Source organism: Nocardia sp. NPDC058519 (genome assembly GCF_042719755.1).
Taxonomy (GTDB): Bacteria; Actinomycetota; Actinomycetes; order Mycobacteriales; family Mycobacteriaceae; genus Nocardia.
Genome location: NZ_JBHXNK010000007.1, coordinates 112,624 through 166,941, shown reverse-complemented (window position 1 = coordinate 166,941; position 54,318 = coordinate 112,624). Strand labels below are relative to the sequence as shown.

The window sequence follows — 54,318 nt, the reverse complement described above, 5'->3', positions numbered from 1 at the left end:
AGCGGGTCGCCGATGGCGGCTCCCAGATAGCCGGGTTCTGCTGTGCCGCGGGCGATCACGACATCGAGCGTGGCGCAGCTCTGCGCCCATGCTGTCAGTCCAGGGGACATCGCTGTCCCGATTCCCGCGGCCAGTAGCAACACCAACAGCGCTCGCGCTGTATGCCTTGCGACGATACGAATTGCCTTCCGATAGGTCATCGTGCCCACCCACTCACGCCGTTGTGAGAAATAGAGAAAGAGCGATTCACCTCCTACCCAACGGCATTCGGTGTGCTCAGTGGTGGAATACCCGCTGACCTGCATCTACATGGCGCGAACTCGGCATCGGCTGCGCCACGGTTACATCTCGGATCGCCTGCGGCACAACGCCGCTGCCGGATCTCAGTGCTTCTTGGGCTTCTTCTTGTACTTCGGCTTGTCGTGATCAGGCTCCCACTCGTAGCCCGCGACACCGCGTTCGCAGTAGGAGTCCGCGACGTGGACATCGCCCTGGTCGCGCTCACACCAACGCGATTTCGAGCAGGAGGTGGCGCCGAGGCCGGCCACCACGGCGAGCGTGAGGACGGCAGCGCCGGTACGGGTACGGACGTTCATGAGTTGTCGAGCCTTTCCTAGAATGAAATATCGCTGGTCAGGGCGTTTTCCAGGACTTGCCCCCACCCGCCGACGAACCAATGCTACGTTCCGTGCATGTCGAGCACAGCGCCTGAGCCCACCGAAGATTTCTCCCCCGACGCGATTGTCGTCGGTGCCGGACTGGCGGGCCTGGTCGCCGCGCACGAGTTGGTGCTCGCCGGACGCAAGGTATTGGTCCTCGATCAGGAGAATCGCGCCAACCTCGGCGGGCAGGCGTTCTGGTCGCTGGGTGGGTTGTTCGTCGTCGACAGCCCGGAGCAGCGCAGGATGGGCATCAAGGACTCCTACGAACTGGCACTGCAGGATTGGCTGGGTTCGGCCGGTTTCGACCGTGAGGACGAGGACCGGATGGGCCGCGAATGGGCGAAGGCCTACGTGCGGTTCGCCACCGACGAGAAGCGGGATTACCTGCACGCCTTGGGTTTGCGCTTCACCCCGCTGGTCGGCTGGGCCGAGCGGGGCGGCGGTCTGGCCGGCGGGCACGGCAACTCGGTCCCCCGGTTCCATCTCACCTGGGGAACCGGGCCCGAAGTGCTCCGTGTGTTCCTGGAGCCGGTCCTGGCCGGTGAGGCGAAAGGATTGGTGCGCTTCGCATTCCGGCATCGCGTCGACGAGCTGATCGTCGAAGACGGCGCTGTCACCGGTGCGCGCGGCAGCGTCCTCGCACCCTCCGACACCGACCGCGGCCAGGCGTCGAATCGGGATGTGGTGGGCGAGTTCACCTTCCGGTCGCCCGCGGTGATCGTGAGTTCGGGCGGCATCGGTCACGCCCACGACCTCATCCGCCGCAATTGGCCCACTGAACGTCTCGGCCCGTGCCCGGAGACCATGATCTCCGGTGTCCCCGCCTATGTGGACGGCCGGATGCTCGGCATCTCCGAGGAGGCTGGGGCGGCACTGGTCAACCGCGACCGGATGTGGCATTACACCGAAGGCATCAACAACTGGGATCCGATCTGGCCCGACCACGCCATCCGCATCATTCCCGGCCCGTCGTCGCTGTGGTTCGACGCGAACGGAAACCGTATGCCCGCACCGTGTTTCCCCGGTTTCGACACCAACGAGACCATGCGCCAGATCCTGTCGACCGGCTACGACTACTCGTGGTTCGTCCTCAACCAGTCGATCATCGAGAAGGAATTCGCGCTGTCGGGTTCGGAACAGAATCCCGACATCACCGGCAAGGACTTGAAGTTCACGGTGCGCAGCAGGCTCGCCAAGGGCGCGCCCGGCCCGGTGGAGGCGTTCAAGCAGCACGGCGTGGACTTCGTGGTCGCCGACTCGCTGGCCGAACTGGTCGACGGCATGAACGAGCTCGCCCGCGGGCCGAAGCTGGACGTGGCCGCCCTCGAACACCAGATCGTGGGCAGGGACCGCGAAGTCGCGAACTCGTTCTCCAAGGACGCGCAGGTGACCGCGATCAACAACGCCCGAAAGTTCCTCGGGGACAAGGTCCGTGTCGTCAAACCGCACCGCATCCTCGACCCGGCGCACGGCCCGCTCATCGCGGTACGCCTCAATGTGCTGACCCGCAAGACCCTGGGCGGGTTGCAGACCGACCTCGATTCGCAGGTGCTGCGCCCGGACGGCTCGGTGTTCGCGGGGCTGTATGCCGCCGGTGAGGTCGCCGGGTTCGGCGGTGGCGGCGTGCACGGTTACAACGCGCTGGAGGGCACGTTCCTCGGCGGGTGCATCTTCTCGGGTCGCGCGGCCGGTCGGGCGATCGCGCGGCGCACGCCCTAGTGCGGGTGCCGGGGGGCCAGGGTGCGCGATGCCTCCTTGGCCACCTCGGCGAGCGCACGAGCCAGCCGCGCGGTGTCGAGTGCGGTGCGCTCACCCTTGACCGTGCCCGACAGCGAGATCGCGGCGACCGCGACACCGCGGCCGCGGATCGGCACCGCTACGCAGCCGACGCCCGGCAGCGACTCCTCGGTGTCGACGGCCACGCCCTGACGATTGCGGATGCGGGCGAGTTCGCGGTGCAGTTCGGCCCGGTCGACGATCGTGCGCGCGGTCCGCGCCACGGCATTGCCGCGCAGCGAGGCCTCCGCGATGCCGGGCTCCAGCGTGGCAAGTAGCGCCTTGCCGACCGCGGTGGAGTGTGCGGGCAGCCTGCCGCCGATGCGGGTCGGGATGACCACCCGACCGCGGCCACCCGACCGATCGAGGAACAGCACCTCGCGCCCGTCCAGCACGGCTAGGTGCCCCACCAGCCCGGTGCGCTGACTGAGTTCGTAGAGCAGCGGCCCCACCACCTCGCGCAGCTCGTTCTGCTCGGCCGCGAGCCCACCGAGTTCGAGCACCCGCAGGCCCAGCCGGTAGCCGCCCGGGGTGTGCGCGAGCCAGCGCAGCCGGATCATCTGGTCGAGGATGCGGTGCACGGTCGAGCGCGGCAGCCCGGTGCGTTCGGCGAGCCCGAGCAGCGTGAGCGTGGGTGTGGCGGCGTCGAACGCGTCCAGAATGAGCGTCATCCGCTCGATCATCGACGTCGGCGGTGTTCCGGTCGCCCGGCCCGACCCGGTCCACAGGCTTTCCGGCGCCGGCTCGGTCACGATCTCGACCGTCATGTGATCCAACCTCCACAGTGCGTAGCGGTATCAGACTAGAGCCGTCAGCTCCGCTTACGCACTATTTCGCCTCGATCTCAGGCCGGCACCGGGCTGACCAGCGTCACCGGCAGCGCGCGGCGCACGATCGGCGCGAGGGTTGCCGCGATCTCTCCGATGGCCATGGCGGGTGCGGAGTCGGGGTCCGTGTCGACGAACGGAGCGCCCTGATCACCCGCCGCGCAGACCGCCGGGTCGAAGGGGATCCGGCCGATGACGGGGCAGTAGGTGTCCAGCAGACCGCTCAGCGCCCGGCTCACCGCGGTGGCGCCGCCCGCGCCGAAGGGGGTCTGCCGGATGCCGTCGGGGGTGTCGTACCAGGACATGTTCTCGATGATGCCCGCCACCCGCTGACCGGTCTGCGCGGCGACAGCACCCGCGCGTTCGGCGATGCGGGCCGCTGTGCGTTGCGGCGTGGTGACGACGAGCAGTTGCGCGGTGGGTAGCAACTGGGCCAGGGAGATGGCGATGTCGCCGGTGCCCGGCGGCATGTCGATGAGGAGGATGTCCAGCTCACCCCAGTAGACATCGTTGACGAACTGCTGCAATGCGCGGTGCAGCATCGGCCCGCGCCAGACGACGGGAGCATTGTCGTCGACGAACATGCCGATCGAAATGACACGAACGCCGAACGCGGTGGGCGGCATCATCATCCGCTCGACCAGTGTCGGCGCGGCGGTGATGCCGAGCATCGCAGGCACCGAGTGACCGTGGACGTCGGCGTCCATGATGCCGACGCGCAACCCACGTCGGGCCAGGGCGACCGCCAGGTTGACGGTGACGCTGGACTTCCCGACGCCGCCCTTGCCCGAGACCACGCAGTACACGCGGGTCGGTGAATCCGGACGCGCCAGCGCGGAAACGCTCTCGGAATCAGGTCCCCGAAGCTGGATGCGCAGGTCGCGGCGCTGTTCCTCGGTCATCACCCCGAAGTCGATGTCGGTACCGGCGACGCCGGGTACAGCGGTCACGGCGGCGCGGACATCGTTTCCGATCTTCGTCCGAAGGGGGCAGCCGGCGACGGTGAGCCGGATTCGCACAGCCACGCGACCCTGCGCGTCGATGGCGATGGACTCGACCATGTTCAATTCGGTGATGGGACGGCCGATCTCGGGATCGTCGACACCGGCGAGCGCGGTCCTGATCTGCTGTTCGGTGGGTGGTTCCATGAGCTTCTCCTCACTGGGACAGGCTGGCGTGCAGCATGTCCGCGCGTTCGACGACCTTGATCCGCGCGCGTCCTTCGGGTTCGCCCAGCGCGCGTTCGTGGGCGTCGAGCCGGTACCAGCCCTCCCACGTGGTGAAGGGAATGCCCGCGGCGGTGAGATGTTCGGTCACCGCGTCGGGGTGCGGTCGAGACGCCGGTGTCAGCAGCGCGCGGTCGGCGAGCAGGCAGGCGACGGTTTCGCCCGCGTCGCCTTTGGTGTGGCCGATGAGGCCGACCGGGCCGCGCTTGATCCAGCCGGTCACGTACACCCCGTCGAGGTAGCGCGCGCCCTCGCGAGCGTTCGGGTCGATCAGCACTCGCCCCGATTCGTTGGGGATGGTGCCGGTGCGGTCGTCGAAGGGGAGGTCGGCGAGGTCTTCGGAGCGATAGCCGACCGCCCGATAGACGGCCTGCACGTCCCACTCCCGAAATTCGCCGGTGCCCTTCACATTTCCCGTGCCGTCGAGCTGGGTGCGTTCGGTACGCAGACCGGTGACCTTGCCGTCTTCGCCGAGCACCTCAGAGGGCGACTCGAAGAAGTGCAGGAACAGCTTGTGCGGGCGGTCGCCGTGGTCGCGGATGGCCCACTGCTCCAAGGTGTTGGCGACCATGTCGACCTGCTTGGAGTTACGGCGGGCGGCTTCGGAGCCTTCGTCGTAGTCGATGTCTTCGGGGTTGACGATGACCTCGATGGTCGGCGAGTGATCGAGTTCGCGCAGCTCCAGGGGGGTGAACTTGGCCTGGGCGGGGCCGCGGCGACCGAAGACGTGGACCTCGAGGGCTTTGTTGGCCTTGAGTCCTTCGTAGACGTTCGGGGGGATCTCGGTCGGGAGGAGTTCGTCACCGGTCTTGGCCAGCACCCGGGCGACGTCGAGGGCGACGTTGCCGACGCCGAGGACGGCGACCTTCTCGGCCTCGAGGGGCCAGGCACGGGGGACGTCGGGGTGGCCGTCGTACCAGGACACGAAGTCGGCGGCACCGTAGGAGCCGTCGAGGTCGATACCGGGGATGGCCAGCGCCCGGTCGGCGTTGGCGCCGGTGGAGAAGATGACCGCGTCGTAGAACTGGCGCAGGTCGTCGAGGGTGATGTCGGTGCCGTAGTCGATGTTGCCGAGCAGGCGGACCTGGTCTTTGTCGAGGACCTTGTGCAGGGCGGTGATGATGCCCTTGATGCGTGGGTGGTCGGGGGCGACGCCGTAGCGGATCAAGCCGAAGGGCGCGGGCATGCGCTCGTAGAGGTCGATGCTCACTCCCCCGTCCGAGCAGGCATCGGACTTCATCAAGGCGTCGGCGGCGTAGATACCGGCGGGCCCGGCGCCGATGATCGCTACCCGCAGTGGAGTTCTCACTTCTCGTACCCCGCGACGAACGGCGTGTCCACGCCGAGCTCACCCACCGTGCCCGCGCCGCCCGGCGAACCGAGCGCACCGGCGCGGCCGGGCAGCGCCGTGTCGAAGAAGGCCGCGTTCGTGGCGACGAAACCTTCCTGCCCGGCCGGGATGTCATCGTCGAGATAGATCGCCTCGACCGGGCAGACCGGTTCGCACGCACCGCAATCCACACACTCGGTCGGATGGATGTAGGCCATCCGGTCGCCGGTGTAGATGCAATCGACGGGACATTCCTCCACGCAGGCGCGATCCATGACGTCCACGCAGGCGGCTCCGATGACGAAGGTCATGGCTGTAGTTCCTTCTCGTTGGGCTCGCCGAGGGCGGCGAGGATTTCGTAACGCAGACGCGCGAATTCGGGTTCGAAGCGGGCACCGGGCGCGCGCGGCGAGGCGATCTCGATGACGCGCTGAATGCGGGCCGGGCGCGGGGTGAGCAGCACGATCCGGTCGGCCAGCAGCAGCGCCTCGTCGACGTCGTGCGTCACGAACAGCACCGTGGTCCGGCGTTGCCGCCACACCGAGATGAGCAGCCGCTGCATATCGGCGCGGGTCTGAGCGTCCAGGGCGCCGAACGGTTCGTCCATCAGCAGCACTCGTGGTCGCGCGGCCAGCGTCCGTGCCAGCTGCACACGCTGGCGCATGCCGCCCGAGAGCGCACCGGGTAGATGGTCACCGAAGTCGGTGAGCCCCACCAGGTTCAGTAGTTGCTGGGCTTCGACGCGACGGTCGCGGCGTGACACCCCGCGCAGTTTCAGCGCGAACTCGACATTGCGCCGGGCGGTCCGCCACGGCAGCAACGCGTCCTCCTGGAACACCATCGAGCAGTGCTGCGCCGAGGGTCCACCGTCGACCGTGACCGTCCCACCGATCGGCGGCAGCAACCCGGCCATCGCCCGCAACACGGTGGATTTGCCGCAGCCCGACGGACCGAGCAGCACCACGATCTGCCCCGCGTCGACATCCAGATCGACTTCGGCGGCGAGACTTTCGCCGTAGGCGATACGTAATCCGTCGAGCCGCACCGCGGCGCCGGCGCTCATCGCTGCGCCCTTGGCAGCCACCGGTTCACCCGGCGCCCCGCCAGTTCGACCAGCCAGGCGGTGAACCAGCCGAGCAGCCCGATGGTGAGCATCCCGACGATCACCCCCGGATAGTCAAGCAGCCCGTAGGACTGCCAGGTGAAGTACCCGATGCCGAACTGACCCGAGATCATCTCCGCGCTGATCACGCAGATCCAGGCCACGCCCATCGCCACCGACAGCCCGGAGAAGATGCCCGGTAGTGCGCCGGGCAGGGCGATCTGGAACAGGATGTCGCGTCGGCGCGCGCCGAGGGTGTGTGCCGCCTCCTCCCATACCTTGGGCAGGGCGTGCATGGCGTGGATGGTGCTCACCGCGACCGGGAAGAACGCGGCGAAGAAGGTGATGAACACGATGCCCTGTTCACCGGTCGGGAACAGCAGGATGGCCAGCGGCACCAGGGCGATCGCCGGGATGGGCCGGAATACTTCGAGCACCGGCCGCACGAGTGCGCTCACCACGGCCGAGCGGCCGACCGCCATGCCGATCAGCACACCCGACACCGTGGCCAGGCCGAAGCCGATCAGGATGCGGCGAGTGCTGGAGAAGATGTCACGGTAGTAGGTCGACGCACCGAGCTGGGTGCGAAAGGAATCGAATACTTGTGCGGGCGTGGGGATCTTGTCGAAGCGCAGCCAGAACACGACCTGGTTGGTGGTGAGCAAGTACCAGGCCAGCAACAGCGCGAACAGCGGTACGGCGGTCAGCGCGGCCTTGCGCGCCTTGGCGGGAACGGCGAAACGGGTGGGTGAACTCGTTGGCGTGGTGGCGGTTTCGGGTGCCGCGACGGGCGCGGTGCGTGGTTCGATGGAAACGGTCATGGTGAGCCTCCTGGTCTCACGTGACGGATCTAGCGGGCCTTCAGTGCTGCCTGGTAGTCGATCACCGTGACGCCCGGATGGGCGGCGGCGTACTGCTGTGCGTCGGTACGGGTCGCGAAGGGCAGCAGCCGGTCGTCGGGGCCCGCGGCGGGATCGCTCACCCAGGTCGCGGTGGCGGCGAACAGCCGGGTGCCGGTGCTGTGGTCGGGCACGTAGGCGGCGCGGACGGTGGTGCCTGCGGCCGCGATCTGTCGCAGCAGACAGGTCGGGGTCTTGGCGACCGTGGTTGTCGGGGTGTTCGCGAACCACACCTCGGAGGCGGTAGCGAGGCCGTCCACCGCTCCCCCGCAGGTGGCATCGGTGCCGGTCAGTGATGCGGGGGCGGCCACCGATGCGCGGGCGGTGTCGTAATCGGCGCCGTAGACGGTGCGCACATAGCGGTCGTCGACGAACTCGCCGAGGTCCAGATCCGAGAGCGCGCCAAGGCTTTTCAGAAACGGCAGCAGCTTGCCGAGCGCGTCCACCTGCTGGGTCTTGATCGTCGGATCGAAGCTCACCAGGCCGTTCGGGCCGTTGTAGAGGTACACGACCTCGGCCGGTAACCCGGTGATCTCGGCGACTCGCTGTGCGGCCTCGAGTGGGTTCTCGTTGAGGTAGTCGGTGGTCTTGCGTACCGCGGTGAGGAACGCGGTGACGATGTCGGGGTTGCCGGTGCCGAAGCGTTCGCTCGCGACGACGGCGTGGAAGGTCGGAATGCCCGCGCTGCCACCGTCATAGAGCAGTTTCGCCTTGCCGTCGTAGACGAGTTTCTGTGGCCACGGCACGAATTGCGCCAGCGCGGCCACCTGATCCCCCTGGAGCGCCGAGGCGCCGACGGCGGGATCCTGGCCGAGCAGTTTCACCTCGTCGAGGGCCAGACCCGCCGCCGAGAGCCCGGTGGCGAGCATGCCGTGCGCGGCCGACCCGACGCTGGTCGACACGATCTCACCGCGCAGGTCGGTGATCGTGGCCGCCTTCGAATCCGTGGGCACCACAATCTGATTCAGCGAACCGCGCAGGTTGTAGCCGGTGACGGCGATCAGTTCGGACTTCACGTCGGCGTGGTCGCGGGTCTTGGAGCCGTTGACCAGGATCGGCGCGTCGCCCATCGAGCCGATGTCGACCTGACCCGCCAGCATCTGCGCGGTCAGCGGTGGACCCGCGGCGAAGTCCTTCCACTCCACCTTGTAGGTGAGGCCCTTGGCCCTGCCGAGTTCGGCGAGTTCGGCCTCGAAGGTGCCGCGATCACGCAGCAGGGTGCCGGCGGTGACGGTGTTGATGGTCTTGGACTGGTAGCCGATGTTCACGGTGACGGTCTTGCCGTCGTCGGCGCCCCCGCAGCCGGTGGCCAGGGAAGCGACCGCGGCGATGCCGAGCAGCAGCGCGGGGATTCGGATGCTCATGATGGCTCTCTCAACGCAACAGGATCGGAATGTTCACGGTGACGGCGCCGACCGGGCATCGCGCGGCGCACGGCCCGCAGTACCAGCATTCGTCGACGTGCATGTAGGCCTTGCCCGAATCCGGGTGGATGGCAAGGGAATCGAGCGGGCACATGTCCACGCAGAGGGTGCAGCCGTCGATACATTTCGCCTCGTCGACCGAGACGGGGACATCGAGGCGGGCATTGACCAGGGCCATCAGAGTTCCTTTCCAGAGTTGGCGATGCCGATGCGGGCGAAGGCACGGACGTCGGCGTCCGGGTCGTCGAGAGCCGTCTGCAGCGCCGAGGTGATGTCGCGTCGCTCGGCGATCCGTTCGGCCAGTGCGCGCACTGCCGCCTTGCGGACGTCGAGGTTGGGATCGGCGACCGCCGACAGCAGCGGTGCCGCGGCGAGTTCGGGGTCGGCGGCGGCCAGGGCGATCGCCGCCGCCTGCCGGACCTGCCATGCCGGGTCGGTGATGGACGCCGTGGCCGTCGCGGCGGCCTGCTCGTCGCAGCCGGTACCCGCCAGGCTCGACAGCGCGGCCGCCCGGACGAGCGGCTGGGGGTCGGCGGCCAAGGCGAGCAGGGTCACCGCGCCGCGCGGATCACCCACTGCCGCGATACCTTTCGCGACACTGATCCGCACTTCCTTGTCTTCGTCGTCGGCGGCGACGGCGAGTTCGTCGAGCGCGTCGACCGAGGTGAGGCCGGCGACCACCGTGCGCCGCACCGCGACATTCGGATCGGCCAGCCATCGCCTCAGCTCACCCGCATCCACCCTGCGGTGGCGCCACAGCGCCTCGATCGCGGCCGAGCGCACCGCCGGTTCCGTCGCAGCGACGCAATTACGCAGTGCCGCATCGAATTCCGGACCAGGCACGAGTACCTCGAGGAGTTCGGTGAGCAAGCCGATGGCGGCGTGACGCACGTCGACATCGGCATCGGCGAGTGCCGTGGCGAAGATCGGAGCGGCCTCGGCCCAGGCGTCGGTGGTCTCGCTGAGCACCGACAGTGCCGTGCGGCGCACTTCTGGGTCGGGGTCGGTGATGAACGGGGTGAGTTCGTCGAGCTCGGGGCACTCGTCCGCCAGCTCGAGCAGGGCCAGCAGGCGGGCGCTCATCGGACGCCTCCCACTTCGAGGTCGCCGACATTCCTCAGGCTCGGCAGGTGTGTGATCATCGCGCACCCCACGCGCCGACGAGTTCGGGTGCGGAGACGTCGGCGACGCCGTCGGGACGGACGAAGCCCGGCACCGGCACGATGTAGGGGGCGACCGGCCTGGTGCGGAACTCCATCGCCCCGCCGGCCCCGCGATACAGGTTCAAGTGGCAGAACCATTCGGCATCGTTGCGTCCGGGCCAGTCGGCGCGCTGATGGTAGAGCCCCCAACGGCTTTCGGTGCGTCGCAGTGAAGCCCGCGCCGCCATCTCGGCACAGTCGCGAATGAAGGTCACCTCGGCGCAGCGCATCAGTTCGTGCGGGGTCTGGCCGCCCATCGCGGCGATTTCGGTCTGCATCCGTTCGAAGGCTTCGACGCCGAGCGTCAGATACGACTGCGCCTTGGGCGGCTGGAGATAGTCGTTGACGAAGCGGCGCAGTTTGTATTCGACCTGCGGCTGGGGCGGGCCGTCGGGATTGCGCAGCGGGCGGTAGATCAGGTCGTGGGCGGCTTCGATCTGGTCGGCGGGCAGTTCCGGATGTGCTGCGCTGCGGGCGAATTCGCTCGCGTGCTCGCCCGCGATGTCGCCGTAGACGAAGGCGCCGATCATGTAATTGTGCGGCACCAGTGCCATATCCCCCGCCGCGTACAGACCGGGCACCGTGGTGGCGGCGTGTTCGTCGACCCAGACTCCGGACGCGGAATGGCCACTGCACAAACCGATCTCGGAGATGTGCATCTCGATGTCGCCGGTGCGGTAGTCGGTGCCGCGGCCTTCGTGGAAGGTGCCGCGGGTGGGGCGTTCGGTGGTGTGCAGGATGCCTTCGATCTCGCGGATCGTGGCATCGGGCAGGTGACTCAGCTTCAGGTAGATCGGGCCGCGGGCGCTGTCGAGTTCGCGTTTGACCTCGGCCATCATCTGACCCGACCAGTAGTCGCAGTCGACGAAGCGGTTGCCTTCGGAGTTGACCTGGTAGCCGCCGAACGGGTTGGCCACATACGCGCAGGCAGGACCGTTGTAGTCCTTGATCAGCGGGTTGATCTGGAAGCACTCGATGCCCGAGAGTTCGGCGCCCGCGTGGTAGGCCATGGCGTAGCCGTCGCCCGCGTTGGTCGGGTTCTCGTAGGTGCCGTAGAGGTAGCCCGAAGCGGGCAGCCCGAGCCGACCGCACGCACCCGCGGCCAGGATCACCGCGCCCGCCGAGATGGTGACGAATTCGCCGGTGCGCGTGTCGAATCCGACCGCGCCGACCGCACGTCCGTCGACGGTGAGTACCCGCACCGGCATCACCCGGTTGCTGATGGTCACCTTGGATCGGACGTCGCGGGCGCGCAGGGTGCGGTAGAGCACCTTCTTCACGTCGCGACCCTCCGGCATCGGCAGGACATAGGAGCCGGAGCGGTGCACCTTGCGGACCGCGTATTCGCCGTGCTCGTCCTTCTCGAACTTGACGCCGTAGCCCTCGAGTCGCTGCACCATCTCGAAACCCCTTGTCGCGGTTTCATAGACGGTGCGCTGGTTGACGATGCCGTCGTTGGCGACGGTGATATCGGCGACGTAGTCCTCGGGGCTGGCCTTGCCGGGGACGACAGCATTGTTGACGCCGTCCATGCCCATGGCGAGCGCGCCGGAGTGCCGGACGTGGGCCTTCTCGAGCAGCAGCACGTCGGCGCCGTGGCGGGCGGCGGTGAGCGCGGCCATGGTGCCCGCGGTGCCGCCGCCGACGATCAGGACATCGCAGACCAGTTCTCGCCGGTCGGTCAGCGGTGGAATCTGCATGGGGATCAAGCCCTTTCGTGGTTGTCGCGGGTGCGCCGCGGGGTCACCGGGACGCGGTCGAGCCGCCCGGACAGGGAGAACCGGTCACCGCGATAGCGGATGTACTCGAGATCGACGGGTCGACCGGAATCGGTGTAGGTGAGCCGCTCGAGGAACAGCAGCGGAGATCCCGCGCGGACCTGCAACAGTCCGGCGACGGTGGGGTCGGCGGCGACCGCCTCGATCGCGACCGCGGCCGAGCCGAGGGGCAGTCCCAGTTCGGCTTCCAGGAGGCCGAACACGTCGCAGCCGGTGAGGTCCTTGTCCAGTAGTGGGATGCCGACGTCGGCGGTGAGGTAGCTGGCGTCGAGCGACAGTGGCGCGCCGTCGAGGTAGCGCACCCGTTCCAGTGCCACGACCGGATCGCCGGGCTGGAGCTCGAGCCGTTCGGCGACCAGCGGTGTGGCGGGCACGATCTCGGCGAGCAGGACCTGGTTCACCACCCGGTCGCTGCTGGTCTCGAAGGTTTCGGCGAGGCCGCGCAGCCGGTCGAGACCCTGTACCGCCTTGTCTGCGACGACGAAGGTGCCCGCCCCGGGGACACGGTCGATCAGGCCCTCGTCGCGCAGCAGGGTGAGTGCGTCGCGGACGATATTGCGGCTGGTGGCGAAGTCGGCGGCGAGCTGAGCTTCGGCGGGCAGTGCGCGAGTGCCGTAGACGCCGCTGCGGATGCGGGCCCGCAGGATGTCGCGGATGCGCCGGGCCGGTGCGCTGCGTCTGCCCGAACCCGGATCGGGAGGCCGTGGCCTCGCCGAGGAGGTTGGAGTGGCTGTCATGCGGCAAATGCTGCGAACGCCACGTTACAAGGGACGTTTCGGGCAATTACCGGATGGTTACGCCAGTTCCTGATCGTCGGTGAGGGCCGTGACCTGCGGCGATGCCGACACACCTGCCAATCCCACCACTACCGGAGTGGGGAACTCGGCGCCCGGCGGACTCAGTCGGCGCCGAGATGGAGGCGGATCGTGTCACGTACCCAGCACCTGTACCGGTCGAGCGACCAACCTCGTTCGTTGACGAGATTCCCGTAGGTACCGGTGTTCACGAGGCCCCACAGCATGTCGGCCACCGATGCGACGTCGGCCTTCGGCGGCAGTACGCCGTCTCGTTCGAGCCGGCGCCCGATATCGAGCAGCTCGCCGTAGCGATCGGCCTCGCGGACCCGCAAGGTCTCCTCGACTTCCGGATACTGGCGCCGAGCCACCACGAGCGCCTCGTGAATCCGCCACACCCTGGACGCGACCTCGACATCGGCGGCGATCGTCGCGTCGAGCGCCTCCCACGCGGTCATCGTGTCCGTGATCGGATGCCGTTCGACGGCCGGAACGACATCAGTGGCGTAGATGTGCAGATGCAGGTCGGTCAACAACTCGACCTTGGACGGGAAATGGAGGTAGATCGCCTGGCGTGAGACCCCGGCCTCCTTCGCGATAGCTCCGAGGCCGGCGCCGTGATAGCCGTGTTCCTCGAACATCGCGCGCGCCGACTCGAGGATCTGAGTTCGGGTTTGGGGACGTCCGCCACTTGACACGCTGTCAACCATACCGTACTTTACAAGCTGTCAAGCTAATCCTCGAGGAGGAACGTCATGGCTCGCTATCTGATCAGCACCTGGGACGGCGCGGGGAACCTCGTCCCGACTCTCGGCATCGCTCGTGCCCTGGTCGATCGCGGCCACGACGTCCGAATACTCGGCCACGAGACGATCGTGCAACGATGCGCCGATGTCGGCGCCCGCTTCGTCAGCTTGACGCAGAGCGAGGGCTGGGACGCGATATACACCCCGGACGACTTCGAAGCCGAGGTGAAGCTCATGATCGAGGAACTGTGCTTCAGTTCGGCCGTCGCGCGCGACCTCGCGCAGGAGCTGGACCGCGAGCCCGCGGATGCGGTGCTCGTCGATTGCCTGCTCTTCACCGCTATCGATGTCGCGCTGGCATCGGGCACTCCCACCGCGACGCTGTTCCACACGGCGTACACCATCTTCCGGGGCGGACCACTGGTCGAGATGTTCGCGCCGGGTATCGCGCTCGCGAACGCGGGGCGCGCGGAACTCGGCCTGCCCGCGATCGAGAGCCTCGCCGAGATCCACGACGCGTGCGCGCAGGCGCTCGTCGCGGTACCCAAGGAGTTCGAGCCCGACGGGCCGGACGCAGCCAACGTGGTACGCATCGGGCCGGTGCTCGACGCACCCGCGCTGTCGCGTGAGATCGACGAGGTCGATATCGGTGACGGTTCGAAACCGCTGGTCCTGGTCGCGCTGAGCACGAGCGAGCAAGGTCAGGCCGAGCTGTTGCAGCGGTGTGTCGACGCGGTCGCACAGATGCCGGTGCGCGCCATCGTCACGACCGGCGCGGCGATCGACCCGGCGACAGTGCGTGCGGGGGTGGATACCCAGGTTGTGCGGTATGTGCCGCACGCCGAGATCCTTCCGTCGGCGTCACTGGTGATCACCCACGCGGGGCTCGGCACGACGATGGCCGCGCTCGGTCGTGGTGTGCCGCTGCTGTGCACCCCGATGGGCCGCGATCAGTTCTTCAACGCCGAACAGGTCCGAACCCTCGGAGCGCGGCCTGATGCTGATGCCCGATGCGAGCAACGAGGTGATCGCGCGGACCGCGGCACAGATCCTCGGCGACGGCAGCTTCGCCTCGGCCGCGAAACAGCTGGCCGTCACCATCAGCGGCTACGGCGGCGCGGCGAAGGCCGTTGCCGTGCTCGAAACGCTCGGCTAGGACGCTCGACCGCGCGCGGTCTCGAGCAGCGCTGCCCGCTCCACGAGCAGTTCGCCCGGCCCGGTCGGCGGGGTGTTGCGGCGCCAGATGGCCCGGAATTTGCGGGTCAGGCGGGCGGCATCGGCCGAAGGGACTTCCACCAGGGTGCCGGTGACGAGGTCGGGCGCGGCGATCAGTCGGCTCAGGACCGCGGGTGCCATGCCGGTTCGGGCCGCTGCGACGATCGCGGCGGTCGACCCGAGTTCCGCGGCCGGGCCTGCGGGTGCGGCCGCGGTGGCGAGCAGGTCCCACACGGTGTCGCGAGTGCCCGATCCGGGTTCGCGCCACAGCAGGGCGGTGCCTGCCAGCTCGGCCAGCGTGACCGGGGTCTTCCGTTGCGCCCATGGATGATTCGGTGCCACGACTACGACGAGGTCGTCGGCCCCCAGTACGCGACTGCCGAGTCCGGCCGGTGGATGTGGGCCTTCGACGAAGCCGAGATCGGCGGTGCCGTCCCGCACGAGGCCCGCGACCTGGGTCGAGTTCTCGACTTCGAGGGAGATCACGACTTCGGGGTGATCGGCGCGCAGGGCGGCGAGCCAATGCGGAATGCGGTGGTCGGCAATGGTTTTGGAGGCGGCGATGCGCAACCGTGGGGCCTGTGCGGCGCGGAGCCGGGCGAGGTCGTCCACGAGGTCGTGCACCGCGGCGAGGACGGTACGAGCGTGCGCGACGACGGCGCGGCCCGCGTCGGTCAGTTCGGAGCCGGTCGGTGCACGGTCGAGCAGCTTCACGTGCATGCGGCGTTCGAGTGCGCTGATCCGCATGCTCGCGGCGGGCTGGCTCACCCCGTGTCTGCGAGCGGCGGCGCCCAGGCTGCCCAGCTCGGCCACCGACACGAGGAGATCGAGGACCTCGAGGTCGGGTGTTCCGGGCGGCAGGGTCATGGCCCGATTATGGGCGACGGGTGGCGCGACACCACATCAGGCACTGTCGCCGCCGTGGACATAGCCGAATCGGCCACGCAATGTCTTCGCCACAACGTAGAGGGCGAACACCGGTTTCAGCGGCATCCATTCGCCGAACCGATACTCCCGTCCCGGGACGAGCCGGACGGCCAGTTCCGGGCTCTGTTCCGCGAGATAGGCGCGGGCGGTCTCGGCATGCGTCGGCAGGGAGACGATCTTGATCCGGTCGACATCCTTCAGGTACGGGATCGCGAAAGCGATGTTCTCCCAAGTGGATCGGCTCGACTCCTCCAGCACGAGTTCGCCGGCGTAACCGCAGGTTTCCACGGCGTAGCGCCCCATCAGCGCCGCCTCGGTCTCCGGGCCGGCGCAGGCGCCCCCGCACAGGACGAGGCGGGTCGCGGTCGCGCGCGGATCGATGGATCGCAGGCCGGCACGCACCCGCCACCGGTTCATGCCGTTGGCACGCGAACCAGTGTTGCGATACCCCAGCACCACGATCGCTTCCGACCCCGCGCGCGGAGAACCGACGCCCCGACGGGAGGCGCGCCGATTCGCCCATTCACCCCACAACATCAGCCCGACACCGGTGGCGATAGTCAGCCCGGTTCGTTTCCGCACCTCTCCAGCAAACCACACACGCCGTCGGCAGGCCCATAAGCCACGTTGATGGGTACCTGCGAATTCGCTCTCTACCTCGGGATCCTCGGTGGCGCGATGGTGAAGGAGTGAACCGCGTACACACTCTCGCTCCCGGTCTGGCCCTTGCCGCACTCTTGGCCACCGTGGCCACGCCGGTCGGCAAGGCGCTGCCGATGGTCGGTGCGCCGGTGCTCGCGCTCGGCGCCGGCGCTGTCGCCGGGATGGTCCTGCGCCGCAAGGACGTGACCGGCGAGACCTTCGGCCCTGGACTCGACGTCGCCCGGCAGCGGGTGCTCGGGCTGGCGATCGTGCTGCTCGGGCTCGGCCTGCCGCTCGGGTCGGTCCTGAGTGTGGGGCGCGAGACGGCGGTGGTGCTACTCGGGACATTGCTCGTCGGCGGTGTTGCGGCGTTCTTCGTCGGACGGATGCTGGCGGTGGACAAGGAGTCGGCGACCCTGATAGCCGTGGGCACGACAATCTGCGGCGCGTCCGCGATCGCCGCCGCCACCGCGGTCCTGCGACCCGACAAACAACGCGTCGCCTACGCCCTCGGCACCATCTTCATCTTCAATGTGACCGCCGTGCTGGTGTATCCGCCGCTCGGCCGCGCTCTCGGGCTGTCACAGGAGGCGTTCGGGTTGTGGGCGGGCACCGCGATCAACGACACCTCGTCGGTCCTGGCCGCGGGCGTCATCTTCGGTGCCGGTGCGGCGCAATTCGCGGTGATCGTGAAAATGGTCCGCAGCCTCGCCATCATCCCGCTCTGCCTGGGCCTGCACGTCGGCCGCCGCCACATCGCCGAGCAGACCGATCTACCCCAGGCCTCCCTGCGCCAGGCGGTTCCCCTCTTCGTGGTCCTGTTCCTGGCCGCATCCGTCATCGCGGGCCTCGACATCATCCCCGCCGAGCTCACCGAGCCGCTCGCCACCACCAGCAGCTGGCTCATCGCCGCCGTCCTCGCTGCCATCGGCACATCCCTGAGCCTGGCCCGCCTGCGCACCGCGGGCATCCGCCCACTGATCCTCGGCGGCGCCCTCGGCCTGATCCTCGGCACCACCAGCCTCGGCCTGATGTACCTGACGGGGTGGTGGTGACGGCGGTGGTTTGGCGCCACCGCCGGCTCAGCCGGGAATCGCCTCGGCGACGAAACCCATCAGAATCGTCGTGAAAGACAGGGACCCTGTTCCGAACGCCGCAGCGATGGCGTAGCCGATGAGTACGTCCTCCGCGGTGGGTACGGGTGGCTCGATCGTCCGGTTGAGAACCTTCGTCGGCAGCGCCCAGAATACGTCGACGGTGCCATCGGCCTTCACCGTCAGCTCACCGAAGTCATTTTCGATCTCGTGCGGCTTTCCGTTCACGAACGTCGCCGTCTCGATGTCTTTGGGACGCATGCTGAGATAGCGGCCGTCGACCACAGCGGTGATGCGATAGCTGCGCTTGAGAAGCTTTCCCCGCCCGATGTCCATGGCAAGAGCACGACCGTTCACAACCGCGGAGATAGCCCTCGCGTCCCGACTACCGAGGTGGCATCGCTTTCGCGTCCGAGGTCCTCGCCGCTCGATGACAACCGAGACCTCCACATCGGACGCCAGGAATGTCCGCACCCTCCCCTCGGAGCGTTCGATCACCAAGGTCCCCCACACCACGGTATCCACCTCGACACGATCGGCTTCGGTCGTCCCCACGTTGCACCCCGCTCATCCCCGCCACACAGCGAACTACGAAGTTACGATTATCGGACATCGCATGTCGGCGCGGACAGGAGGATGTTATGAACAGCGTTTGCCGGATCATCGCCGCCGCGGGCGCCGCCGCGGCATTGACTCTGGCCACCGTGGGTACCGCGGCGGCCCAGGAACCCGAGCCGCCCTCGTCGCCGTTGGTCGAATTCATCGAGTCGTGGCCGCCGGCGCCCGCGGGGTGCAACGAGGCCTGGGACCCGATCGAGGATGCCGTCGAGGATTCGATCCCACCCCAGTACGAGGCGGAGTTCGACGCTTTCGACGACTGGTGCGAGGGCGAAGCGGACTGATACGGGGCGGCCGGCAGTGCGGCCGCCCCGATCGACCTGACCTGTCGCGTTGACCGCGTTCATCACCGCTTCGAGTGCGGCCGCCACGACCGAGGTGTCGCGGCCGAACGCCCAACCGTTGCGACCTGCCGCCCGGTATTCGACGTAGCTCACCGCCGTGCTGTCGGCGCCCCTGTCCACGGCATGCTGGGTCAGGCCGAGGATTTCGATGGGGTGGCCCGCCCCGGCGAGTGCGGCGGTCAGGGCATCGACCGGGCCCGCACTGTGGTGTACCGAGTGCCGCTCGATGCCGTCATGATGGGTACACTTCTACCCACAACTCCTCAGACAAGTAGAGAGGTTTGCCGGTGGTATCGCAGGTACGACGTCAGCCGCTGGCCGCACAAGCGGCTGAACTCCTGCTCGCGCGAATCCGTGCGGGCGAGTGGCCGCTGGGCCATCGATTACCGGGCGAGACGCTGCTCGCCGCCCAGCTGGGCGTCGGCCGTTCGACCCTGCGCGAGGCGATCCGGGAACTCGCGGGCAAAGGTGTGCTCGACAGCAGGCAGGGTTCCGGGGTGTTCGTGACCGCCCTCGACGTGTCCGAGGACTGGGATGTCGTGCTGCGTGGCGCCACGATCGCCGCGGTGATCGAGGCGCGCATCGCGATCGAGGCCGAGGCCGCCGCGCTCGCCGCGCAACGACGCACGCCTGCTGACCTGCGGGCCATCCGCCGCGCTCTGGCGGGTCGTCGGGCCGAGGGCCAGACCGTCGCCGATCACGTCGACGCCGACATGGCCTTCCATCGCGCGGTCATCGTCGCCGCCCACAACGACGTGCTCACCCAGCTGTTCGACAGCTTCCTCCCGCGCCTGCGCCTGGCCATGATCGACATGCTCGCGCTGCGCCCGGTCCGCTCCGAGCAGGCCGACCACTTCGCGCACGAGCAGCTCGCCCAGGCGATCGCCGATCGAACCCCTACTGCCGCCGCGGAATTCAGCCGCACCCACCTGTCCGCTTTGAAGGAGGCCTTCACATGACCGGCGCCCCCGTGATCGAACTCGACGACGTGACATTCCGTCGTGACGGCAAGAAGATCATCAACGGCATCTCGCTGACGGTTCGGGCGGGTGAGCACTGGGCACTGCTCGGCCCCAACGGCGCGGGTAAGAGCACGCTGCTCGGCTTCTGCGGCGCCGTCACCTTCCCCACCACCGGGGCCGTGCAGGTGCTCGGCGAACAGTTCGGCCGGGTGGAGCTGGCCCGGTTGCGCCGCTCGATCGGCCACGTCAACCCGCGTCACCCCCTGCGCTACGCGCTCACGGTGCGCGAGGTCGTCCTCACCGGAGTCACCGGCACGATCGATACTCCGATGCGGTGGTCACCCACCTCCGAGGACCTCGCCCGCGCCGACGCGATCATCGACACCCTCGGCCTGTCCACCAAAACCGACGACATCTGGCCCACCCTGTCCCAGGGCGAACGCGGCCGCACCCTCATCGCCCGCGCCCTCATCAGCGACCCCAGAGTCCTGCTCCTGGACGAGCCGTCCACCGGCCTCGACCTGGCCGCCCGCGAACAACTCCTCACCACCATCGACACCCTCGATCACACCCACCCCGAGGTCGCCTCGATCCTGGTCACCCATCACCTCGAGGAACTCCCGAGCACCACCACCCACGCCCTGCTCATCGCCGACGGCCGCACCGTCACCGCCGGCCCCGCCACCGAGGTCATCACCACCGACCACGTCTCCACGGCCTTCGCCCACCCGATCGAAGTCCGCTACGACGGCCGCTGGAGCGCCCGCGCCCGCTGAGGACCCACCACCCATTCGGGCAGTGGTTCGCGCGCAATGAGCCACTGCTCCGGGATCCCACGGGTGCGATCCCGGATTCCGGTCCCGGTGTGGGCCGCCACGATTCCGCCGACGATCGCGGCCGTGGTGTCGGCGTCTCCGCCCGCCTCGACGCAGGCGCGGACCGCCGCCGGATAGTCGTCCAGATAGGTGGCGGCTGCCCACAATGTGAAGGGCACGGTGTCCTGAGCGCTGACCCGTGCGCCGTTGCCGAGTTCGTAGGCCGCTTCGGCTACCGTTCGGCCGAGCAATTGCCGGGCGCGACGGACACCCTGCGCGGTGAGCCCGTCGACCAGATACGGCACGACTGCCAGCAGCAATTCATCAGGCGTACAGCCCTTTTCGCGCGTGACTGCCGCATGTGCGGCCGCGACCGCGACGGCCATCGCACCCACGATCGCTTCCGGGTGCCGATGGGTCACCTCGGCGGACAGCGCTGCCTGCGCTGCCGCCCGATCCGGATCTCCGGCGAAATACGCCCCGAGGGGCGCCACCCGCATCGCCGCACCATTTCCCCACGACCCGCGCCCGTCGAATACGGCACCCGCGGCTTCGGCCCACGGCCGCCCGTCGCGAATCTCGTGCAACACAACAACTGTGCCGGGACCGTAGCCGCGATACGGTTCGCACCGTTGCGCGAATGCGGCCGCGAGCGCATCGCGATCCACACCGCCGCGGTCTCGGATTTCGGCGTACACCGAGCACGCCATCTCGGTGTCGTCGGTCCATTGCCAGGGTGCGGCCGGCGCTCGTCCGGCGAGCAGATCAGGGACGGAGCGCCCGGGGACGAAGAATTGAGCGCCCAGCGCATCCCCTACGGATAAGCCTTCGAGGCTGTCGAACGAGGGATCGGAATTCAGCATGCTGGACGCAATCATCGCCCATTCGGAGCAAGCGCCGCAAGACGAACTCCGAACGGGCTACACCAACTCGACCTCGTCGAATCCGACTGTCAACCTATGCCGCCGCTCCCGCAGAACATTCCCTTCCCGGTGAACGGTCCCCTCCCCGAATTCGATGCGCAGCTCCGCCCGCCGAGCATCGACCTCCTGTACAACACCGCAGATGCCGCTGAACGGGCCCGCCGGAAAATACACGACATCGCCCGGACCGTATTCGGTAATCCCCACGGCGCCACTGTAATTCACATCAGCGCGTCTCGTCGCCGTCCGATGTGTCAGATCGAGGGCGCACCGGTTCGTAGAGATCCCGGGCGGCCTGCGGATCGATATTCCCGAGATCGAGAAAGTAGCGGCACTGCCACTCCTGCGAGCGTCGCGCCTGCTTGTTCTCCACCACCGACCACGGCGGGTACACCCGGAACCCGCGCTTGCCGCCACGACCGGCGACCGACACGATTCCGTGCTCGACAAGTGCGCTCTTCGGGAATACGAACTGTCCGAAACGCGGTCCCGCGCGGGCGGTGATCACCAGTAGATCGGCGCAGTCTTCGGCGGCGAAAGGCTCCGTCGAACCGTCCTCGGCACGCCGCCACACGGCAACGAACACGCCCACCTTCGTCGGAGTTTGCTTGCCTACCCGGAACCGGACAGCGCTACCGCCGATCCCGGACACGAATGCTCCGTAATCAGCGTTCTCCGCCTCGGGAACCGCGGCCGAAATGTCCAGTCCCAGCACAGCGATGAGATTGCGTGCCTCGACCACGTCAGGATGCACGATCATCGGTCCCGTCGAATTCGAGATCGAAGTCCTCGAGGAGTTCGTCGGCGCGGGAGAGGGCTTGGTCCAGTTCGTCGGCGACGGAGTCCATGACGGAGATGCCGTCGAGCATGTCGGAGAGTTCGGTGTGCAGGGCCTGGAGTTCGGCGATGGCGGGGTCGACCGTGGTCCAGGCGACGGTGTCGGACCACCAGGTATCGCGTTGGACCCAGGACCAGACGATGTCACGGACGAGCAGGGCGTCGGTGGTGAACAGCTGGCGATGCTCGGCGCCGGTGGTGTGCTCGAGTTCGTAGGTGCCGTCATCGAGGTAGCGCGCCTGGATGTAGTCGGTCGGGGTGCGCGTCAGCAGGAGGAACGGGTGTTCCGGGGCCGGATCGGTGGCGGAGGCGCCGGGCCGGGCCGGATCGACGGGGTGTGGCTCCTCCGAGCCGTCACCGACGTGGACTACGACTTCGGGCTGGTCGTCGCTTTGCTCACCCATCGGGCCAGTGTGCCGGATCGGTAAGGACACCGGAGAGCCGGACCGATGAATCGGTGACGTATCTTCCGGGTGATTCGGCCACACGGTTCACCGGCGACTGAAGTCGGGCTGCACCGCGATATGGCGGCGGGTAGCCTCGCCCCGATGACGTGGAAAGCACCCGAACTCGAGCCGACCAGGACCCTGGTAGGCGCTGACGAGCGGGCAATGTTGCAGTCCTGGTTGGACTTTCATCGCCAGACGTTGCTCGGCAAATGCGGTGGACTCGACGGTGAACAGCTCGCGAAGCGGTCGGTGGAGCCGTCGTCGCTGTCGCTGCTCAGGCTCGTCCGGCATCTGACCGAGGTGGAGCGGGGCTGGTTCCGGCTGTCCGCGGCGGGCGAGGAGGTCGAACCGGTCTACAGCTCCCCGGTCGAGCCCGACGCCGACTTCGACGACCTCGCATCCTTGCCCGCCGAGGAGGTTTTCGCCGCCTTCCACGCCGAGATCGCCGACTGCGACGCCGCCGTCGCCGACCTCTCCCTCGACCACGTGTTCCACGTACCGTGGCGCAGCGACGACTACACCCTGCGCTGGGTGTACCTGCACATGATCGAGGAATACGCCCGCCACAACGGCCATGCCGACCTGCTGCGCGAGCGGATCGACGGCGTCACCGGCAGCTTCTGAGTCAGGTACCGATCACGACATCGGCGGTGAGCTGGTCGAGATCGTCGATGACCGCCGCGGCCAGGGCGAGCGCGTCGGGCAGCGGGGGGAATTCCGGGCGCGGCGCCGCGATCAGGCGCATCCCGGCGCGGTGCGCGGAGAGCAGCCCGTTGGTCGAATCCTCCACGGCCGTACAGGCGTTCGGATCCAGGCCGAGGCGCTGCGCGACGGTGAGGTACACATCGGGTGCGGGCTTGCCGCGACCGACCTCCTCGGTGGACAGCACCACGGTGAAATAGTCGATCAGCCCGGCCTTCGCGAGCACCAGATCGATCAGCGCGGCAGGCGAAGAGCTGGCCAGGCCGAGTTTCCAGGAGCCCGCGCACCGCCGCACCGCGTCTATCGCGCCGGGCAGCAGCGGAACGTGGTGAGCGTATTCGTCGGCCATCAGATCGATGATGTCGGCAGCGACCTTGTCGGCCGGTGCGGCCACACCGAGATCGTCGGCCAGGTACGACGACCACTCGACGGTGCTCATCCCCATCATCTTCTTCTGCGAATCCGGTTGCCACCGACCATTTTTCAGAACGACGTAATCGTGCCTGACCTTTTCCCAGATGGGTTCGGAATCGATCAGCACACCATCCATGTCGAACACAACCGCCGCGATACCCATGCGTTCAGCCTTTCGCCGCTCACCCGGAGGGGCACCACCGACGGTGCGCCGACTCTCCGGTACCAAGGAGACCTACTCGGTGATCGGCACCCAGCCTAGTTGACCTGACACCGATCCCCGACGCGAACATCCAGCTGGGCAGCGATAACGTGTTGCATATGGACGATACACAGGTCGGCAGCTCGCTCCCGGACGAGAAGCATCACGAAGGCGGATTCCGGCCGGTTGCCGAGCTGATCCAGGCACGCAAGGATCGCAGCGGCGAGTCGACCGCGGGCGGGCCGCACTACGGCGAACTGATCGAACAGGCCCGCGTGCTGATGGACCGGGCGCGGCTGGTGAGCCCGTCCGACGAGCTCGCCAAGGAGGCCATCGCCATCCTCGAGCAGCTCAATGCCCGCCTCGAGGAGGCGGTGGTGGACGAGTGGTCCTCGCCCAGCTGGTCGCGCACCGACCTGCCCGCGCGCGGCAACATCACCCTGCCGCCGTACACGGTGATCAGCGGTGACCGCGACGGTGTCACCGCGAAGGTCACCTTCCGCACCTTCCACCTCGGCGGCAACAACGCCGCCCACGGCGGGCACATCGCGCTCGCTTTCGACGACATCATCGGCATGACCGCCGCGCTGTCCACCAAGTCGGTGACCCGCACGGCCTCGCTCACCCTCGACTACCGGTCGATCACGCCGCTCAATCGCGAACTGACGGTCCGCGCGTGGACCGAACGCGTCGAGGGCCGCAAGGTGTACCTACGGGCGACGCTGCACGACGACGAACGTCTGTGCGCCGAGGCGAAGGGACTGTTCATCGTGCTCAACCCCGGCCAGCCCTGAATCCGTTCCGACATTGCGATCGACGTGATCGCAATGTCGGCCGCGTGCCCCGAGGTGGCGCAATAGCGGTTTCCCGGCTGATACCCGCAGGTCGCGCGAATCGCCACCCGGCGTAGAAACATCCCCTGAATTCACGCCGGAATCGCGGCGGGCCGAGTGCCGCGTAATCGCCGCTATCGTCGCTGTTCATGCAGGTCAGCGAGAAAACAGGGGCGCCGGAGCCCACTCCGATCCGCGGTCAGCGCGCCGATCGGGCGCGCCGGGTCGCCGATATCCTGCGCCACCAGATCCTGGCGGGCGCGGTGGCGGGCACGGTGCCCGGCGAGCAGGAACTCGCCGCCGAGCACGGCACCTCCCGCAATACCGTGCGCGAAGCGCTGGCGCTGTTGCGCGACGAGGGGCTCATCGATCGCGCCCCGAAACTGGGCACCAGGGTCGCCGCCCGCAAGTTCGACCACGGCCTCGATGCCCTGCTCGGCCTGCAGGAGACCCTCAAAGGACACGGCACCGTCCGCAACGAGGTCCGTGCCGCCACCACGATCACCGCTCCTCCGGCCGTCGCGCGCCGGCTCGAGTTGGCCCCTGGCGACAAGGTCGTCTACATCGAACGGCTGCGGTTTCTCGCCGATCTGCCGCTGAGCCTCGACCTCACCTACCTCGCGCCCGACATCGGCACCGAGCTGCTCACCCACGACCTCGAGACCACCGACGTGTTCGTGCTGCTCGAGCAGGTCACCGGGCAATCGCTGGGCGCCGCCGACCTCGCACTCGAAGCCGTCGCGGCCGACCCACACACCGCGACCACCCTGGACACCCCGGCCGGTGCGCCGCTGCTCATGCTCGAACGCCTCACCCACCTCGACGACGGGCGTCCCGTCGATCTCGAATACATCCGCATGCGCGGTGACCGCATCACCATGCGCGGCAGCCTCACCCGCAGCACCCCCGAATGGAAGGTCCTGTAATGGCACTGGTCCCCCAGCGCGCCGACGTCCCGGTGACGATCGACGAGTCACTGTGCATCACCGGCTGCACTCTCTGTGTGGACATGTGTCCGCTCGATTCCCTTGCCATCCACGATGATTCGGGCAAGGCCTACATGCACGTCGACGAGTGCTGGTACTGCGGGCCGTGCGCGGCGCGCTGCCCCACCGGCGCCGTCACCGTCAACATGCCCTATCTGCTCCGCTGAACCCGGGAACCCCACGCATGAAGATCACTCGATTCGCCCCTGTCGCACTGGCTCTCGCGCTCACCACGGCGGGCTGCTCGCTCGAAAGTACCGACGCCGCACCGGCGGGCACCGTCAAGGTCGTCGTCGGCTACCAGTCCAAGACCATCAATACCGTCACCGCGGGCACGCTGCTGAAAGCACAGGGCTACCTGGAGCAGCGGCTGCAGAAGATCACCGACGGTGGCGGCGCCAAGTATCAGGTGGAGTGGCAGGACTACGACACCGGCGCGCCGATCACCGCTCAGATGGTGGCCGAGAAGATCGATATCGGCTCGATGGGCGATTATCCGTTGCTGATCAACGGATCTCGCACGCAGGCCAATGAACGCGCACGGACCGAGCTGGTGTCGATCACCGGCTACAACCCCAAGGGCGCGCTGAACATGGTGGTGGTGCCCAATGATTCACCGGCTCGCTCGCTGACCGATCTGGCCGGGCAGAAGATCTCGGCCAGCGTGGGTTCGGCGGGCCACGGCACCCTGGTGCAGGCGCTGAGCCGGGCCGGGATCGACCCGGCCAAGGGTGTGGAGGTGCTCAACCAGCAGCCGCAGGTCGGGGCGACCGCGCTGGAATCACACCAGGTGAGCGCCCTGTCGCAGTTCGTGGCGTGGCCCGGTCTGCTGGTGCAGCAGAACAAGGCCAAGCTGCTCTACGACGGCGCCGAGCTCAATGTGCCGACTTTCCACGGCGTGGTGGCGCGCCGGGCCTACGCGGCCGACCATCCGGAGGTGTTGCAGGCGTTCCTCGCCGCACAGCTGGACGCGACCGCGTTCCTCAACGAGAAGCCCTTCGAGGCAGCCGATCTCGTCGCCAAGGGGTCGGGCCTGCCGCAAGAGGTCGTCTATCTCTACAACGGCCCTGGCGGTACCAGTTTCGACACCACGCTCAAGGCGAACCTGCTCGCGGCGTTCAAGGATGACGTCAACTACCTGAAGTCGATCGGAGATTTCGCCGATCTCGACATCGACGCCTTCGTGGAGGACGGACCGCTGCGCAAGGCCTTCGCCGAGACCGGCCGCGGGGATTACGACGCCACGCTGGCGTCGGGAGTCAACCCGAGCAAGGTGACCGGTACAGATCCGATCTGCGCTGTAGCGGTGAGTGATCCGGCACTCGCCGGCGAAGTCTGGGTCGACGGTGCGAACAAGCCCCAGCCCGCGGCGAACCCCGGCTGCTTGTTGCGGGCGGTGCAGGCAGCCAAGGCGCAGGGCAAGACGATTCGCGCGGTGTATGTCCCCGATGCCGAGCTGGGCACTCGCTGGTTCGCCGACAAGGCCATCTGGTTGCGCGAGGGCACCCAGTATCTGCCGTTCACCACGCAGGCAGCGGCCGACCGCTACCGCGGTTCCCATCCCACCGCCGCACCGGTCTCCTATGAGCAGGCCGTGACGGAAGTCCGCGGATGAGCACGGCATCCGGGCTGACCACCCCGATCAGGGCCGATACCGACCGCACCGATTCCACTGCTCAGCGCGACGGCGCACCCACCAGGTCGGTCTGGGTGTCGCGGGCGATCCGGGTCACCTCGGTGGCGGCGGCCATCGGTCTGTGGCAGCTGCTCACCGCGGGCAACGTGCGCGCCGGACTCCGGTTCGACACCCTGCCGACGGTGACCGAGATCGTCACCGAGTTCGGTGAACATCTCGGGACCGGCCAGTACTACCTCGACGTGGCGCAGTCGCTCATCCGGATCGTCACCGGATTCGGTCTGGCCGCGGTCGTCGGGGTGCTGGCGGGCATCGGGCTCGGCCGGTCGCGACTGCTGGCCGACGTGTTCGGATCACTGGCCGAGCTGATCCGGCCGATTCCGGCGATCGCGCTGGTGCCGGTGGCGATCCTGCTGTTCCCCAGCGACGAATCCGGCATCGTGTTCATCACTTTCACCGCGTCGTTGTTCCCGGTGCTGGTGAGTACCCGGCATGCGACGCGGGCGCTGCCGACCATCTGGGAGGACGCCATCCGCACGCTGGGCGCCTCGCGGCGGGAGGTGCTGACCCGTGTCGTCGTGCCCGGCATCCTGCCCGGTGTGTTCAGCGGGCTCTCGGTAGGCATGGGCGTGGCCTGGATCTGCCTGATCTCCGCCGAGATGATCTCCGGACGCCTCGGCATCGGCTACCGCACCTGGCAGTCCTACACCATCGTCGACTACCCGGCCGTGTTCGTCGGGATGATCACCATCGGTGTACTCGGTTTCCTCACCTCCGGAATCGTCGAACTGGCAGGCCGTCGGGTGACCCGATGGCTGCCGCGAGAGGTTGCCTCATGACCACGACCACCGCCGCACCTGCCGTGTCCGTCGGCATGCGGTTGAGCCTCGAGGCCGTCCGTATCAGCTATGGACCCACAACCGTGGTGCACGACTTCGATCTGACGGTCGCGGCGGGTGAGATCCTGGTCCTGGTCGGCAAATCCGGTTGTGGCAAGTCGACGTTGTTGCGCGCGATCGCCGGGCTGCGCAAACCCGCCGCCGGCGTGATCCGCGCCGATGAGGACACCGTCACCGGCCCGTCCGCCGATCGCGCGCTGGTGTTCCAGGACGACGCGCTGCTTCCGTGGCGCACCGCTCGCGCCAATATCGATCTGGCGCTGCGCCTTCGGGGAGTATCCCGGAACGAGCGCGCGACGCGTTCGCAACGCTGGCTCGACGAGGTGGGGCTCAGCGGCTACGCCGACTATCTTCCGCGCGATCTGTCCGGCGGCATGCGCCAACGGGTTCAGCTCGCCCGCAGCCTCGCGGGCTCGCCCCGCGCGGTGCTCATGGACGAGCCGTTCGGCGCGCTCGACAGCCAGACGCGTTCGGAGATGCAGCGCCTGCTCGTCGACACCTGGCGCGCACACCCGACCACGATCGTTTTCGTCACCCACGACCTCGACGAGGCCCTGCTGCTCGGCGACCGGATCGCCGTGCTCGGCGCCGGTTCGCTACGCGCGGTCGTCGAGGTGCCCGACGCGCGCGAACCGGTGGACCGCAGCGCCCTGCGGGCCCGAATCCTGGAGGCTCTGTGAACATTCCCGAACTGTCCGATCGCATCCGTCTGGACTGCGATGTGCTCGTCATCGGTGGCGGCACCGCGGGCACCATGGCCGCGCTCACCGCCGCCGAGTCCGGCGCGAACGTGCTGCTGCTCGAGAAAGCACATGTGCGGCATTCCGGCGCGCTGGCCATGGGCATGGACGGCGTGAACAACGCCGTCATCCCGGGTAAGGCGGAACCGGAGGACTACGTCGCCGAGATCACTCGCGCCAACGACGGCATCGTCGACCAGCGCACCGTATATCAAACGGCGACACGGGGTTTCGCGATGGTGCAGCGGCTCGAGCGCTACGGGGTGAAGTTCGAGAAGGACGAATACGGCGAGTACGCGGTGCGCCGGGTGCACCGGTCCGGGTCGTATGTGCTGCCGATGCCCGAGGGCAAGGATGTGAAGAAGGCGCTCTATCGCGTGCTGCGGCAGCGGAAGATGCGGGAGAAGATCCGCATCGAGAACCGGCTGATGCCGGTGCGGGTGCTCACCGCGGGCGGACGCGCGGTGGGGGCGGCCGCGTTGAACACGCGCACCGGCGAATTCGTCGAGGTGGCCGCGAAAGCGGTGATTCTGGCGACGGGCCCCTGTGGGCGGCTCGGCCTGCCCGCGTCGGGCTACCTGTACGGCACCTACGAGAATCCCACCAACGCCGGTGACGGCTACTCGATGGCCTACCACGCCGGTGCGGAACTCTCCGGAATCGAGTGCTTCCAGATCAACCCGCTGATCAAGGACTACAACGGCCCTGCCTGCGCGTATGTGGCCAACCCGTTCGGTGGCTATCAGGTCAACGCCGAGGGTGAACGGTTCGTCGACTCCGACTACTGGTCGGGTCAGATGATGGCCGAGGTGAAGCAGGAGATCGAATCCGCCCGCGGGCCCATCTATCTCAAGGTGTCGCACCTGCCGGACGAGACGCTGTCGACACTCGAATCGATCCTGCACACCACCGAGCGCCCCACCCGGGGAACCTTCCACGCCAATCGCGGGCACGACTACCGCACGCACGATATCGAGATGCACATCTCCGAGATCGGTTTGTGCGGTGGACATTCCGCGTCCGGTGTCTGGGTGGACGAGAACGCGCGAACCACGGTGCCCGGCCTGTACGCGGCGGGTGACCTGGCGTGCGTGCCACACAACTACATGATCGGCGCGTTCGTCTACGGCGATCTGGCGGGCGCGCACGCGGCGTCGACACTGGCCGGGATCGACGCACCGGCCGACCTGCCCCAAGACCAACTCGCCGACGCCCACGACCTGATCTACCGGCCGTTGCGCCAGCCAGAGGGCCCACCGCAGCCACAGGTCGAATACAAGCTGCGCCGGTTCGTGAACGACTATGTGGCGCCGCCGAAAACGGCGGCCAAGCTCTCGATCGCTGTGGAGACCTTCGAGCGGATGCGTGCCGAGGTCGACGGCATCGGCGCGCAGACACCGCACGAACTCATGCGCGCCGTCGAGGTGCAGTTCATCCGGGATTGCGCCGAAATGGCTTCGCGCAGTTCGCTGACCCGCACCGAGTCGCGGTGGGGTCTCTATCACGATCGCGCCGATCTGCCCGAGCGTGACGACGAGTCGTGGAATTTCCATCTGAACCTGCGCAAGACGGTCGACGGGGCGATGGAATTCGTGAAGCGTTCGGTGGCGCCCTATCTGGTTCCGGTGCCCGGTCTCGACGATGTGCCCTCGGCCGAGCCGATCGTCGAAGTGATCGCGCAGCCCGAACTGGTGGGAACACGGGCGCCACAGCGCGAGGCCCCCGTCCGCACCGTGGCCGCGCCGGTATCGCCGTCCTCGCCTCGGCTGGTCACCCTGCTCGCACTGGATTCACCTGCGGTCGAGGACCTTTCGAGCTACCTCACCGATGCCGATCCGGTGGTGCGGGTCGCGGCGCTGTCGGTGCTCACCGAGAACACTCCGGACGGATTCGCCGACGAGCTGGTGCGGGCGCTGGGCGACGAGGCGGCCGCGGTGCGCCGAGCGGCCACCGAGAGCCTGCGGGAACTGGTCGAGGTACTCGCGGGGGCCGGTGCGCTGAGCGAGCATCTGCGCTCCCCCGATCCCCTGGTCCGTGCGACCGTGGTCGATCTGCTGCGCGCGCTGCGGGCCGGATCGGCATCGGATTACCGTGCGGCACTGGGTGATACCGACCATCGAGTCAGGATCGAGGCGGTGCGCGCGCTGGTCTCGCTCGACGACGCCGATGCGGTGTCCTCGATCGCGGGCGATGCCAACCGTGAGGTGCGCATCGCGGTCGCGCACGGGCTCGCCTCGATCGGTGACGGCGGTGTCGAGGTGATCCGCGTGCTCGCGGGCGACCCCGATCCCCTGGTCCGCGCCGCCGCGCTCACCGCGTATGCCGCACTGGGCACCGCCGAGCCGGATATCGCCGAACTCGCTGCGGCACTCAACCATTCCGCATGGCAGGTGCGTGTCGGTGCGGCGCGTGGACTGGCGGGTTCGACCCCGGAATCGGGCGTGGTGCCGTTGGGCGAGGCAATCACCGACCGTCACCTCGACGTGCGCAAGGCGGCGGTACTCGCCCTGTCCACCTGGCCGAGCAGCGCCGCCGCCCTCGACGCGCTGGAGTCGGCGATCGCCGATCCCGACGCCGACGTCCGTGCCTACGCCCGCCGCGCGGTGACCGCCGCGGGTCGCGTACCGGTCGACGCCGTTCGTGCCGACGCGCCCCTGACCGAGGCCAGGGCATGACCGCCACGCTCAGGATTATCACAGCTCGCCGTCGGTAGGCTGGCCCGATGAGTGCACTTCCGGCCACGTTGGTGAGGGTTACCGAGGATCTGGACGCGGTGACCACGATCGGCCACGAGGACGATCCGGCCGATGCCGGGTCGTCGCGTGCCGACGTCGAGGCGATCTGGGCGTCGGTGCGCGCGTGGTATGCGATGGGCACGACACCGGCCATTCAGGTCTGCCTGCGGCGCAACGGCGGGATCGTCCTGAACCGGACCATCGGTCACGGCTGGGGCAACGCACCGAGCGACGGACCGGACGCCGAGCGGATCCCGGCGACACCGCAGACACCGTTCTGCGGGTTCTCCACCGCGAAGGGTGTCGCCGCCACCCTGATGTTCATGCTCATCGAGCAGGGCGCGTTCGCGCTGAAAGACCCTGTGGCCGAATATATTCCCGAGTTCGCGGCCCACCGCAAAGGCGTGATCACCATCGGCGATGTGCTGTCGCATTCGGCGGGCATTCCGTTCATCACCGCACCGCACAGCGGAACCGCCGCGGTGCTCGACGAGGAACTGGCCCTCGCGGCCCTCACCGATCTGGTGCCGAGCTGGCCACCCGGCCGTTTCCGCGTCTACCACGCCTTGACCAGCGGACTGATCCAGCGACTGCTCGTCCAGCGCGCGACCGGCAAGCGGATGCGCGAGCACCTCGCCGACCAGGTGCTGACACCGTTCGGCTTCCGCTGGACCAACTTCGGCGTCGATCCCGTCGATGTCGGCAAGGTCGTGCCCAGCGTGAAGACCGGCCCACCGCAGCCCCGCCTCGCCCGATTCCTGGCGAACAAGGCCCTGGGCGGCCATATGGACAAGGCGTCGAAGGCGACCAACGACGCCTTCCTCGCCGCCGAACTCCCCTCCGGCAACCTGGTCACCACCGCCTACGAACTGTCGCGCTTCTACGAAATACTCGCGCGCGGTGGCGAATTGGACGGAAGAAGAATCATCGGTCCCGGCACGCTGCGCGACGCGATCGCCCCCGCCGATCGCATGCCCGGCCTGGCCGGTCGCGTCAGCCGCGCCGGATTCGAGCTCGGTGCCCGCCGCTCGAAATTCGGCCGCGACACCGGATCGCACTTCGGCCGCAGCGGCCTCACCACCCAGTACGGCTGGGCCGACCCCGACCGGGGCCTGTCGGGTGCCGTTCTGACCAATGGCAAAGCGACCACCGATCTCGATCGACCATGGCAGCTGGTCGCCCAGATTTCCGACACCCTGCACCCGCTGGCCCCTGCCCGCCGGCTCTTTCGTCCCTGATCGGACCAGCAGAAGGCACTATTCGGGATCGACGACGACCACGACGCCGGTCGGCGCCTCGAGCAGATCGAGTGTGCGTGTGGCGGCGGTGTCGATGTGAATTCGGGGATGCGCCGGTGGGGTCGACTCGTAGTACGTTCCGGGACCGTAGAACTGGCCGTAACGCAGCACCACGCCGCCCGCGGCCAGGACGGCGGATTCATGGGTCGCGATCGCCGCACCGCGGCCCGCGGGCGGTGCCCAAGCGATGCTCTGGGCGATGAACCGTGTCGCCGCGGCGGCCGCGGCGGCCGCGAGCAGATTGACAGTGCCCTCGGTGCGGATACGGGAGTTCGCCTCGCCGGAGGCGGCCAGTCGCGCCACGTCGTCGGGGAGGTCGGTGAGCTGGTGCATGACCAGTTCCGGGGCGAAGTCCATTACCGCGGTGGTGAGGCCGTCGGCGTCGTAGACGTCGTGGACCACCGCGCAGGCTCCACTCGCGCGGACGGCCGCCGCTTTACCCGGGGAACGGGTCAGGCCGGCCACCTCGTGACCGGCGCCGACCAGCAGTGGCAGCAACCGTGATCCGATGACGCCCGTGGCGCCCGCGAGAAAGATACGCACGCCCCCGACAGTAGCGGGGGCGGTATTCAGGCCCCGATGACCGCGTTCATGATCGTGCCCGCGCTGGTGGCGACCGCGCCGCCCGCCATGGCGCTGGCGATCATCTTCGGCGACTGCAGACCGCCGCCGTTCCACTTCTCCCAAGCGAAGCGGCCACCGCCGTAGGTGATGGCGGTGACGCCGGATAACAGGATCATCCAGGTGAAATACCGGCCCAGCTGCATCACTTTGTCGGCCATCGGCGGTGCCTCCGGCGTGGGATTGCCCACCTGGGCGACAACGATGCCATATGTGTCGTGCACTGCGGCCAGGATCATGCTCACGATCGGTGCTCCTTCGTCGGTTGTTCGTGGTGAAGCCGATGTCGAGAACTCGTGACGCGGTAGAACCCAGATATGTTGAACATTCAACCTCATGGGCATTTCGGTGACGTGGGCGACACTCCGCGCAAATCATGACCGCCGTCACACGCGCGGATCCGTGCCCGCGTCGCGCCGTGCCCCTACTATCGAACGTGCGGGGCTTGTTCAGATTCGGCGCGACGAGGCGCTGACCACCACCTTCATCGCACGACTACCGTACCGCGAGGAGGGCACGATGGCTTTCCTGATTCCCTTGTTCTTCGCGTTTCTTCTGGTAACCGCAGCAGTGGTAATGGTTTCCTACGCCACCGTTTTCCTGACTTATTGGTTTGAATCACGCCGGATCCGTCCGGAACAGTCCGACCCGCAACCTGCACGCTGAGCCCCGTTCCGACCTGATGTCCCGGTATCCCACGAGGTACCGGGACATCGTCGGTTTCGCCCCCGATCGCGGTCAGGGCAGATCGAGACCGGACTGCGATGCGATCACGGCGGCCTGCACGCGCGACTGCACGCCGAGCTTGCTCAGCACCCGGGAGACGTGCGTTTTGACCGTGGCCTCGCCGATCCGCAGGCGCGTGCCGATCTGAATGTTGGACAGACCGGCGCCGAGACCGGCGAGTACCTGTCGTTCGCGGTCGGTGAGCGCGGACAGGTCCGGCGCGGGCGGGATGTCCCCCAGGCGGGGCAGCGCGGCGATCACCGCGCGCGTCACCTTCGGATCGAGGACAGCGTCTCCGTCGGCGACGGCCAGCACGGCGCTGACCAGGTCGTCGCCGCCGACGGACTTGAGCAGGAATCCGCTCGCACCGGCCGAGAGCGCGCCGAGGACGTATTCGTCGATGGCGAAGGTGGTGAGTACCAGCACTTTCGCGCTGGTCTCGGCGACGACGGCGGCGGTGGCCTCCAGCCCGTCGACGCGCGGCATGCGCACATCCATCAGCACCACATCGGGGCTCAGGGCACGGGCTTGCCGCACCGCGGCGGCGCCGTCGGCCGCTTCGCCGATCACCCGCACTTCGCCGGAGACTTCGAGCAGCATCTTCAGGCCCGCTCGGATGGTGGCGTGATCGTCGGCCACCAGTACGGTCACTGTCACTTGTCCCCCAGTGGAATTCGCGCGCACACGCGCCAGGTGCCGTCGTGTGGGCCCGCGGTGATCGTGCCGTCGACCGATTCCGCGCGAAACATCATGTTGCGCAATCCATTTCCCTGACCCTGGGCTGCTCCCGGTGGGATCGAATTCGTCGCGGTCATCACCAAGCGTGTCGCATCGCGGCTCAATTCGATGTCGAGTGGTGCGCCGGGTGCGTGTTTGGTCGCGTTGGTCAGGGTCTCGCTCAGGATCCGGGTGACGACGGCCTCGATCGCGATGGGCAGTTCGAGGTCTCCCGGCCGTCGCAAGGTCACCGCGCCGCCCGCGGCCTCGGCCGCGTCGATCAGGCCGTCCAGGGAGGACAGTCGCGTGGTCACCGCGGTGTCGTCGGGTGCGGTCAGCAACTCGATGGTCGTTCGCATCTCTTCCAGTGCGGCCAGACTGCCCGAGCGGATCGTCCGCAGGACCGCCATATTGCCGGGATCCTTCTGCGCCACTTCGGCCAGGATCGCGACCGCGGAGACGTGGCCTGCCACCGCGTCGTGCAGGTCTCGGGCCAATCGCCTGCGCTCCTCGCCGATCGCGGCGGACCGTTCGGCGTCGCGCGCGGTGAGCTCGGCGCGAGCGGCGTCGCGTTCAGCGTCGACCGTGCGGCGCGAGGCCCTTACCGCGCGCGCGTAACCGAGCGGCGACCAGGTGAGTGCGACGCCGATCAGGCCGGTGTACAACGCCGCTCTGACGCCGAACACGGTCAGCGCGAGCAGCGAGCCGCCCACGGTGACCGTCAGCGAGAACCAGGCGACCACCGCGCCCAGCCGGTCGGATCCGGTGCTGACGGCCAGGTAGATCACGTCGGTCAGCGCGATCCACAGCGGCAGCGACGGTCCGAACACGAAGTCACCGGCCAGAAGGGCGACCATCAGGCCGAAGCCGAGGGCGGGCCTGCGTTGCGCGGTCATCTGGATCACGAACGCCGCGCCGAGCAGCGCCAATTTCGCCGGCGGCGGATACAGGTCGCGGTCCACCACGACCGCCCAGCCACCCGCGGCCCACAGCAGCAGCCCCACCAGAAACACCCCGACGGCGGCGGCGGTCGCGCTGTCGAAGGCTTCCGCGAGCCGGCTCAGGGGCGTGCGGGGTGGGGGCATGCCTCATTTCAGCACACCGCCGTGACGCCGCGGGTCCCCCGAAAGGCGGACCGAGCTATGACCCGAAGCGGGACGACGGTCCTGCGGTGTCCCCGGCACAGTGTGGGAATGGACGAACTGAGGAACCCTGTATTGCTGACGATCGCCGCGTGCGAAGTCGGTTTCTGGGTGCTGGTGGTGGGCGGTTTGCTACTGCGCTACGCGATCCGGCTGCCGCGCGCGAGCACGGTGACGCTGGCGCTGGTGCCGGTGCTGGATGTGGTGCTGGTGGTGGCGGTGGCGATCGACCTGCATCGTGGCGGTGAGGTGACCTTCGCCCATCGGGTCGCCGGGATCTATCTCGGCTGCACGGTGATGTTCGGTGGCCGGATCATCCGGTGGGCCGATGAGCGGTTCGCCCACCGGTTCGCCGGTGGGCCGGTTCCGGTGAAGGTCCCGAAATACGGGCCCGAGCGCACCCGCAAGGAGTGGGCCGATTTCTCCCGTTGGCTCGGTGCGGCTGCCATCGCCGGCGCGCTCACCTTGGTGCTGAGCTATACGGTCGCCGATGCCGAGCAGCGCGAGCAGCTGATGGGGGTATTCGGCAGCCTCGGTGTGATCACCGTGATCTGGCTGGTCACCGGGCCGGTATGGATCACGGGGTCGCGTAACGGCTGAGCCGATAGTCGGTACTCGGGCCGCACTGATATCGGGCGATACTCCGGGTGACCCAACTGGGTCACCCGGAGTATCGCTCGTCGATGGCTCAGACGGTGGCGGCGGTCTGTTCGGTGACGACCTCACCGATCCACGGCAGCACCGCGGACCGCACGTCGATCGTGCGCGGGAGCAGCCCGTTCGCCGCGAGGAGGTCGGCGGCGCGCTGCTGTTCGTCGAGGAAGTCCGCGCTCACCGGGTGCACGCCGAACGGACGGCCGCGCAGCGCCGACTCCCAGGCGTCCAGATCGGCGGGCAGGCCGCGTGCCTGCGCGTCGTCGACGAAGTACTGGGCCGCCTCGCGCGGATTCGCGGCGATCCAGGCGTCGGATTCCTGCAGCGCGGCCAGCACCGCTGCCACCGCGGCGCGGTTGCCTTCGGCCAGGTCGCGGCGGGTGAACCACAGCGACGGGTGGCTGAACACCGAGGCGGTGTCGACCAGGGTGGTGAGCTCGGTGGCCGCCTCGATTTCCCGCAGGCCGGGGTAGGTGCCGACCCAGGCGTCGAGTTCGCCTGCCAGCAGCGCGGAGCCGCCACCGCGCACATCGACGTCGACCGGCTCGACATCGGCCCAGGTGAGACCGGCCTGATCGAGGGCGAACAGCAGCAGCGTGGTCTGCCACGAGCCGTGCGCGATCCCGACCCGTTTCCCCTTCAGATCCGCCGCGGAGGTGATGCCACTGGCCGCGGTCGCGACCAGCCTTCCGTTCTCCACGCGCGGGCCCGAGATGCCCAGGTAGACGATGTCGCGCTGGTTGGCGAGCGCGGTGAGCGGCGGGGTGAAACCCGTGCCGATGATGTCGTAGCCGCCCTCGGTGAACAGCCAGTCCGAATGTTCGCCCGGCAGTGCGGTTTTGGGGTCGACGCGGTCGGGGTGCGGCAGTGCGCGCAGGTCGACCCACTCGACGTCTGGCAGCAGGCGTTCCAAGATCCCACGGTGGCGCAGGACGAACAGCGAGTTGTTGTGCGGGAAGTAGCCGACCCGGATGCTCATCGCGCGTCTCCGATCAGGCCGAGGCGACGGGCTTCGTCGGCCAGACCGCTGCGCTGCCACTGCACGGCGAGGTTCGACGGATCGAATTCGACCGAGCCGCCGAGGGTTTCGGCGATCGCCTGGTACTGCGCGCCCTCCTCGAGCAGCACGACGAACTTCGCCAGCTCCAGCAGACCGGCGCGACCGATCACATTGGCGCCACCGTTGGCCTCGAAGATCGCGACCAGGTGCGGGTCGACCTCGAGGCGGCCGAGGATGAAATCGCCCGCGCCGATCGTGCGGTCGATGTGCGGCGGGATCTCGCGCGACAGGGTGAGTCGCTGCGAAGCGGCGTAGCGGATCGGCAGCGGGCGGTGGGTCTGAGCCCAGCCGCCGAGCCACGGCGTATGGATGTGGACGACGGAGGTGATCTCGGGGTGGGCGCGGAACACCTTCGCGTAGCCGGTGACGAATCCGGCGGAGCCCTTGCCGGACAGCACTTCTCCGTCGAAGGTGGCGACGACGGGCTCGACGGTGCGGTCGTCGGCCCACGGGCCGGGCGCGTTGAGGGCGACGGCGATCTCCTCGCCGGGCACCCGCTCGACGAAGTTGACGGTGCCGTTGCCGGTGACGGTGCCGGTCTCCCGGAACACCCGGAACGCGGTGTCGGCGTCGCGGGTGACCGTTTCGGCGAAGGCCGTGACAGCCTCCGGCAGACGGGTTTCGGTGGTGCTCATCGAATGACTCCTGCGTTATCGGGCCGTCGCGAGGACGGTGTCGGTGGACGGGGTGGTGAGCCGGGAGCGGCCGAGCAGCGGCAGGACTTCCTCGCCGACCCGGTAGGCCTCTTCCAGGTGCGGGTTGCCCGCGAGGATGAAGGCGTCGACGCCGAGGCCGATCAGTTCGTCGAGCCGCTGGGCGACCTGCTCGTAGCTGCCGACCAGGCCGAAGGCGGGGCCACCGCGGATCAGGCTGAATCCGGCCCAGACATTGGGCTGGACCTCGAGATCGCGGTAGCCGGTGATGGTTTCGGGCACCCACCCCGCGATGCGGGCGGCCCCGACCGAGTCGCCCTTGGCGGCGCGATTGGCGGCGTCGCGGTCGACGAAGGCCCAGCCTTTCTCGATCTCGGCCCAGGCCGCTTCCTCGGTGTGGCGGGCGACGATGTCGATGCGAACCGCGAACATGGGTGTGCGGCCCGTTGTTTCGGCGTTGCGGCGGACACCGTCGAACTTGGCGCGCAGGTCGGCGTAGGGCTCGAGCCAGGACAGGTAGTAGTCGGCGTGGCGGCCCGCGGCGGCGACGGCGGCGCCCGAGGAGCCGGAGAAGTACACCTCCGGGAACGGCTGTCCGGCCAGTCCGGGCGGTAGCGCGGCGCCCTCGGTATGGAAGAAGCGGCCGTCGTGGTCGAAGGGTTCGCCGTCCCATACCCCGCGCAGCACGTCGAGGAATTCGCTCGTTCGCGCGTACCGGTCGTCATGGGAAACCTTGTCGCCCCACCACAATTGGGCCGGTCCGCCGCCACCGCTGATGATGTTGTAGACGAGTCGCCCGCCGGTGGCGCGCTGCAGGCTCGCCGACATCCTGGCCGCCTGCACCGGATGCAGGAAGCCGGGCTGGAAGGCGACCATGAAACGGTAGGTGGTGGTCTCGGCGGCCAGCGCGGCGGCCACGGCCCACGGGTCGTCGGTCACCGGGAACGACGGCAGCAGCCCGCCGAGGAAGCCCGCCGATTCCGAGGCTTTCGCGACCGCGACGACATGGTCGAGATAGCTGTACTGATCGAGTGCGCCGTCGCGGATTGCCGGTGCGATGTTGCCCGGTCCGTAGCCGCTCGCATTGCCCCGGTTGTAGCGGCGCGGGGTGCGCAGGGAGGCATGGTCGCCTTCCATGCCGATGCGCCAGTAGACGTCGATGGTCATGCGGTGAGCTCCTGCGCGGTGGTGAGGGTGCGGCCGATCGGGTCGGCGAGGAACAGCAGGTGTTCGCCGGCGCGGTGGATTTCCTCGATGTTCGGGTGTCCGGCCAGCACGAAGGTCTGCACTCCGGCGCTCTCATAGGCCGAGAGTTGTTGTGCCACCTGCTCGTAGCTGCCGACCAGGCCGATGCGCTGGTCGTAGCCGAGGGCATCGAAGCCCGCCCAGCGGCCGTCGCCGAGCGTGTGTTCGGCCGCGGTGTCGGGGCGGTCCAGCTCGGCCCACTGTCGGTGGACCCTGGCCCAGGCTTCGTCCTCGGTCTCCCTGGCGATGATCGGCAGCTCGAGGCCGACCCGTACCCGGCGTCCCGCTGCAATGGCCCGCTCCCCTAATTCGGCGACGGCACCGGCGATTCCGTCGGGGCTCTCGACGAACAGGTGGAGGTCACCGTGCGCGGCCGACAGCGCCAGCGCTGCGGGTGACGTGCCGCTCAGGTGCACGCTCGGGAACGGCAGACCGGACAGGATCCCGCGGAATCCACCGTCGATCACGTCGTAGTAGCGGCCGGAGTAGTCGAAGCCGGTGCCCGCGAATCCCGCTGCGCCGATCTCGTTCTCGTTCCAGACGCCGCGCGCGACGGTGAGGAATTCCGCGGCCCGGTCGTAGCGCTCGTCACCGGTGACGCGGTCGCCGCGCGAGCGGGCCTCGCGGTCGTCGGTGTCGACGGCCAGCCACCAGTTCAGCCGGCCTGCCGAGTGCCGCTGCAGGGTCGCCGACACCTTGGCCGCGTACACCGGTGTGCCGAAGGCGGGCTGGAATTCGACAGTGACCTGGGAGTAGCGGGTGGCGCGCAAGGCCGCCGCCGCCACGATCCAGGATTCCTCGCCGAGCGGGTCGTAGGGCGCGAGGACACCGTCGAAACCGTTCAGCTCGGTGGCATCGATGATCTGGGCGAGATCGTCGAACGGGCCGAACCGGCCGGGCCGGACATCGGTGGCCCCGGTCGGCGGCGTCGGCGCGCCGAAACCACCGCGACCACGCAGTTCGGGCTTCGCACGGCGGCCGTCGCCGCGGCTGGGCAGCCGCCAGTGGAACTCGGTCATGCGGGCACCCGCTCGGCGGCTACCAGCTCCTGCGCGCGAGCCAACGGCTCAGGGGCGACCCAGGATTCGAGGTCGAAGTCCGCGACCAGGAAGCCGTGGGTGTAGAGGAACTGCTTCTGCACGCCGAGCAGTTCGACGCGTTCGGCGGTGAGCGAGGGGGTGCAGTCCGCGATGGAACTCGTCGCCGTAGGCCGCGGCGACACCCGCGGGCCCGGACAGCGTTTCGCGCTGCAGCACCGCGCGGACGCCGTCGAGATCACCGGCCGCCCAGTCGGCGGCACGCAGGCTCTGCGCGAGGAAGCCGATGACGACCTCGGGCCGGGACTCGAGCAGATCGGCATGCACGGTGATCGGCCGCGGCGTTCCGTTATTGACGCGCAGATGCTTGGTGGCCGAGGCGTCGAGGTCGACCGCGACGCGCAATCCGTTCTCCTTCGCGACTTCCTGAGCACGGGCGCCCTTGACGTAGATGGCGTCGACCGTGCCGTCGAGGAGTTCCTCGACACCCCACGTCGTCGAGCGTCGTGCGTTCTGGATCGCGGTGCGCACCTGCGGATCCCGCTCGACGTCGAGCTCGACGACCCGGACATCGGCCAGGGTCAGCCCGGCGGGGCGCAGAGCGTTGGCGAAGCCGTGCAGCGCCATCGCGCGCGGGAAGCTACGGGCCTGGTCCTGCGCCCAGGCGGGGACACCGATGCGCAGACCGGCCAGGCCCGCCGCGTCGGTGACCGGCGAATCGGGGCCGACCAGGATCGCCTGGGACTCGTCGATCCAGGTGAGGCCGATCAGGCGGGTCGGCGAACCCTGCGCGCGGGCGGCCAGCGCGGGCACATTGCCGCCCTCACGGATCAGGCCGGACAGGTCGTGTGAGAAGTGGTGGCCGGCGAGCTCGGGGCCCGCGTCCTGCAGGACGCCGAACTCGAGGCCCGCGTCGGCCGCGGTCTGGCCGAGCCAGCCGAGGCTGTGCGCGAGACCGCTGGCGGTCGGCACGGGGCAGCGGGTGTACCACAGGGTTTCGGTCATGACAGGCTCCTTGGGTGTGGTCCGACGCCGAGCTGGGCGAGGAATCGCGTTCGGTAACCGAGGGTTTCGGGTGCGGTGTGGTCACGCGGGTGGGGTAGGTCGATGACCTCGTCGACGGCGAAGCGGCCGTGGTCGAGGATGATCACGCGGTCGGCGAGCCGGATCGCCTCGTCGACGTCGTGGGTGACCATGAGGACGGCGGGCCGGTGCCGGGCGACGAGATCGCCGACCAGGTCCTGCATCTGGAGCCTGGTCAGTGCGTCCAGTGCCGCGAACGGTTCGTCGAGCAGCAGCAGTTCCGGTTCCCGCACCAGCGCCCTGGCCAGCGCTGCGCGCTGTGCTTCGCCACCGGACAGCGTGGCGGGCCACTGGCCTGCCTTGCCGTCGAGGTGAACCTCGTTCAGCGCGCGCAGGCCGGCGTCGCGCTGTGCCTTGCCGCGCCGCAGGCCGACGATCACATTGGCCAGCACCCGCTTCGAGGGAATCAGGCGGGGTTCCTGATAGACGGTCGTTCGGCGGGCAGGTACCAATACCTCACCGGTATCCGGTGTTTCGAGTCCGGTGAGCAGGCGCAGCAGCGTGGTCTTGCCCGTGCCGCTCGGGCCGAGCAGCACGACGAACTCGCCGCGGCGGATGGTGAGGTCGACTCCGTCGAGAACTGTTTTCTCACCGAATGCCTTGCGCAGTCCGGTGATCGACACCGCCACCGGTGCTGGGCTCGCGACCTCGATCGGCGCGGCTGCTGTCGTCGTCATCGGATCGCCACCTGCTTGCGCCAAGGCATCGCGTAGCGTTCCGCGAGCCGTACGAGTGCGTCGAACACCAGACCGAGCAGCGCGTAGAGAACCACGCACAGCACCATGTAGTCGGTGCGGTTGTATTCCTGGGCCAGTGTCACCAGATAGCCGACGCCCTCCTGGGTACCGACCTGTTCGGCGGCGATGAGCGCGGTGATGCTGATCGACAGGCACACCCGCAGCGCCATCAGGATGCCGGGCAGCGCGGCGGGCACGATCACCTCGACGACGAGCCTGGTTCCGGTGAGCCCGAAACTGCGTGCCGCCTCGACCATCTTGCGGTCGACATTGCGCACGCCGAGATAGGTATAGGCATACATCGGCGCCGTCGTCGCCACTGCGATGAGCAGCACCTTGTACAGCTCATCGATCCCGAACCAGGCGATGAACAGCGGCACCAGCGCGAGGAACGGCACCGCGCGCACGATCTGCATGGTCGAGTCGACCAACTCCTCACCCAGGCTGGACAGGCCCGACAGCAGGCCGAGCACCAGGCCGACGCCGACGCCGATCGCCACCCCGGCGGCCGCGCGCCAGAACGAGGCGAGCGCGAAGTCGACCAGCTGGCCGCTGTCGAACAGTTCCACGAAGGCCGACCAGACCGCGCCGGGGCCCGCGATGACCCGCGGCGAGATGGCGCCACTCGCCGAACCCGCCCACCAGGCCAGCACGATCGCGGCGGGCAGCGCGGCGCGCAGGCTCAGCGACAACCACCGGGGCCGCTGCCGGGCAACGCGCGCGCGGGGCGCAGCCAATGCGAGAGTCGCCATGTCACTTGTCCTTCAGTGCGGCGACCTGGTCCGCGGTGAGCTTGGACTTCAGGTCGTAGAAGATGTCGGCGGCGGTGATCCGGCGGGGAATGACGCCGTTGTCGGCGAAGGTGTTCACCACATCGGCCAGATCGGCGGCATCGGACTCGACCGGCAGCCGGGGCACCCTCGCCTCGCCACCCACGCGCACCGCGTCGGCGAGCCGGTCACCGGTCAGCGCGCGCGGGCCCGACTTCTCGAAGACGTTCTCGAAATCGGCGGGCGTCGCCTTCTGCTTCGCGGTAAGTCCTTGCAGCACTTCGAGATACTTCGCCGCGACATCGGGTCGCTGATCGAGGATCTCGGTGCGGAAGACCACAACGGAGTTGTCCTTGGAGCCGATCTGCTTCTCGGTGACGATCTCCACCGCGCCTGCAGCCTTGGCCTCCTGGTAGGGCACCAGGAACGACGCCCACGCGTCGACCTTGCCGGTGGCGAATGCCGAGGCGGCGTCCTTCTGCTGCAAAGGAACCCGGGTCACCTTGTCGGCCGGGATGCCCGCCTGAGCCAGGGCCTTGAGCGTGATGTACTCGCCCTTGGCCGCGGGGTTCACCGCGATGCGCTTACCGACGAGACCGGCCACGTTCGTCACCCCTGATTCCGGGCTGACGACGATGCCGCTCTGATCCTGGCCCGCCGGGTCGGCGACCGCCACGATCTTCACGCCGACATCCTTGGACAGCGCGCCGACGACGGGGCTGAAGGCGGCACCGGAGACGTCGAGTTCGCCGGTATTGAACAGCTTCAAGGTGGAGCTGAAACCCGGTGTGGTGCTGACCCATTGGATCTTCGCGCCCAGTGGGGCCAGGGCCGCGTCGAAGCTGCCGTCACGCTTGCCGACCGCGAGCGGACCGCTGTTGCCGGGATCGGTGACCTTGAGAACGAACGGGGTGTCGGCCCCGTTTTCGGGCGTCGCGCCGGAGCCACACGCCGCGACGAGGGCAACGACGGGGACGATCGCGAGGGCGATTCGCGAGAAGGCCGGCAGCCTGCGGGACATCGGGGCTCCTGTTCGGGGCTGGGGGTTGATGCCTTCGCAGCGTAGGAGCGGGTACGGCGCCGGACGAGGTATGCCTTTCCATGGATCGGAAAGCTTGACACGGCAGGACTCCTAGTTCTATGGCGTTCGACTGCGATCCAGAGCTTCTCGTTTTCCACATAGTGAAATTGCGAACCGATTTCTGTTCGAACGTCTGTGTTACCGTCGATTCCGTGGAGACCTCCGGCGTGCAGACCGTGACCAGGGCCCTGTCGGTACTCGACTGCTTCCGTGGTGGTGAGGAGCGCGGGGTCTCGGAGGTCGCACGCGCCCAGGGATTGGCGGTCAGCACCACCCACCGCCTGCTCGGTGCGCTCGTGCAAGCCGGGTTCCTGGAGAAGGACGCCGAGTCCAGCCGCTACCGCATGGGCGGGGCGCTCGCCGAATACGGCCAGATCGCTTACCGCCAGCACCGGATCTACCTCGCCGAGCCCTATCTCGAACATTTGGCCGCCACCACTGGCGCGACCTGCTCGGTGGCCACCCGTCACGGCATCCACGCGGTGTTGCTCGGCACCAGCCGCTGGCGCGAGAGCGACGGCCACAAGTTGCAGGGCGTCCGGCTTCCCTTGCACGCCAGCGCACTCGGCAAAGCGCTGCTCGCCTGGACCGACGCGAGTGACGACGAATTGCGATCGCTGCCCTATGAGGAGGGCACCGAACGTTCGGTGTCGGGACCGGAAGAGCTTCGCGCCGAACTGATCACCACGTGTGAGCGCGGCTACGCGTTCAACGACCGCGAACTCGATCCCGGATTCCGCACCATCGGCCTGCCGATCCTCGACCCACACGGCCGCTGCCGGTTCGCGCTCGGCCTGCGCGGACCTGCCGCGTTGATGATCGACGAACGCGTGCCGTTCTTCGTCGAGCTGGCCAAGGTCACCGCGGCCGACATCGCGGCGAGGTTCGCGCAGGACTGAGACCGCGCCGGACGCCGATCGCGTCACACCCTGGGAAAATGGCGCGCGGGAACAACCGTGCGGCCGATACCTTGAACCGAGTGGTTAGTCGAAGCAATGAGAGGACCTCGGTGGCGACCGATACCGTGAGCCCGGCCGTCGGCCTGCGTTCCGAACGAGGTGCGATCCTCGCCTCGCTCATGCTCTCCACCGGGTTGGTCGCGCTCGACTCGACCATCATCGCGACCGCGGTCCTCACCATCACCGACACCCTCGGTGGGTTCGCGATGTTCCCGTGGTTGTTCTCCATCTACCTTCTCGCGCAGGCTGTTACGGTGCCGATCTACGGCAAGCTCGCCGATATGGTGGGGCGCAAGCCGGTCATCCTGTTCGGGATCGTGGCGTTCGCGGTGGGGTCACTGCTGTGCGGGCTGGCCACGAGCATGGTGGCGCTCATCGCCTTTCGGGCGATCCAGGGCATCGGGGCGGGGGCGATCCAGCCGATGACGATGGTGATCGCCGGTGATCTGTACACGCTGGCCGAACGCGCCAAGGTCCAGGGTTATCTGGCCGGGGTGTGGGCGAGCTCGGCCGTGCTCGGGCCGCTGCTCGGCGGCATGTTCGCCGACCATCTGAGCTGGCGGTGGATCTTCCTGATCAACCTGCCGCTGTGTGCGGTCGCGGGCTGGATGTTGGTGCGCCACTTCACCGAATCGGCGGTGCGGAGCACCCAGCGAATCGACTATCTCGGCGCGATCCTGCTCACCGTCGGGGCGGGTGCCTTGATCCTGGCCTTGCTCGAAGGTGGGCAGGCGTGGGAGTGGACCTCGCCGATCTCCCTGACCTTGTTCGTGGGCAGCGTGGCGGTGCTCGTACTGTTCGCGGTCGTCGAGTTGCGGACAGCGAATCCGATTCTGCCGCTCTGGATCTTCACCCGGCGGGTGGTGATCGCGAGCAGCACGGTTTCCCTGCTGGTCGGCGCCGTGGTGCTCGGATTGACCTCGTATGTGCCGACGTTCGCCCAGGGTGTGCTCGGGACCAGCGCGCTGGTGGCCGGGCTCACCGTCGGTGGGCTCACGCTCGGCTGGCCGCTCGCCGCCACCCTGTCCGGAAAGCTGTACCTGCGCTGGGGCTTTCGCATCAGCGGCGTGATCGGCAGCACGATCGCCGTGCTCGGCTGCGCGACCACGCTACTCGTCGGCCCCCAGGCGAGTCCCTGGCAGATCGCGGCCTCCTGCTTCCTGATCGGCAGCGGCATGGGCTTGGTCGCCTCCCCCACCCTCATCGCGGCACAGGCCAGCGCGCAGTGGCACGAACGCGGCGTCGTCACCTCGGCCAATATGTTCGCCCGCTCCCTCGGCAGCGCACTGGGCGTGGCGGTGTTCGGCGCCATCGTCAACGCGGGCATCCGCAACCCCGACCACCCGGCACCCAGCGAGCTCGCCCACGGCATCCACCTGGTGTTCGTCGCCATGCTGGCCATGGCCGTCGTCATGCTGATCGCCGCCGCGACCATGCCGGGCCGCGCGTCCGGTGGCCGCGCCCCGGTCACCTAGCGCCGGCGCTCAGCCGTGCGGATCCGGTTGCGGGGTGTCGGTCCGGGCGCGACGATCGAACTCCTTCCGCGTCTGTTTGAGCGTTGCGAGCCGTTCGTTCAGATCGATATCGGCGGCCGATTCGAGCCCGAGATCCTCTCGAATCCCGCTACGCAACAGGCGCACGGCGAATCCCAACGTGTCGTTCACGTAGAAATCCACCGCCGCGACCGCCGCGGGATCGCTCGCGTCCACTTCGAGCACCGCTCGATGGCCGATGCCGAGGCAACGATTCGCCTCGGACGCGAAGTCGATCGCCCGATCCGACAACACCATCTGCGCACGTGAATAGCTCTCGCGCAGGGTATCCCACGCCCCCTGCAGTCCGGCGAGGTCAGGACTACGCCCATCGCGCTTCTCGTCGAGATAGCTCCGCGCCGCGGCACGCAGGGAATGAGCCGCGGTGTTGAGAGCCGCGTAGATCGCTCGCTTCTCATCGGTCGCCTCTTTGCGACCGAGCTCGCGCAGTTCTTCTGTTCGATAGACACGCTGCATCTGCGCGTCGATCCGCTTGCTGCGAATCGCGAACACCTGCGTGACGATTCCGCCACCGAGCGTGCCGACAACAGTGATCGCGGCGACTGACACATTGGTCCAATCCATACCGGCGATTCTTCCTGCCTACCACCACCATTCGCTACCCGCAGGTCGCTACGCGTCAATGGAGATGGTCGGCCAGGGAGCCGTCGGTGCCGAACAATTCGGTGGTCCACCGCTCGAGGACGGCGGTGTTGTCGACATCGTCGGGATGAAATCCCGGCCGGAGGTAGTCGCGCACGCGGCGGCGGACCGACCGCGCGACGAACGGGGAATGCCGAAGCCTCGCCAGACTCTTTCCGAGCACGAGCGGGTGATAGGCCGTGCGGTCACCCAGCAGTGACACCGCGGTGTGCGCGGCGATGCCGGCACCGAACAGGGCGATGATCGCTCCCATCACGATGATTCGCCGTCGTTCGCCACCACCGACGCTGCGATAGACGTCGAAGGCGACGGCGCGGTGTTCGGATTCCTCGACGGCGTGCCACAGCAGCATGGACCGGACTTCGGTGGAGCCGAGCAGCTGGCGGGCGCGTTCGTCGGTGAGCAGGGTTTCGGCGAGCACCGCGGTGAAATGTTCCAGTGCGACCGTCATCGCCAGGCACGTCAACGGCGAGAAGACCCGTTCGTAGGTGGCGAGGATCCGATGTGTGGTGCGGTCCTCCCATCGGGTCGGGTAGCCCATCTGCGCGAGCCGCTCGTTGAGCACGCGATGCTCACGACCGTGGGTCACTTCCTGTCCGACGAAACCGCGAACCTCGCGCAGGAGGTCCGGATCGGTGATCTCGTCCGCGAACGTGCGCACCGAGCGGACGAAGAACTCCTCGCCCTCGGGAAACGTCGCGGACAGGTAGGCGATCAGATGGCTCGAGACCAGGTCACCGTCGACATAGTGGCGATCCAACGATCCACTGGGATAGTCGAAGCGGATCCGGCGGACTCGGGGCGGGCGCTTTCCGGCGGTCGGTTCGTATGCCATGGGAACTCCGTTTCAGGCGTCTGCCGGTGCTGGATCGTCGGTGAGCTGAGCGCGCACCATCGTCTTGAACAGGTCGAGGACCGCCGCGGCGTCGTAGGGCCGGTGACCGGGCAGTGAATCGGCCACGGCCAGCCCTGTCATCAGCGAATACACCAGGTGCAGCGTGGTTCTCGGATCGAATTCGATGTCGGGGAACAGCGCGGCGAAGACGTGCTCGCTCGCGGCAAGGAAGTGGCGGTCCATCGCCGCGACGGCGGTAGCCAGCTCGGGATCGGTGCGGGCCGCGGTCCACAGTTCGTTCCAGGCGAGAAAAGTGGGTCGCGAATACATCGCCCACAACATGTCCAGGGCACTGTCGATGGGGTCGGCGGTGGGGTCCCGGCGGGCCATGGACTCCTGATACTCCTCGATTCGGCGGTCGAAAGCGTGGCCGACCGCCGCGGTGAGCAGTTCGGATTTGGCGGGAAAATGGTGCAGCAGGGCGCCCATCGACACCCCTGCGCGATGGGCGACCTCACTGGTCGTCGTCCCACGAAAGCCGAACTCCACCAACGTGTCGAACGCCGCGTCGAGGACGACGCGGCGCGTCTCACTCCGTCGTTCGGCCTGTGTTCGCCGGATTCGCTGTGTGGACATGGGACCAGCATCGCACAACAAACCGTAAACAGACACGGTTTCTTCTAAGTTAGCCCGGACGATGCCGGGCTGCTCGAGTGCCGAACCGGCGGTCAGTGCGCCATGATCCACTCCGCGATATCTGCCACGACCCGGCCGTCGACGTGCTGTGGCCGCGCGTAGTCGGTGGGCATCGACGGTGTGTCGCCAGGAAAGAACAGGTGATCGGCGGCGGGATAGGTGCGGATGTCGACGTCGGCGCGATCGGCCAGGCCCGCTCGCCACAGCGCGAGGTCGCCCTCGACAGTGACCTGATAGTCGCGCTCGCCCTGCAGGATCAGCATCGGGATGTCGAGGGACGCCGCGACCGCGACCGGGTCGTAGGAGCGCAGGTCCAGCCAGTACGCGGCGGATTGACCGAACGGCAGATCCTCGGTCGGTGTCCCGAGCGAGAGCTCGGGACTGTCCACCAGTTCCGCCTGCTCGATGACCGTCTCGACCGGCGGAAACGCCGCGACCGCAGCCGGATCGAGTTGCGCGAGGTGGCGCAGAACCCGCACCATGGCCCACCACATCGGCTGCGTGTCACCGGCCAAGGTGACGATCCCGGCGACCGAGGGAGCGGCCTCGGCCACGCGCGGCGCGATCCTGCCGCCCATGCTGTGGCCGACCAGATGGATTCGGTTCGCGTCGATATCCGTTGCCGCGCCGAGGATTTCGATCGCGGCGAGGGCATGGGGAAGGTATTCGTCGCGCAGGGTGAACTCCGCCGTGGCCGCGACCGTGTCGGCGTGGGTGAGGGTGACCTTGTCGAAGCGCAGGACCGCGATACCGCGGCAGGCCAGTCCGCACGCGAGGTCGCGGTAGATCCGGTTCGGGCCGATCGTTCCATCACGGTCGAACGCGCCGCCACCGGCCAGGAGGACGACCGCCGGGTGCGGTCCTCGGCCGACCGGCACGCTCAGAACTCCCGCGACGGCGAGCCCATCGGAACCCACGGTGACATCGCGGTCAGCGAAGGCCGCCGGGTTCACATAGTCCGGGATCCGCCACGAATCGGCGCCTGCCCGCTGGGTTTCGTTGATTGTCATGGTGCTCCGTCCATTATTCTCATCTTTGCGAACGGTAGCATATGTGAGAACATAGAAGGCATGGACTCGTTGGAGCTACTGACGCACCCGGTGCGGTTGCGCATCGTGCATGCGATGTCGGGCGGGCGGATCCACACGACCGCACAGCTGAGCGCGATGCTGCCCGAGGTCTCGAAGGCGACGGTGTACCGCCATGTCGATCTGCTGGCGTCCGGTGGTGTGCTCGAGGTCGTCGACGAACGTCGCGTGCGCGGGGCGGTCGAACGGCGTTACCGGCTGCGCCGCGAGCGCGCGAGCATCGACGGCACCACCGTGACCCCGACAGACCATCGCCAGATCTTCGTCGCCGCGATGGCCACGCTGCTCGCCGAATTCGACGCCTACATCGCCGACGACCGCGCCGATCCGGTGGACGACCTCGTCGGTTACCGACAGCACTCGCTGTGGCTCGATCCCGATGAACTCGCACAGCTGATCACCGGCCTGCGCGCCGCGATCGCACCGCAATTCGACAACGCGGCGACGCCGGGGCGTTCGGAGTACTTGCTCAGCCCGATCCTGTTTCCGCTCAACCGGGGACCCGAAGCCAAGGCGTAGAACTCCCGGGATCACCGACCGAGGTTGCGCCGCACCGCACCGGGTTGGTGCGGTGCGGCGGGGGTGCGGTCAGTCCTGTTGTTTGTGAACCACGTCGACCAGTTCATCGGGAGCGAACTCGACGACGCGGCGGACGCGCGAGTTGGCTACCGGGGCGAGGTCGACGACGATCGGGCCGGTTGGGGCATGGTGGGCTATCGCGGTGATGCGGTCTTGGAGGTGGCCCCCGTCGGGGACGGGGACGCGGATGATGTCACCGACCGCAAGGGCTTCGGCGCGGAGCTGTCCGCCGGTGGCGGTCGGGTCGAGGGTGCCGCAGCGGGTATGGCCGACGGTGGCGCCGAGGCCGCGTTCGGCGATGGTCCACCAGACGGGCGCGTCGGGTTCTTCGGGTCCGATGCGCCTGTGCCAGGACAGGATTCGGTCGCGTTCGGCTTCCGCGGCGGCGCGGGTTTCGTGCAGGGAGAGCTGACGGCGGACAGGGGCGTTGCGGGGACGGGTGGTGCCTGCGGCGCCGTCGACGACCAGGATCCAGCGGGCGCCGACGGCTTCGTCGCGGCGGGCGGTGACTCGTTTGGCCAGGGCAAGGCCCGGGGTCGCGCCGAGGCGGTCGGCGGCTTCCTCGATGCTCTCGACCAACCCCAGTGCGCGCAGCAGCTCGGCGACCGACAGTTCCGAGGTGGCCAGTTCCTGGGCGAGTGCGGGCATGGGGGTGCGTCTGCGCCAGCCGATGCGCGCGCAGTGCTCATGGCGGGTGAACCACAGGCCGCTGCGGGAGCGGCGGTGGTGGTGGTCGATCACCACCGCCCACCAGTCCCATTCCGGCTCGGCGACAAGGCGTGTGCGGATCCAGCGTTCCCGTTCGGCGGTCGGTACCCGCTCCTCCGGTGGCACGAAATTGCGCAGTGCGGTGCGCACCGCCGATTCGGTGCGTCCCACCGTGATCGCCGTGCGGGCGAGATCGGCGCCCGCGCGCAGATCATCGGCCAGTATTCGGTATTCCGATTCCCGCCAGGTGGTTCCGTGCTGGCGTGGCGGCCGCAGATCGCCGCTGTTCTCGTCACTCATCTCGTGTGCCCCCGTTCTCGCACCGCCCGGCCACACTCGCGTCCGGGCTGGTTGTGTGACACTTCGACGATACCGAGGGGGTATGACAGAAAACGGCTCTCTGCCAGCGGCTTTCCAGCAAACGGGGCTATCGGGTGTGCACGGCCTCGCGGCGGCCGAAGGCGTAATAGCCCGCGCACACCAGTGCCGCCCAGACCGCGCCGACAACCAGCGCGGTACGGCCACCATCGGTCCACAGCAGCAGCACCACGACCAACCCGAGGAAACCCAGTGCGGCCCAGGTGGTTACGGGCGCGCCGGGCAGGCGGTAGTCGCTGCCGGGCAGTTCGCCCGCTCGGACCTTGGCGCGATACTTGATGTGGCACACCAGAATCACGCTCCACACGACGATGATGCCGACGGTGCTCACCGAGGTGATGTAGGCGAAGGCCTTGTCGGGCGAGATCAGGTTCACCAGCACGCCGATCACCATCGCGCCCGCCGAGGCGCAGATCCCGGTGAACGGCACCGACTGTTTGCTCAGGGTCGCGAATTTCGCGGGCGCTTCGTCGCGCAGAGCCAGGCTGCGCAACATCCGGCCGGTAGAGTAGATGCCGGAGTTGCACGACGACAGTGCCGCGGTGAGCAGCACGAAGTTGATGATGCCCGCGGCGGCGGGGATGCCGATCTGCTCGAACACCTCGACGAACGGGCTGCGGCCCGCGTGGAAGCTGCGCCAGCTCGCCACCGACATGATCACCACGAGCGCGCCGACGTAGAACAGCCCGATGCGGAAGGGCAGGGTGTTGATCGCCTTGCGCAGGGTGGTCTTCGGGTCGCGGGCCTCCCCCGCCGTCACCCCGACCAGTTCCACACCGACATAGGCGAACACGACGATCTGCAAGACCAGCAGGGTCTGGCCGAAGCCGTGCGGGAACATCCCACCGTCGGCCCACAGATTGGTCACCGTCGGGTCGGCGGCATGGCCGAAACCGAAAACCAGTACACCGATGCCGATCAGGATCATCGCGAGGATGGCGGTGACCTTGATGGCGGAGAACCAGAACTCGCCCTCGCCGAAGAACCGCACGGAGATCAGGTTCGCGGCGAACAGCACCGCGAGCACTACCAGCGCGGTCACCCACTGCGGGATGTCGAACCAGTACTGGACGTAGTGACCGGCCACGGTGATCTCGGCCATGCAGGTGGACACCCACACCGCCCAGTACGACCAGCCGGTCGCGAACCCGGCGAAACGACCGAGGAATTCGTGCGCGTACTCGGCGAAACTGCCCGAGACGGGGCGGTAGGTCAGCAGCTCGCCCAGCGCGCGCATGATGACGAAGATCGCCAGACCGGCGGCGAGATAGGCCAGGATCAGCGACGGACCAGCCTGTTCGATCGCCGCGCCGGAACCGTAGAACAGGCCGGTGCCGATCGCACCGCCGATGGCGATCATCTGGATGGTGCGCGGGTTCAGGCCGCGCTCGTAGCCCTCCGATCCGGCCGTCTGGGCGGGCGCCTCGGCGGCTTCCGTGGATAGGCCGGAGCCGTCAGCTGACATCGAACAGTCCTTCCGTCGCGTCGATCAGTCGTGCACGCTACCGCCCGGCTACCGTGGCCGGTGTCACCACCACCGGTGCGCGGAAATACCGGCGGCTCGGCGCGGGTTGGCTTCGATAGGGGTTGATACACATTCGAGGAGGCTCATGAGCGCCGTCACGCTGTCGGTTCTGGATCTGGCACCGGTGCAGTCCGATGCGACGGCGGGTGCGGCGTTGCACGCGACGACGCGGTTCGCCCAGCACGCCGAGGAACAGGGCTTTCGCCGATTCTGGGTGGCCGAGCATCACAACATGCCCGGCATCGCGAGTGCGGCGCCCGCGGTGGTGCTGGCGCATCTGGCCGCTTCCACCTCGCGGATCAGGGTCGGTTCGGGCGGGGTGATGTTGCCGAATCATCCGCCGCTGGTGGTCGCCGAACAGTTCGGCACGCTCGAGTCACTGCATCCCGGACGGATCGATCTCGGGATCGGCCGTGCGCCCGGCACCGATCCGGTCACCGCGCGCGCACTGCGCCGCAGTGCCGAAGGACTCGGCGGTGACGCCTTTCCCCAGGAGCTCACCGCGCTGATCGGCTTCTTCCGCGGCGCCGATCCGAACGGGATCGTGGCGAGCCCCGGACTCGGCGCGGAACCGGAGGTGTGGCTGCTCGGTTCGAGTGGTTACAGCGCCCAGGTCGCCGCGGTGCTGGGTCTGCCGTTCGCGTTCGCCCATCACATCGCGCCGGACAACACCGTCGCCGCGCTGACGCTCTACCGCGACAATTTCCGGCCCTCGCAGACCCTGAGCGAGCCGTACACGATCGTGGCCGCCTCCGTGATCTGCGCCGATACCGACGCCGAGGCCGACCGCCT

General features: G+C 68.2%; 57 protein-coding genes and 4 pseudogenes (2 of these 61 cut by a window edge). 22 read left to right on the top strand and 39 right to left on the bottom strand.

Annotated elements, in window-relative coordinates; all coding sequences use genetic code 11:
* Positions 1-200 carry the start of a cutinase family protein gene (locus ACFWPK_RS11290; protein WP_378914487.1) on the bottom strand. It extends 454 nt beyond the left edge of the window, so only the first 200 of its 654 coding nucleotides appear in the window; the start codon lies at positions 198-200; the stop codon falls past the left edge of the window.
* A gap of 183 nt (positions 201-383) precedes the next feature.
* Positions 384-596 carry a hypothetical protein gene (locus ACFWPK_RS11285; RefSeq protein ID WP_358059451.1) on the bottom strand — a complete coding sequence of 71 codons (213 nt, stop codon included), beginning with the start codon at positions 594-596 and terminating at the stop codon, positions 384-386.
* A gap of 96 nt (positions 597-692) precedes the next feature.
* Between ACFWPK_RS11285 and ACFWPK_RS11280 the strand changes: the two genes are divergently transcribed.
* Entirely contained in the window at positions 693-2,381 is a 1,689-nt protein-coding gene (locus ACFWPK_RS11280) for an FAD-binding dehydrogenase (RefSeq protein ID WP_378914486.1), read from the top strand.
* Here ACFWPK_RS11280 and ACFWPK_RS11275 read toward each other — a convergent pair.
* The 11 genes and pseudogenes from ACFWPK_RS11275 to ACFWPK_RS11225 form a co-directional block, all read right to left on the bottom strand.
* Positions 2,378-3,205 carry an IclR family transcriptional regulator gene (locus tag ACFWPK_RS11275; protein WP_378914485.1) on the bottom strand — a complete coding sequence of 276 codons (828 nt, stop codon included), beginning with the start codon at positions 3,203-3,205 and terminating at the stop codon, positions 2,378-2,380. The two genes, ACFWPK_RS11280 and ACFWPK_RS11275, sit on opposite strands and share 4 nt — an antisense overlap.
* A 77-nt stretch (positions 3,206-3,282) precedes the next feature.
* Positions 3,283-4,413 carry an Mrp/NBP35 family ATP-binding protein gene (locus ACFWPK_RS11270; RefSeq protein ID WP_378914484.1) on the bottom strand — a complete coding sequence of 377 codons (1,131 nt, stop codon included), beginning with the start codon at positions 4,411-4,413 and terminating at the stop codon, positions 3,283-3,285.
* A 10-nt stretch (positions 4,414-4,423) separates the two neighbouring features.
* The gene (locus ACFWPK_RS11265) at positions 4,424-5,800 is read right to left on the bottom strand and encodes an FAD-dependent oxidoreductase (protein WP_378914483.1); all 1,377 of its coding nucleotides are present in this window, start codon (positions 5,798-5,800) and stop codon (positions 4,424-4,426) included.
* Positions 5,797-6,132, bottom strand: coding sequence for a ferredoxin (gene fdxA / locus ACFWPK_RS11260; protein ID WP_378914482.1), 336 nt, complete (start codon positions 6,130-6,132; stop codon positions 5,797-5,799). Before fdxA ends, ACFWPK_RS11265 begins: the two co-directional genes overlap by 4 nt.
* Positions 6,129-6,884, bottom strand: coding sequence for an ABC transporter ATP-binding protein (locus ACFWPK_RS11255; protein ID WP_378914481.1), 756 nt, complete (start codon positions 6,882-6,884; stop codon positions 6,129-6,131). The genes fdxA and ACFWPK_RS11255 overlap by 4 nt, the downstream gene beginning before the upstream one ends.
* Entirely contained in the window at positions 6,881-7,744 is an 864-nt protein-coding gene (locus ACFWPK_RS11250) for an ABC transporter permease (protein ID WP_378914480.1), read from the bottom strand. The genes ACFWPK_RS11255 and ACFWPK_RS11250 overlap by 4 nt, the downstream gene beginning before the upstream one ends.
* Before the next feature lie 29 nt (positions 7,745-7,773).
* Positions 7,774-9,186: an ABC transporter substrate-binding protein gene (locus tag ACFWPK_RS11245; RefSeq protein WP_378914479.1), complete on the bottom strand. Its 1,413-nt coding sequence runs from the start codon at positions 9,184-9,186 to the stop codon at positions 7,774-7,776.
* Between the two features lie 10 nt (positions 9,187-9,196).
* On the bottom strand, positions 9,197-9,424 hold the full coding sequence (locus tag ACFWPK_RS11240) for a ferredoxin family protein (protein WP_378914478.1): 228 nt from the start codon (positions 9,422-9,424) through the stop codon (positions 9,197-9,199).
* Positions 9,424-12,148, bottom strand: a pseudogene (locus tag ACFWPK_RS11235) (fumarate reductase/succinate dehydrogenase flavoprotein subunit). The gene ACFWPK_RS11240 and the pseudogene ACFWPK_RS11235 overlap by 1 nt, the downstream one beginning before the upstream one ends.
* Before the next feature lie 5 nt (positions 12,149-12,153).
* The gene (locus tag ACFWPK_RS11230; RefSeq protein ID WP_378914477.1) at positions 12,154-12,963 is read right to left on the bottom strand and encodes a GntR family transcriptional regulator; all 810 of its coding nucleotides are present in this window, start codon (positions 12,961-12,963) and stop codon (positions 12,154-12,156) included.
* A gap of 161 nt (positions 12,964-13,124) precedes the next feature.
* Complete coding sequence (locus ACFWPK_RS11225) at positions 13,125-13,718, bottom strand: TetR/AcrR family transcriptional regulator (RefSeq protein ID WP_378914476.1); 594 nt, start codon at positions 13,716-13,718, stop codon at positions 13,125-13,127.
* Between the two features lie 57 nt (positions 13,719-13,775).
* On the opposite strand from ACFWPK_RS11225, the pseudogene ACFWPK_RS11220 reads away from it, so the two are divergent.
* Both ACFWPK_RS11220 and ACFWPK_RS11215 read left to right on the top strand, forming a co-directional pair.
* A pseudogene (locus tag ACFWPK_RS11220) lies at positions 13,776-14,702 on the top strand (glycosyltransferase); the annotation flags it as partial.
* Positions 14,703-14,763: 61 nt separating this feature from the next.
* Positions 14,764-14,922, top strand: coding sequence for a hypothetical protein (locus ACFWPK_RS11215; protein ID WP_378914475.1), 159 nt, complete (start codon positions 14,764-14,766; stop codon positions 14,920-14,922).
* Here the strand turns inward: ACFWPK_RS11215 and ACFWPK_RS11210 are convergent.
* Both ACFWPK_RS11210 and ACFWPK_RS11205 read right to left on the bottom strand, forming a co-directional pair.
* Positions 14,919-15,848 carry a LysR substrate-binding domain-containing protein gene (locus tag ACFWPK_RS11210; RefSeq protein WP_378914474.1) on the bottom strand — a complete coding sequence of 310 codons (930 nt, stop codon included), beginning with the start codon at positions 15,846-15,848 and terminating at the stop codon, positions 14,919-14,921. The two genes, ACFWPK_RS11215 and ACFWPK_RS11210, sit on opposite strands and share 4 nt — an antisense overlap.
* Before the next feature lie 36 nt (positions 15,849-15,884).
* Positions 15,885-16,490: a YdcF family protein gene (locus ACFWPK_RS11205; protein ID WP_378914473.1), complete on the bottom strand. Its 606-nt coding sequence runs from the start codon at positions 16,488-16,490 to the stop codon at positions 15,885-15,887.
* Positions 16,491-16,597: 107 nt separating this feature from the next.
* Between ACFWPK_RS11205 and ACFWPK_RS11200 the strand changes: the two genes are divergently transcribed.
* On the top strand, positions 16,598-17,605 hold the full coding sequence (locus ACFWPK_RS11200; RefSeq protein WP_378914472.1) for a YeiH family protein: 1,008 nt from the start codon (positions 16,598-16,600) through the stop codon (positions 17,603-17,605).
* Between the two features lie 27 nt (positions 17,606-17,632).
* Here ACFWPK_RS11200 and ACFWPK_RS11195 read toward each other — a convergent pair whose 3' ends face one another.
* Complete coding sequence (locus ACFWPK_RS11195; protein ID WP_378914471.1) at positions 17,633-18,145, bottom strand: hypothetical protein; 513 nt, start codon at positions 18,143-18,145, stop codon at positions 17,633-17,635.
* A gap of 140 nt (positions 18,146-18,285) precedes the next feature.
* Between ACFWPK_RS11195 and ACFWPK_RS11190 the strand changes: the two genes are divergently transcribed.
* Positions 18,286-18,546, top strand: a complete 261-nt coding sequence (locus ACFWPK_RS11190; protein ID WP_378914470.1) for a hypothetical protein — start codon at positions 18,286-18,288, stop codon at positions 18,544-18,546.
* 57 nt (positions 18,547-18,603) lie between these two features.
* Here the strand turns inward: ACFWPK_RS11190 and ACFWPK_RS11185 are convergent.
* Positions 18,604-18,834: pseudogene (locus tag ACFWPK_RS11185) on the bottom strand (alpha-isopropylmalate synthase regulatory domain-containing protein); the annotation flags it as partial.
* A 59-nt stretch (positions 18,835-18,893) separates the two neighbouring features.
* Between ACFWPK_RS11185 and ACFWPK_RS11180 the strand changes: the two are divergent.
* Positions 18,894-19,565, top strand: coding sequence for a FadR/GntR family transcriptional regulator (locus ACFWPK_RS11180; protein WP_378914469.1), 672 nt, complete (start codon positions 18,894-18,896; stop codon positions 19,563-19,565).
* The gene (locus ACFWPK_RS11175; protein WP_378914468.1) at positions 19,562-20,344 is read left to right on the top strand and encodes an ABC transporter ATP-binding protein; all 783 of its coding nucleotides are present in this window, start codon (positions 19,562-19,564) and stop codon (positions 20,342-20,344) included. Before ACFWPK_RS11180 ends, ACFWPK_RS11175 begins: the two co-directional genes overlap by 4 nt.
* Here the strand turns inward: ACFWPK_RS11175 and ACFWPK_RS11170 are convergent.
* From ACFWPK_RS11170 to ACFWPK_RS11160, 3 genes are all read right to left on the bottom strand, one after another.
* Positions 20,311-21,246: an ADP-ribosylglycohydrolase family protein gene (locus tag ACFWPK_RS11170; RefSeq protein ID WP_378914467.1), complete on the bottom strand. Its 936-nt coding sequence runs from the start codon at positions 21,244-21,246 to the stop codon at positions 20,311-20,313. The genes ACFWPK_RS11175 and ACFWPK_RS11170 overlap by 34 nt on opposite strands.
* A gap of 286 nt (positions 21,247-21,532) precedes the next feature.
* Entirely contained in the window at positions 21,533-22,066 is a 534-nt protein-coding gene (locus tag ACFWPK_RS11165) for a MepB family protein (RefSeq protein ID WP_378914466.1), read from the bottom strand.
* Positions 22,050-22,547 (bottom strand): hypothetical protein, encoded by a 498-nt coding sequence (locus ACFWPK_RS11160; protein ID WP_378914465.1) that lies wholly within the window; start codon positions 22,545-22,547, stop codon positions 22,050-22,052. The genes ACFWPK_RS11165 and ACFWPK_RS11160 overlap by 17 nt, the downstream gene beginning before the upstream one ends.
* Positions 22,548-22,691: 144 nt before the next feature.
* Between ACFWPK_RS11160 and ACFWPK_RS11155 the strand changes: the two genes are divergently transcribed.
* Positions 22,692-23,216, top strand: coding sequence for a DinB family protein (locus ACFWPK_RS11155; RefSeq protein ID WP_378914464.1), 525 nt, complete (start codon positions 22,692-22,694; stop codon positions 23,214-23,216).
* A 1-nt stretch (position 23,217) separates the two neighbouring features.
* Here ACFWPK_RS11155 and ACFWPK_RS11150 read toward each other — a convergent pair whose 3' ends face one another.
* The gene (locus tag ACFWPK_RS11150; RefSeq protein ID WP_378914463.1) at positions 23,218-23,871 is read right to left on the bottom strand and encodes an HAD family hydrolase; all 654 of its coding nucleotides are present in this window, start codon (positions 23,869-23,871) and stop codon (positions 23,218-23,220) included.
* A gap of 158 nt (positions 23,872-24,029) precedes the next feature.
* On the opposite strand from ACFWPK_RS11150, the gene ACFWPK_RS11145 reads away from it, so the two are divergent.
* The 8 genes from ACFWPK_RS11145 (at position 24,030) to ACFWPK_RS11110 (ending at position 32,977) form a co-directional block, all read left to right on the top strand.
* Positions 24,030-24,704, top strand: coding sequence for a hotdog domain-containing protein (locus tag ACFWPK_RS11145; protein WP_378914462.1), 675 nt, complete (start codon positions 24,030-24,032; stop codon positions 24,702-24,704).
* Positions 24,705-24,892: 188 nt separating this feature from the next.
* Positions 24,893-25,669 carry a GntR family transcriptional regulator gene (locus tag ACFWPK_RS11140; protein ID WP_378914461.1) on the top strand — a complete coding sequence of 259 codons (777 nt, stop codon included), beginning with the start codon at positions 24,893-24,895 and terminating at the stop codon, positions 25,667-25,669.
* Positions 25,669-25,896, top strand: coding sequence for a ferredoxin family protein (locus ACFWPK_RS11135; RefSeq protein ID WP_056816936.1), 228 nt, complete (start codon positions 25,669-25,671; stop codon positions 25,894-25,896). The genes ACFWPK_RS11140 and ACFWPK_RS11135 overlap by 1 nt, the downstream gene beginning before the upstream one ends.
* Positions 25,897-25,913: 17 nt before the next feature.
* Positions 25,914-27,344, top strand: a complete 1,431-nt coding sequence (locus ACFWPK_RS11130) for an ABC transporter substrate-binding protein (protein WP_378914460.1) — start codon at positions 25,914-25,916, stop codon at positions 27,342-27,344.
* Positions 27,341-28,204 (top strand): ABC transporter permease, encoded by an 864-nt coding sequence (locus tag ACFWPK_RS11125; protein WP_378914459.1) that lies wholly within the window; start codon positions 27,341-27,343, stop codon positions 28,202-28,204. The genes ACFWPK_RS11130 and ACFWPK_RS11125 overlap by 4 nt, the downstream gene beginning before the upstream one ends.
* Positions 28,205-28,227: 23 nt before the next feature.
* On the top strand, positions 28,228-28,944 hold the full coding sequence (locus ACFWPK_RS11120; protein WP_378914548.1) for an ABC transporter ATP-binding protein: 717 nt from the start codon (positions 28,228-28,230) through the stop codon (positions 28,942-28,944).
* On the top strand, positions 28,941-31,679 hold the full coding sequence (locus ACFWPK_RS11115) for a fumarate reductase/succinate dehydrogenase flavoprotein subunit (protein ID WP_378914458.1): 2,739 nt from the start codon (positions 28,941-28,943) through the stop codon (positions 31,677-31,679). The genes ACFWPK_RS11120 and ACFWPK_RS11115 overlap by 4 nt, the downstream gene beginning before the upstream one ends.
* Positions 31,680-31,726: 47 nt before the next feature.
* Positions 31,727-32,977 carry a serine hydrolase gene (locus tag ACFWPK_RS11110; RefSeq protein WP_378914457.1) on the top strand — a complete coding sequence of 417 codons (1,251 nt, stop codon included), beginning with the start codon at positions 31,727-31,729 and terminating at the stop codon, positions 32,975-32,977.
* An 18-nt stretch (positions 32,978-32,995) separates the two neighbouring features.
* On the opposite strand, the gene ACFWPK_RS11105 is transcribed toward ACFWPK_RS11110, so the two are convergent.
* Entirely contained in the window at positions 32,996-33,580 is a 585-nt protein-coding gene (locus ACFWPK_RS11105) for an NAD-dependent epimerase/dehydratase family protein (RefSeq protein WP_378914456.1), read from the bottom strand.
* Positions 33,581-33,606: 26 nt separating this feature from the next.
* Positions 33,607-33,897 (bottom strand): hypothetical protein, encoded by a 291-nt coding sequence (locus ACFWPK_RS11100; RefSeq protein WP_174555379.1) that lies wholly within the window; start codon positions 33,895-33,897, stop codon positions 33,607-33,609.
* A gap of 97 nt (positions 33,898-33,994) precedes the next feature.
* Between ACFWPK_RS11100 and ACFWPK_RS11095 the strand changes: the two genes are divergently transcribed.
* Positions 33,995-34,324, top strand: coding sequence for a hypothetical protein (locus ACFWPK_RS11095; protein ID WP_378914455.1), 330 nt, complete (start codon positions 33,995-33,997; stop codon positions 34,322-34,324).
* Between the two features lie 72 nt (positions 34,325-34,396).
* Here ACFWPK_RS11095 and ACFWPK_RS11090 read toward each other — a convergent pair whose 3' ends face one another.
* Positions 34,397-35,041, bottom strand: coding sequence for a response regulator (locus ACFWPK_RS11090; RefSeq protein WP_378914454.1), 645 nt, complete (start codon positions 35,039-35,041; stop codon positions 34,397-34,399).
* A complete protein-coding gene (locus ACFWPK_RS11085) occupies positions 35,038-36,186 on the bottom strand; it encodes a sensor histidine kinase (RefSeq protein WP_378914453.1) in 1,149 nt (382 codons plus the stop codon). The genes ACFWPK_RS11090 and ACFWPK_RS11085 overlap by 4 nt, the downstream gene beginning before the upstream one ends.
* Positions 36,187-36,294: 108 nt before the next feature.
* Here ACFWPK_RS11085 and ACFWPK_RS11080 point away from each other — a divergent pair, with 108 nt between their 5' ends.
* The gene (locus ACFWPK_RS11080; RefSeq protein WP_378914452.1) at positions 36,295-36,843 is read left to right on the top strand and encodes a hypothetical protein; all 549 of its coding nucleotides are present in this window, start codon (positions 36,295-36,297) and stop codon (positions 36,841-36,843) included.
* An 88-nt stretch (positions 36,844-36,931) separates the two neighbouring features.
* On the opposite strand, the gene ACFWPK_RS11075 is transcribed toward ACFWPK_RS11080, so the two are convergent.
* From ACFWPK_RS11075 to ACFWPK_RS11040, 8 genes and pseudogenes are all read right to left on the bottom strand, one after another.
* The gene (locus ACFWPK_RS11075) at positions 36,932-37,876 is read right to left on the bottom strand and encodes an ABC transporter substrate-binding protein (RefSeq protein WP_378914451.1); all 945 of its coding nucleotides are present in this window, start codon (positions 37,874-37,876) and stop codon (positions 36,932-36,934) included.
* Positions 37,873-38,592 carry a class II aldolase/adducin family protein gene (locus ACFWPK_RS11070; protein WP_378914450.1) on the bottom strand — a complete coding sequence of 240 codons (720 nt, stop codon included), beginning with the start codon at positions 38,590-38,592 and terminating at the stop codon, positions 37,873-37,875. The genes ACFWPK_RS11075 and ACFWPK_RS11070 overlap by 4 nt, the downstream gene beginning before the upstream one ends.
* A 15-nt stretch (positions 38,593-38,607) precedes the next feature.
* Positions 38,608-39,777 carry an LLM class flavin-dependent oxidoreductase gene (locus ACFWPK_RS11065; protein ID WP_378914449.1) on the bottom strand — a complete coding sequence of 390 codons (1,170 nt, stop codon included), beginning with the start codon at positions 39,775-39,777 and terminating at the stop codon, positions 38,608-38,610.
* A complete protein-coding gene (locus ACFWPK_RS11060) occupies positions 39,774-40,874 on the bottom strand; it encodes an LLM class flavin-dependent oxidoreductase (protein WP_378914448.1) in 1,101 nt (366 codons plus the stop codon). The genes ACFWPK_RS11065 and ACFWPK_RS11060 overlap by 4 nt, the downstream gene beginning before the upstream one ends.
* Positions 40,871-41,897 (bottom strand): annotated as a pseudogene (locus ACFWPK_RS11055) (ABC transporter substrate-binding protein). The gene ACFWPK_RS11060 and the pseudogene ACFWPK_RS11055 overlap by 4 nt, the downstream one beginning before the upstream one ends.
* Positions 41,894-42,652 carry an ABC transporter ATP-binding protein gene (locus ACFWPK_RS11050; protein WP_378914447.1) on the bottom strand — a complete coding sequence of 253 codons (759 nt, stop codon included), beginning with the start codon at positions 42,650-42,652 and terminating at the stop codon, positions 41,894-41,896. Before ACFWPK_RS11050 ends, ACFWPK_RS11055 begins: the two are co-directional and overlap by 4 nt.
* Positions 42,649-43,464: an ABC transporter permease gene (locus tag ACFWPK_RS11045; protein ID WP_378914446.1), complete on the bottom strand. Its 816-nt coding sequence runs from the start codon at positions 43,462-43,464 to the stop codon at positions 42,649-42,651. Before ACFWPK_RS11045 ends, ACFWPK_RS11050 begins: the two co-directional genes overlap by 4 nt.
* Before the next feature lies 1 nt (position 43,465).
* A complete protein-coding gene (locus tag ACFWPK_RS11040; protein WP_378914445.1) occupies positions 43,466-44,503 on the bottom strand; it encodes an NrtA/SsuA/CpmA family ABC transporter substrate-binding protein in 1,038 nt (345 codons plus the stop codon).
* A gap of 212 nt (positions 44,504-44,715) precedes the next feature.
* Here ACFWPK_RS11040 and ACFWPK_RS11035 point away from each other — a divergent pair, with 212 nt between their 5' ends.
* Together ACFWPK_RS11035 and ACFWPK_RS11030 are read left to right on the top strand one after the other, a co-directional pair.
* Positions 44,716-45,462, top strand: a complete 747-nt coding sequence (locus tag ACFWPK_RS11035) for an IclR family transcriptional regulator (RefSeq protein WP_378914444.1) — start codon at positions 44,716-44,718, stop codon at positions 45,460-45,462.
* 110 nt (positions 45,463-45,572) lie between these two features.
* Positions 45,573-46,997: an MDR family MFS transporter gene (locus ACFWPK_RS11030; protein WP_378914443.1), complete on the top strand. Its 1,425-nt coding sequence runs from the start codon at positions 45,573-45,575 to the stop codon at positions 46,995-46,997.
* 9 nt (positions 46,998-47,006) lie between these two features.
* Here the strand turns inward: ACFWPK_RS11030 and ACFWPK_RS11025 are convergent, their stop codons facing one another.
* From ACFWPK_RS11025 to ACFWPK_RS11010, 4 genes are all read right to left on the bottom strand, one after another.
* Entirely contained in the window at positions 47,007-47,639 is a 633-nt protein-coding gene (locus tag ACFWPK_RS11025; protein ID WP_378914442.1) for a hypothetical protein, read from the bottom strand.
* Positions 47,640-47,694: 55 nt separating this feature from the next.
* On the bottom strand, positions 47,695-48,552 hold the full coding sequence (locus ACFWPK_RS11020; RefSeq protein ID WP_378914441.1) for a metal-dependent hydrolase: 858 nt from the start codon (positions 48,550-48,552) through the stop codon (positions 47,695-47,697).
* 12 nt (positions 48,553-48,564) lie between these two features.
* Entirely contained in the window at positions 48,565-49,188 is a 624-nt protein-coding gene (locus tag ACFWPK_RS11015; protein WP_378914440.1) for a TetR/AcrR family transcriptional regulator, read from the bottom strand.
* A 92-nt stretch (positions 49,189-49,280) separates the two neighbouring features.
* Positions 49,281-50,258, bottom strand: coding sequence for an alpha/beta hydrolase family protein (locus ACFWPK_RS11010; RefSeq protein WP_378914439.1), 978 nt, complete (start codon positions 50,256-50,258; stop codon positions 49,281-49,283).
* A gap of 60 nt (positions 50,259-50,318) precedes the next feature.
* Between ACFWPK_RS11010 and ACFWPK_RS11005 the strand changes: the two genes are divergently transcribed.
* Positions 50,319-50,855: a helix-turn-helix domain-containing protein gene (locus ACFWPK_RS11005; RefSeq protein ID WP_378914438.1), complete on the top strand. Its 537-nt coding sequence runs from the start codon at positions 50,319-50,321 to the stop codon at positions 50,853-50,855.
* Positions 50,856-50,924: 69 nt separating this feature from the next.
* Here ACFWPK_RS11005 and ACFWPK_RS11000 read toward each other — a convergent pair whose 3' ends face one another.
* On the bottom strand, positions 50,925-51,923 hold the full coding sequence (locus tag ACFWPK_RS11000; protein ID WP_378914437.1) for a hypothetical protein: 999 nt from the start codon (positions 51,921-51,923) through the stop codon (positions 50,925-50,927).
* A gap of 127 nt (positions 51,924-52,050) precedes the next feature.
* Positions 52,051-53,466, bottom strand: coding sequence for an amino acid permease (locus ACFWPK_RS10995; protein WP_378914436.1), 1,416 nt, complete (start codon positions 53,464-53,466; stop codon positions 52,051-52,053).
* A gap of 145 nt (positions 53,467-53,611) precedes the next feature.
* Between ACFWPK_RS10995 and ACFWPK_RS10990 the strand changes: the two genes are divergently transcribed.
* On the top strand, positions 53,612-54,318 hold the 5' portion of the coding sequence (locus ACFWPK_RS10990) for an LLM class flavin-dependent oxidoreductase (RefSeq protein ID WP_378914435.1). It continues 286 nt past the right edge of the window; 707 of the gene's 993 nt are visible here — the first part of the coding sequence; it begins with the start codon at positions 53,612-53,614; its stop codon lies off the right edge, out of view.

Bases quoted from the DNA above. Each gene is read 5' to 3' on its own strand.
- ACFWPK_RS11080 (WP_378914452.1), top strand. From the start codon at position 36,295: ATGGACGAACTGAGGAACCCTGTATTGCTGACGATCGCCGCGTGCGAA.
- ACFWPK_RS11020 (WP_378914441.1), bottom strand. From the start codon at position 48,552: ATGGCATACGAACCGACCGCCGGAAAGCGCCCGCCCCGAGTCCGCCGG.
- ACFWPK_RS11270 (WP_378914484.1), bottom strand. From the start codon at position 4,413: ATGGAACCACCCACCGAACAGCAGATCAGGACCGCGCTCGCCGGTGTC.
- ACFWPK_RS11100 (WP_174555379.1), bottom strand. From the start codon at position 33,897: ATGATCCTGGCCGCAGTGCACGACACATATGGCATCGTTGTCGCCCAG.
- ACFWPK_RS11170 (WP_378914467.1), bottom strand. From the start codon at position 21,246: ATGCTGAATTCCGATCCCTCGTTCGACAGCCTCGAAGGCTTATCCGTA.
- ACFWPK_RS11085 (WP_378914453.1), bottom strand. From the start codon at position 36,186: ATGCCCCCACCCCGCACGCCCCTGAGCCGGCTCGCGGAAGCCTTCGAC.
- ACFWPK_RS11135 (WP_056816936.1), top strand. From the start codon at position 25,669: ATGGCACTGGTCCCCCAGCGCGCCGACGTCCCGGTGACGATCGACGAG.
- ACFWPK_RS11005 (WP_378914438.1), top strand. From the start codon at position 50,319: ATGGACTCGTTGGAGCTACTGACGCACCCGGTGCGGTTGCGCATCGTG.
- ACFWPK_RS11110 (WP_378914457.1), top strand. From the start codon at position 31,727: ATGAGTGCACTTCCGGCCACGTTGGTGAGGGTTACCGAGGATCTGGAC.
- ACFWPK_RS11060 (WP_378914448.1), bottom strand. From the start codon at position 40,874: ATGACCGAGTTCCACTGGCGGCTGCCCAGCCGCGGCGACGGCCGCCGT.
- ACFWPK_RS11015 (WP_378914440.1), bottom strand. From the start codon at position 49,188: ATGTCCACACAGCGAATCCGGCGAACACAGGCCGAACGACGGAGTGAG.
- fdxA (WP_378914482.1), bottom strand. From the start codon at position 6,132: ATGACCTTCGTCATCGGAGCCGCCTGCGTGGACGTCATGGATCGCGCC.
- ACFWPK_RS11065 (WP_378914449.1), bottom strand. From the start codon at position 39,777: ATGACCATCGACGTCTACTGGCGCATCGGCATGGAAGGCGACCATGCC.
- ACFWPK_RS11240 (WP_378914478.1), bottom strand. From the start codon at position 9,424: ATGGCCCTGGTCAATGCCCGCCTCGATGTCCCCGTCTCGGTCGACGAG.
- ACFWPK_RS11190 (WP_378914470.1), top strand. From the start codon at position 18,286: ATGAACAGCGTTTGCCGGATCATCGCCGCCGCGGGCGCCGCCGCGGCA.
- ACFWPK_RS11230 (WP_378914477.1), bottom strand. From the start codon at position 12,963: ATGACAGCCACTCCAACCTCCTCGGCGAGGCCACGGCCTCCCGATCCG.
- ACFWPK_RS11285 (WP_358059451.1), bottom strand. From the start codon at position 596: ATGAACGTCCGTACCCGTACCGGCGCTGCCGTCCTCACGCTCGCCGTG.
- ACFWPK_RS11280 (WP_378914486.1), top strand. From the start codon at position 693: ATGTCGAGCACAGCGCCTGAGCCCACCGAAGATTTCTCCCCCGACGCG.
- ACFWPK_RS11210 (WP_378914474.1), bottom strand. From the start codon at position 15,848: ATGACCCTGCCGCCCGGAACACCCGACCTCGAGGTCCTCGATCTCCTC.
- ACFWPK_RS11255 (WP_378914481.1), bottom strand. From the start codon at position 6,884: ATGAGCGCCGGCGCCGCGGTGCGGCTCGACGGATTACGTATCGCCTAC.
- ACFWPK_RS11165 (WP_378914466.1), bottom strand. From the start codon at position 22,066: ATGATCGTGCATCCTGACGTGGTCGAGGCACGCAATCTCATCGCTGTG.
- ACFWPK_RS11245 (WP_378914479.1), bottom strand. From the start codon at position 9,186: ATGAGCATCCGAATCCCCGCGCTGCTGCTCGGCATCGCCGCGGTCGCT.
- ACFWPK_RS11040 (WP_378914445.1), bottom strand. From the start codon at position 44,503: ATGTCCCGCAGGCTGCCGGCCTTCTCGCGAATCGCCCTCGCGATCGTC.
- ACFWPK_RS11215 (WP_378914475.1), top strand. From the start codon at position 14,764: ATGCTGATGCCCGATGCGAGCAACGAGGTGATCGCGCGGACCGCGGCA.
- ACFWPK_RS11145 (WP_378914462.1), top strand. From the start codon at position 24,030: ATGGACGATACACAGGTCGGCAGCTCGCTCCCGGACGAGAAGCATCAC.
- ACFWPK_RS11275 (WP_378914485.1), bottom strand. From the start codon at position 3,205: ATGACGGTCGAGATCGTGACCGAGCCGGCGCCGGAAAGCCTGTGGACC.
- ACFWPK_RS11010 (WP_378914439.1), bottom strand. From the start codon at position 50,258: ATGACAATCAACGAAACCCAGCGGGCAGGCGCCGATTCGTGGCGGATC.
- ACFWPK_RS11095 (WP_378914455.1), top strand. From the start codon at position 33,995: ATGGGCATTTCGGTGACGTGGGCGACACTCCGCGCAAATCATGACCGC.
- ACFWPK_RS11155 (WP_378914464.1), top strand. From the start codon at position 22,692: ATGACGTGGAAAGCACCCGAACTCGAGCCGACCAGGACCCTGGTAGGC.
- ACFWPK_RS10995 (WP_378914436.1), bottom strand. From the start codon at position 53,466: ATGTCAGCTGACGGCTCCGGCCTATCCACGGAAGCCGCCGAGGCGCCC.
- ACFWPK_RS11045 (WP_378914446.1), bottom strand. From the start codon at position 43,464: ATGGCGACTCTCGCATTGGCTGCGCCCCGCGCGCGCGTTGCCCGGCAG.
- ACFWPK_RS11025 (WP_378914442.1), bottom strand. From the start codon at position 47,639: ATGGATTGGACCAATGTGTCAGTCGCCGCGATCACTGTTGTCGGCACG.
- ACFWPK_RS11160 (WP_378914465.1), bottom strand. From the start codon at position 22,547: ATGGGTGAGCAAAGCGACGACCAGCCCGAAGTCGTAGTCCACGTCGGT.
- ACFWPK_RS11250 (WP_378914480.1), bottom strand. From the start codon at position 7,744: ATGACCGTTTCCATCGAACCACGCACCGCGCCCGTCGCGGCACCCGAA.
- ACFWPK_RS11140 (WP_378914461.1), top strand. From the start codon at position 24,893: ATGCAGGTCAGCGAGAAAACAGGGGCGCCGGAGCCCACTCCGATCCGC.
- ACFWPK_RS11150 (WP_378914463.1), bottom strand. From the start codon at position 23,871: ATGGGTATCGCGGCGGTTGTGTTCGACATGGATGGTGTGCTGATCGAT.
- ACFWPK_RS11050 (WP_378914447.1), bottom strand. From the start codon at position 42,652: ATGACGACGACAGCAGCCGCGCCGATCGAGGTCGCGAGCCCAGCACCG.
- ACFWPK_RS11070 (WP_378914450.1), bottom strand. From the start codon at position 38,592: ATGAGCACCACCGAAACCCGTCTGCCGGAGGCTGTCACGGCCTTCGCC.
- ACFWPK_RS11000 (WP_378914437.1), bottom strand. From the start codon at position 51,923: ATGAGTGACGAGAACAGCGGCGATCTGCGGCCGCCACGCCAGCACGGA.
- ACFWPK_RS11130 (WP_378914460.1), top strand. From the start codon at position 25,914: ATGAAGATCACTCGATTCGCCCCTGTCGCACTGGCTCTCGCGCTCACC.
- ACFWPK_RS11175 (WP_378914468.1), top strand. From the start codon at position 19,562: ATGACCGGCGCCCCCGTGATCGAACTCGACGACGTGACATTCCGTCGT.
- ACFWPK_RS11075 (WP_378914451.1), bottom strand. From the start codon at position 37,876: ATGAGCATCCGGGTCGGCTACTTCCCGCACAACAACTCGCTGTTCGTC.
- ACFWPK_RS11125 (WP_378914459.1), top strand. From the start codon at position 27,341: ATGAGCACGGCATCCGGGCTGACCACCCCGATCAGGGCCGATACCGAC.